Source organism: Loktanella sp. DJP18 (assembly GCF_049310965.1).
Taxonomy (GTDB): Bacteria; Pseudomonadota; Alphaproteobacteria; order Rhodobacterales; family Rhodobacteraceae; genus Loktanella.
Genome location: NZ_JBMERN010000029.1, coordinates 1 through 45,536, shown reverse-complemented (window position 1 = coordinate 45,536; position 45,536 = coordinate 1). Strand labels below are relative to the sequence as shown.

Annotated in this window: 50 protein-coding genes and 1 tRNA gene; 23 read left to right on the top strand and 28 right to left on the bottom strand. The window is 64.6% G+C overall.

Translation table 11 applies throughout. The features are described 5' to 3' along the window. Positions 1 to 362: 362 nt before the first annotated feature. Together eda and edd are read right to left on the bottom strand one after the other, a co-directional pair. Positions 363 to 1,004: a bifunctional 4-hydroxy-2-oxoglutarate aldolase/2-dehydro-3-deoxy-phosphogluconate aldolase gene (gene eda, locus ACOI1H_RS10900; protein WP_422437378.1), complete on the bottom strand. Its 642-nt coding sequence runs from the start codon at positions 1,002 to 1,004 to the stop codon at positions 363 to 365. Positions 1,005 to 1,076: 72 nt separating this feature from the next. Further along, positions 1,077 to 2,882 carry a phosphogluconate dehydratase gene (edd, locus tag ACOI1H_RS10895; RefSeq protein ID WP_422437376.1) on the bottom strand — a complete coding sequence of 602 codons (1,806 nt, stop codon included), beginning with the start codon at positions 2,880 to 2,882 and terminating at the stop codon, positions 1,077 to 1,079. A gap of 186 nt (positions 2,883 to 3,068) precedes the next feature. Between edd and ACOI1H_RS10890 the strand changes: the two genes are divergently transcribed. From ACOI1H_RS10890 to ACOI1H_RS10880, 3 genes are read left to right on the top strand one after another with little or no spacing between them, the layout of a single operon-like run. Further along, positions 3,069 to 3,683, top strand: a complete 615-nt coding sequence (locus tag ACOI1H_RS10890) for a DUF6778 family protein (protein WP_422437374.1) — start codon at positions 3,069 to 3,071, stop codon at positions 3,681 to 3,683. Positions 3,684 to 3,728: 45 nt separating this feature from the next. Continuing rightward, on the top strand, positions 3,729 to 4,925 hold the full coding sequence (locus tag ACOI1H_RS10885) for an RSP_2647 family RNA methyltransferase (RefSeq protein ID WP_422437372.1): 1,197 nt from the start codon (positions 3,729 to 3,731) through the stop codon (positions 4,923 to 4,925). A 9-nt stretch (positions 4,926 to 4,934) separates the two neighbouring features. Further along, on the top strand, positions 4,935 to 5,474 hold the full coding sequence (locus ACOI1H_RS10880; RefSeq protein ID WP_422437370.1) for an RSP_2648 family PIN domain-containing protein: 540 nt from the start codon (positions 4,935 to 4,937) through the stop codon (positions 5,472 to 5,474). Positions 5,475 to 5,489: 15 nt separating this feature from the next. Here the strand turns inward: ACOI1H_RS10880 and ACOI1H_RS10875 are convergent, their stop codons facing one another. From ACOI1H_RS10875 to ACOI1H_RS10855, 5 genes are all read right to left on the bottom strand, one after another. Then, positions 5,490 to 6,173: a M48 family metallopeptidase gene (locus ACOI1H_RS10875; RefSeq protein WP_422437369.1), complete on the bottom strand. Its 684-nt coding sequence runs from the start codon at positions 6,171 to 6,173 to the stop codon at positions 5,490 to 5,492. An 85-nt stretch (positions 6,174 to 6,258) separates the two neighbouring features. Then, on the bottom strand, positions 6,259 to 7,443 hold the full coding sequence (locus tag ACOI1H_RS10870) for a vWA domain-containing protein (RefSeq protein ID WP_422437367.1): 1,185 nt from the start codon (positions 7,441 to 7,443) through the stop codon (positions 6,259 to 6,261). Further along, positions 7,444 to 7,617 carry a hypothetical protein gene (locus ACOI1H_RS10865; RefSeq protein WP_422437365.1) on the bottom strand — a complete coding sequence of 58 codons (174 nt, stop codon included), beginning with the start codon at positions 7,615 to 7,617 and terminating at the stop codon, positions 7,444 to 7,446. It abuts the gene before it with no gap. 13 nt (positions 7,618 to 7,630) lie between these two features. Beyond that, positions 7,631 to 8,980: a DUF2927 domain-containing protein gene (locus tag ACOI1H_RS10860; protein ID WP_422437364.1), complete on the bottom strand. Its 1,350-nt coding sequence runs from the start codon at positions 8,978 to 8,980 to the stop codon at positions 7,631 to 7,633. 353 nt (positions 8,981 to 9,333) lie between these two features. Further along, positions 9,334 to 10,179: an AAA family ATPase gene (locus tag ACOI1H_RS10855; protein ID WP_422437362.1), complete on the bottom strand. Its 846-nt coding sequence runs from the start codon at positions 10,177 to 10,179 to the stop codon at positions 9,334 to 9,336. A 228-nt stretch (positions 10,180 to 10,407) separates the two neighbouring features. On the opposite strand from ACOI1H_RS10855, the gene dksA reads away from it, so the two are divergent. Next, positions 10,408 to 10,830, top strand: a complete 423-nt coding sequence (gene dksA, locus ACOI1H_RS10850) for an RNA polymerase-binding protein DksA (RefSeq protein ID WP_422437361.1) — start codon at positions 10,408 to 10,410, stop codon at positions 10,828 to 10,830. Between the two features lie 3 nt (positions 10,831 to 10,833). Further along, the gene (locus tag ACOI1H_RS10845; RefSeq protein ID WP_422437360.1) at positions 10,834 to 11,934 is read left to right on the top strand and encodes an FAD-dependent oxidoreductase; all 1,101 of its coding nucleotides are present in this window, start codon (positions 10,834 to 10,836) and stop codon (positions 11,932 to 11,934) included. Here the strand turns inward: ACOI1H_RS10845 and ACOI1H_RS10840 are convergent. The 3 genes from ACOI1H_RS10840 to ACOI1H_RS10830 all read right to left on the bottom strand — a co-directional run bounded on the left by ACOI1H_RS10840 (position 11,931) and on the right by ACOI1H_RS10830 (position 13,591). Further along, positions 11,931 to 12,239 (bottom strand): hypothetical protein, encoded by a 309-nt coding sequence (locus tag ACOI1H_RS10840; protein ID WP_422437358.1) that lies wholly within the window; start codon positions 12,237 to 12,239, stop codon positions 11,931 to 11,933. The genes ACOI1H_RS10845 and ACOI1H_RS10840 overlap by 4 nt on opposite strands. 11 nt (positions 12,240 to 12,250) lie before the next feature. Further along, positions 12,251 to 13,030, bottom strand: coding sequence for an exodeoxyribonuclease III (xth, locus tag ACOI1H_RS10835; protein WP_422437356.1), 780 nt, complete (start codon positions 13,028 to 13,030; stop codon positions 12,251 to 12,253). A gap of 237 nt (positions 13,031 to 13,267) precedes the next feature. Further along, positions 13,268 to 13,591: a HesB/IscA family protein gene (locus tag ACOI1H_RS10830; RefSeq protein ID WP_422437385.1), complete on the bottom strand. Its 324-nt coding sequence runs from the start codon at positions 13,589 to 13,591 to the stop codon at positions 13,268 to 13,270. A gap of 72 nt (positions 13,592 to 13,663) precedes the next feature. Between ACOI1H_RS10830 and ACOI1H_RS10825 the strand changes: the two genes are divergently transcribed. The 7 genes from ACOI1H_RS10825 (at position 13,664) to scpB (ending at position 22,026) form a co-directional block, all read left to right on the top strand. Continuing rightward, on the top strand, positions 13,664 to 14,836 hold the full coding sequence (locus ACOI1H_RS10825; RefSeq protein ID WP_422437354.1) for a deoxyguanosinetriphosphate triphosphohydrolase: 1,173 nt from the start codon (positions 13,664 to 13,666) through the stop codon (positions 14,834 to 14,836). Further along, the gene (locus tag ACOI1H_RS10820; RefSeq protein WP_422437352.1) at positions 14,826 to 16,673 is read left to right on the top strand and encodes a cation:proton antiporter; all 1,848 of its coding nucleotides are present in this window, start codon (positions 14,826 to 14,828) and stop codon (positions 16,671 to 16,673) included. Before ACOI1H_RS10825 ends, ACOI1H_RS10820 begins: the two co-directional genes overlap by 11 nt. 72 nt (positions 16,674 to 16,745) lie before the next feature. After that, positions 16,746 to 18,488, top strand: a complete 1,743-nt coding sequence (argS, locus tag ACOI1H_RS10815; RefSeq protein WP_422437350.1) for an arginine--tRNA ligase — start codon at positions 16,746 to 16,748, stop codon at positions 18,486 to 18,488. 62 nt (positions 18,489 to 18,550) lie between these two features. Further along, positions 18,551 to 19,615 (top strand): SPOR domain-containing protein, encoded by a 1,065-nt coding sequence (locus tag ACOI1H_RS10810; RefSeq protein ID WP_422437348.1) that lies wholly within the window; start codon positions 18,551 to 18,553, stop codon positions 19,613 to 19,615. Then, the gene (locus ACOI1H_RS10805; RefSeq protein WP_422437346.1) at positions 19,605 to 20,594 is read left to right on the top strand and encodes a glycoside hydrolase family 3 N-terminal domain-containing protein; all 990 of its coding nucleotides are present in this window, start codon (positions 19,605 to 19,607) and stop codon (positions 20,592 to 20,594) included. The genes ACOI1H_RS10810 and ACOI1H_RS10805 overlap by 11 nt, the downstream gene beginning before the upstream one ends. 12 nt (positions 20,595 to 20,606) lie before the next feature. Continuing rightward, positions 20,607 to 21,401 (top strand): segregation and condensation protein A, encoded by a 795-nt coding sequence (locus ACOI1H_RS10800; protein WP_422437383.1) that lies wholly within the window; start codon positions 20,607 to 20,609, stop codon positions 21,399 to 21,401. After that, the gene (scpB, locus tag ACOI1H_RS10795) at positions 21,394 to 22,026 is read left to right on the top strand and encodes an SMC-Scp complex subunit ScpB (protein ID WP_422437344.1); all 633 of its coding nucleotides are present in this window, start codon (positions 21,394 to 21,396) and stop codon (positions 22,024 to 22,026) included. Before ACOI1H_RS10800 ends, scpB begins: the two co-directional genes overlap by 8 nt. A gap of 69 nt (positions 22,027 to 22,095) precedes the next feature. On the opposite strand, the gene ACOI1H_RS10790 is transcribed toward scpB, so the two are convergent. The 8 genes from ACOI1H_RS10790 to ACOI1H_RS10755 form a co-directional block, all read right to left on the bottom strand. Beyond that, positions 22,096 to 23,202, bottom strand: a complete 1,107-nt coding sequence (locus ACOI1H_RS10790; protein ID WP_422437343.1) for a 2'-deoxycytidine 5'-triphosphate deaminase — start codon at positions 23,200 to 23,202, stop codon at positions 22,096 to 22,098. A 64-nt stretch (positions 23,203 to 23,266) separates the two neighbouring features. Then, positions 23,267 to 23,343: transfer RNA gene (locus ACOI1H_RS10785), tRNA-Pro, on the bottom strand. Positions 23,344 to 23,411: 68 nt separating this feature from the next. Beyond that, on the bottom strand, positions 23,412 to 24,119 hold the full coding sequence (locus tag ACOI1H_RS10780) for a MerR family transcriptional regulator (protein WP_422437341.1): 708 nt from the start codon (positions 24,117 to 24,119) through the stop codon (positions 23,412 to 23,414). A gap of 11 nt (positions 24,120 to 24,130) precedes the next feature. Then, entirely contained in the window at positions 24,131 to 24,433 is a 303-nt protein-coding gene (gene ihfA / locus ACOI1H_RS10775) for an integration host factor subunit alpha (RefSeq protein ID WP_422437340.1), read from the bottom strand. A gap of 93 nt (positions 24,434 to 24,526) precedes the next feature. Continuing rightward, complete coding sequence (locus ACOI1H_RS10770; RefSeq protein ID WP_422437381.1) at positions 24,527 to 25,498, bottom strand: beta-ketoacyl-ACP synthase III; 972 nt, start codon at positions 25,496 to 25,498, stop codon at positions 24,527 to 24,529. Beyond that, entirely contained in the window at positions 25,495 to 26,589 is a 1,095-nt protein-coding gene (gene plsX, locus ACOI1H_RS10765; protein ID WP_422437338.1) for a phosphate acyltransferase PlsX, read from the bottom strand. The genes ACOI1H_RS10770 and plsX overlap by 4 nt, the downstream gene beginning before the upstream one ends. 39 nt (positions 26,590 to 26,628) lie before the next feature. Then, the gene (gene rpmF, locus ACOI1H_RS10760; RefSeq protein WP_422437336.1) at positions 26,629 to 26,832 is read right to left on the bottom strand and encodes a 50S ribosomal protein L32; all 204 of its coding nucleotides are present in this window, start codon (positions 26,830 to 26,832) and stop codon (positions 26,629 to 26,631) included. A gap of 157 nt (positions 26,833 to 26,989) precedes the next feature. Beyond that, positions 26,990 to 27,553, bottom strand: a complete 564-nt coding sequence (locus ACOI1H_RS10755) for a YceD family protein (protein WP_422437334.1) — start codon at positions 27,551 to 27,553, stop codon at positions 26,990 to 26,992. Positions 27,554 to 27,663: 110 nt separating this feature from the next. Here ACOI1H_RS10755 and ACOI1H_RS10750 point away from each other — a divergent pair, with 110 nt between their 5' ends. Further along, positions 27,664 to 28,128: an outer membrane protein assembly factor BamE gene (locus ACOI1H_RS10750; protein WP_422437332.1), complete on the top strand. Its 465-nt coding sequence runs from the start codon at positions 27,664 to 27,666 to the stop codon at positions 28,126 to 28,128. A 51-nt stretch (positions 28,129 to 28,179) separates the two neighbouring features. Here the strand turns inward: ACOI1H_RS10750 and msrB are convergent, their stop codons facing one another. Continuing rightward, positions 28,180 to 28,572, bottom strand: a complete 393-nt coding sequence (gene msrB, locus ACOI1H_RS10745; protein WP_422437331.1) for a peptide-methionine (R)-S-oxide reductase MsrB — start codon at positions 28,570 to 28,572, stop codon at positions 28,180 to 28,182. On the opposite strand from msrB, the gene ACOI1H_RS10740 reads away from it, so the two are divergent. From ACOI1H_RS10740 to ACOI1H_RS10730, 3 genes are all read left to right on the top strand, one after another. Beyond that, positions 28,571 to 29,365, top strand: a complete 795-nt coding sequence (locus ACOI1H_RS10740; RefSeq protein ID WP_422437329.1) for a GNAT family N-acetyltransferase — start codon at positions 28,571 to 28,573, stop codon at positions 29,363 to 29,365. The genes msrB and ACOI1H_RS10740 overlap by 2 nt on opposite strands. Positions 29,366 to 29,530: 165 nt before the next feature. Beyond that, on the top strand, positions 29,531 to 30,676 hold the full coding sequence (gene ctaA / locus ACOI1H_RS10735; protein WP_422437327.1) for a heme A synthase: 1,146 nt from the start codon (positions 29,531 to 29,533) through the stop codon (positions 30,674 to 30,676). After that, positions 30,673 to 32,142 (top strand): carboxypeptidase M32, encoded by a 1,470-nt coding sequence (locus ACOI1H_RS10730; RefSeq protein ID WP_422437326.1) that lies wholly within the window; start codon positions 30,673 to 30,675, stop codon positions 32,140 to 32,142. Before ctaA ends, ACOI1H_RS10730 begins: the two co-directional genes overlap by 4 nt. A 27-nt stretch (positions 32,143 to 32,169) precedes the next feature. Here the strand turns inward: ACOI1H_RS10730 and ACOI1H_RS10725 are convergent, their stop codons facing one another. Then, positions 32,170 to 32,985, bottom strand: coding sequence for an enoyl-CoA hydratase (locus ACOI1H_RS10725; protein WP_422437380.1), 816 nt, complete (start codon positions 32,983 to 32,985; stop codon positions 32,170 to 32,172). Between the two features lie 21 nt (positions 32,986 to 33,006). On the opposite strand from ACOI1H_RS10725, the gene ACOI1H_RS10720 reads away from it, so the two are divergent. Then, positions 33,007 to 33,429, top strand: coding sequence for a PaaI family thioesterase (locus ACOI1H_RS10720; RefSeq protein ID WP_422437324.1), 423 nt, complete (start codon positions 33,007 to 33,009; stop codon positions 33,427 to 33,429). A 46-nt stretch (positions 33,430 to 33,475) separates the two neighbouring features. Here the strand turns inward: ACOI1H_RS10720 and ACOI1H_RS10715 are convergent, their stop codons facing one another. Beyond that, positions 33,476 to 33,703, bottom strand: coding sequence for a DUF1127 domain-containing protein (locus ACOI1H_RS10715; protein ID WP_422437322.1), 228 nt, complete (start codon positions 33,701 to 33,703; stop codon positions 33,476 to 33,478). Between the two features lie 118 nt (positions 33,704 to 33,821). Between ACOI1H_RS10715 and ACOI1H_RS10710 the strand changes: the two genes are divergently transcribed. The 6 genes from ACOI1H_RS10710 (at position 33,822) to ACOI1H_RS10685 (ending at position 39,291) form a co-directional block, all read left to right on the top strand. Continuing rightward, the gene (locus ACOI1H_RS10710; protein WP_422437320.1) at positions 33,822 to 35,213 is read left to right on the top strand and encodes a PLP-dependent aminotransferase family protein; all 1,392 of its coding nucleotides are present in this window, start codon (positions 33,822 to 33,824) and stop codon (positions 35,211 to 35,213) included. Positions 35,214 to 35,363: 150 nt separating this feature from the next. After that, positions 35,364 to 35,825, top strand: a complete 462-nt coding sequence (gene rplM, locus ACOI1H_RS10705) for a 50S ribosomal protein L13 (RefSeq protein WP_422437318.1) — start codon at positions 35,364 to 35,366, stop codon at positions 35,823 to 35,825. Next, positions 35,825 to 36,328 carry a 30S ribosomal protein S9 gene (gene rpsI / locus ACOI1H_RS10700; RefSeq protein WP_422437317.1) on the top strand — a complete coding sequence of 168 codons (504 nt, stop codon included), beginning with the start codon at positions 35,825 to 35,827 and terminating at the stop codon, positions 36,326 to 36,328. The genes rplM and rpsI overlap by 1 nt, the downstream gene beginning before the upstream one ends. Positions 36,329 to 36,536: 208 nt before the next feature. Next, positions 36,537 to 37,418: an ABC transporter permease gene (locus ACOI1H_RS10695; RefSeq protein WP_422437315.1), complete on the top strand. Its 882-nt coding sequence runs from the start codon at positions 36,537 to 36,539 to the stop codon at positions 37,416 to 37,418. Further along, on the top strand, positions 37,415 to 38,215 hold the full coding sequence (locus ACOI1H_RS10690; protein WP_422437313.1) for an ABC transporter permease: 801 nt from the start codon (positions 37,415 to 37,417) through the stop codon (positions 38,213 to 38,215). The genes ACOI1H_RS10695 and ACOI1H_RS10690 overlap by 4 nt, the downstream gene beginning before the upstream one ends. Next, positions 38,212 to 39,291 carry an ABC transporter ATP-binding protein gene (locus tag ACOI1H_RS10685; RefSeq protein WP_422437312.1) on the top strand — a complete coding sequence of 360 codons (1,080 nt, stop codon included), beginning with the start codon at positions 38,212 to 38,214 and terminating at the stop codon, positions 39,289 to 39,291. Before ACOI1H_RS10690 ends, ACOI1H_RS10685 begins: the two co-directional genes overlap by 4 nt. Here ACOI1H_RS10685 and ACOI1H_RS10680 read toward each other — a convergent pair. The 7 genes from ACOI1H_RS10680 to mnmA form a co-directional block, all read right to left on the bottom strand. Next, positions 39,288 to 39,800 (bottom strand): acyloxyacyl hydrolase, encoded by a 513-nt coding sequence (locus ACOI1H_RS10680; protein ID WP_422437310.1) that lies wholly within the window; start codon positions 39,798 to 39,800, stop codon positions 39,288 to 39,290. The two genes, ACOI1H_RS10685 and ACOI1H_RS10680, sit on opposite strands and share 4 nt — an antisense overlap. 67 nt (positions 39,801 to 39,867) lie before the next feature. Beyond that, positions 39,868 to 40,485 carry a TetR/AcrR family transcriptional regulator gene (locus ACOI1H_RS10675; protein ID WP_422437308.1) on the bottom strand — a complete coding sequence of 206 codons (618 nt, stop codon included), beginning with the start codon at positions 40,483 to 40,485 and terminating at the stop codon, positions 39,868 to 39,870. Next, entirely contained in the window at positions 40,478 to 41,347 is an 870-nt protein-coding gene (ppk2, locus tag ACOI1H_RS10670; RefSeq protein WP_422437307.1) for a polyphosphate kinase 2, read from the bottom strand. The genes ACOI1H_RS10675 and ppk2 overlap by 8 nt, the downstream gene beginning before the upstream one ends. A gap of 42 nt (positions 41,348 to 41,389) precedes the next feature. Continuing rightward, positions 41,390 to 42,391, bottom strand: a complete 1,002-nt coding sequence (locus ACOI1H_RS10665; RefSeq protein ID WP_422437305.1) for an alpha/beta fold hydrolase — start codon at positions 42,389 to 42,391, stop codon at positions 41,390 to 41,392. Beyond that, complete coding sequence (gene metA / locus ACOI1H_RS10660) at positions 42,375 to 43,298, bottom strand: homoserine O-acetyltransferase MetA (RefSeq protein WP_422437303.1); 924 nt, start codon at positions 43,296 to 43,298, stop codon at positions 42,375 to 42,377. Before metA ends, ACOI1H_RS10665 begins: the two co-directional genes overlap by 17 nt. Before the next feature lie 39 nt (positions 43,299 to 43,337). Then, entirely contained in the window at positions 43,338 to 44,210 is an 873-nt protein-coding gene (locus ACOI1H_RS10655; RefSeq protein ID WP_422437301.1) for an ATPase, read from the bottom strand. 56 nt (positions 44,211 to 44,266) lie between these two features. After that, on the bottom strand, positions 44,267 to 45,406 hold the full coding sequence (mnmA, locus tag ACOI1H_RS10650; protein ID WP_422437299.1) for a tRNA 2-thiouridine(34) synthase MnmA: 1,140 nt from the start codon (positions 45,404 to 45,406) through the stop codon (positions 44,267 to 44,269). Positions 45,407 to 45,536: the final 130 nt, after the last annotated feature.

Sequence of the window (45,536 nt, the reverse complement as noted above, 5' to 3'; positions counted from 1 at the left end):
GGGTGGAGGGATTGCCCTTGTCCGCGCATCCTGACTTTACCGCCGCCTTCGAAGCCGCGCTGAAGGGGGCAGCCATGCCCGAAGGGGCCACCGCTGTGCTGCCAGAGGAGGTAAAGCAGCGCTTTGCCGTCTACCGCAACAAGTTGGCGGTCGGCCTGACGGCGGCGCTCGCCGCGCGGTTTTTCCGTGATCCGGCGTCTGGTTGGAGAGGCGTTCTATGCGGTGATGGCCCGCGTCTAGGCCGAGGCGCATCGCCCGCAATCGCCGGTGCTGCTGGCCTGGTGCGACAGCTTTGCAACTTTTCCGACGAGCTTTCCGCCACTGGCGGATCATCCCTATATGCCGATGTGGCGGGCGCGGACCTACCGTTTCAGGCTGGCTGCCTCGCGCGCCAACGCTTCGATCCCGGCCCAGTCGCCGGCCAGCATCATCTCTTTCGGGGCAACCCAGCTTCCGCCGACGCAGAGCGTGTTCGACAGGGCGAGGTAATCCGGCGCATTCTTCAGGCTGACGCCGCCGGTGGGGCAGAAGGACACCTGCGGGATCGGCGCGCCGATCGCCTTGAGGGCAGGGACGCCGCCATTCGCCTCGGCCGGAAAGAATTTCTGCACGGTGTAACCGCGTTCCAGCAGGCGCATCGCCTCTGACGCGGTGGCGGCACCGGGCAGTAGGGGCAGCTCGTTATCCTCGCAGGCGTCGAGGATGAGATCCGTCGCACCGGGCGAGACGCCGAACTGCGCGCCGGCGGCCTTTGCGTTCTCCACGTCCTTCGGTGTCAGCAGGGTGCCGGCACCGACGACGCCGCCGGGCACGGAGGCCATTTCCCGGATTGCATCGAGGGCAGCCGGGGTGCGCAATGTCACCTCCAGCGCGGGCAGGCCGCCGGCGATCAGCGCGCGGGCCAGGTCCGCGGCAAGCGATGCGTCGTCCAGCACCAGCACCGGAATGACCGGGGCCAGCAGGCACAGGTCGCGGTTCAGGGCAGAGGCTTGTTCGGGTGTCATGTCATGTCGCTTTCGGTTGCGCGTGGAGCCGGGAGATGCCTCCGGCGGGAGTTTAACTGGCCAGATGAAGGATCAAACCGCCACGCCGGCCCCTTCGGTTACCTGGCCCACGTTGCGGCGGAACACCTCGAAGAGCTCGCGGCCCACGCCGGTGCCGTTGCCGGACAGGTCGGCGATGGCATCCGTGCGGCTGTCGAGGTCGACGCCAAGCACGTCGATGGTGCCGTTCACCGCATCCAGCCGGATGATGTCGCCGTCGTTGATCTTGGCGATGGGGCCGCCGTTCGCGGCCTCCGGCGCCAGATGGATCGCCGACGGCACCTTGCCCGATGCGCCCGACATGCGCCCGTCAGTGACAAGAGCGACCTTCAGGCCCCGGTCCTGCAACACTGCCAGCGTCGGGGTCAGGCCGTGCAGTTCCGGCATGCCATTCGATTTCGGTCCCTGAAAGCGCACGACGATGATCGTGTCCGCCGTGAATTCGCCCGCCTTGAAGGCAGCCTTCACGCTGTCCTGATCGTGGAACACGCGGGCAGGGGCCTCCACGATGTGCCGCTCTTCTGCCACGGCGGATGTCTTCATCACGCCGCGCCCGAGGTTGCCGCTGAGTTGCTGCAACCCGCCGTGATGCTGGAAAGGGTCGGAGGCGGAGCGCAGTATCTTGGTGTTCAGGCTGGTGCCGGCGCCTTTGGCATAGGCGACGCGGTCGCCGTCCAGTTTCGGTTCCTGGGTGTAAAGTTCCAGCCCGTCACCGGCGACGGTCTTGACGTCGTCATGCAGCAGTCCCGCGTTCAGAAGCTCTCCGATCATGAAACCCAGCCCACCTGCGGCGTGGAAATGGTTCACGTCGGCCAGACCGTTGGGATAGACCTTGGCCATCAGCGGAGTCACGTCCGAGATGTCGCTGAAGTCCTGCAGGTCGAGGATGATCCCGGCGGCGCGGGCCATGGCAGGCAGGTGGATCACGAGGTTCGTCGAACCGCCCGTGGCCATCAGCCCGACAAGGCCGTTTACGAAGGCTTTCTCATCCAAGATGTCGCATACCGGGGTATAGGCGTTGCCCAGCGCCGTGATCTGCGCGGCGCGTTCGGTGCCCGCCACCGTCAGCGCGTCGCGCAATGGCGTGTTCGGGTTCACGAAAGACGCGCCCGGCAGGTGCAGCCCCATGAACTCCATCAGCATCTGGTTGCTGTTTGCGGTGCCGTAGAAGGTGCAGGTGCCCGGACCGTGGTAGGACGCCATCTCGGCCGCCATCAGCGCGTCGCGTCCGATTTCGCCGGTGGCGAACTGCTGACGGACACGGGATTTCTCGTCGTTGGGCAGGCCGCTGACCATCGGTCCTGCGGGCAAGAAGACCGACGGAATATAGCCGAAGGTCGCGGCGGCCATCACAAGGCCCGGCACGATCTTGTCGCAGACGCCAAGGTAGATGGCCGCGTCGAAGGTGTTGTGTGACAGCCCGACGGCGGCCGCGAGGGCGATCACGTCACGGCTGAACAACGACAGCTCCATGCCGGTCTGTCCCTGCGTGACACCGTCGCACATGGCAGGCACGCCGCCCGCGACCTGCGCCGTGGCACCGGCGGCGATGGCCGCGCGCTTGATCAGGGCGGGATAGGTCTCGAACGGTTGATGCGCCGATAGCATGTCATTGTAGGCGGTGATGATCCCGATGTTGGGCGCGGTCTCGCCCACCAGCGCATCCTTCTGGTCGCCCATCGCCGCATAGGCATGGGCCTGGTTGCCGCAGGTCAGATGCGACCGACGCGGTCCGGCTGCGGCCGCGCGCGCCATCGTGTCGAGGTAGGCGCGGCGCGGCCCTTCGGACCGGGCACGGATGCGGTCGGTGACGTCGGCGATCTTGGGATGCAGGGCCATGGTATCCCCCTCTCTGGCTTGGTTGTTCGTCGTATATCATGGACGGTTAGCGCTAACAACGGGCCGGAGCCGTGAAATTGCGCTGCGCGATCCATAATCCAGCCGCAATCGACGGGTTAACGTCCGCTTAACCGTCAGGGGACAGTGCAAACGGCAAGGGGCCGCCCATTGGTCAGGAGATGCGACATGGCGATGATGAAATGTGTGGCGATGTTCGGTCTGATGCTTGGTGCATCGGCGTGCGCGGATGCGGGCCTTGCGACACGCAACGCGCCCTTGCCGACCCTGGGGTTGGGCGTCGGCACCTCGCAGGTCGTGACCCGCGACTATTCCGTCCAGCGGATGCAGTTCCACGCGCCCGACACCATGAAGGTGTCAGAGGGCAACGGCTATTACCCCCTTGCCGACGTGGTCTGGCGTGGCGATCCCGTCGGTGACCGCATCGCCCAGATCGGCGCCATCTTCGAGACGGCGATGGACCGTGGGTCTGCCGATCTGAACGGGGCAACGCCTGTCGTCGTCGACATCGCGCTGAAGAGGTTTCACGGCGTGACGGAGCGCACGCGCTTCAGCGTCGGCGGCGTGTACAACATGGTGTTCGACATGACCGTCCTCGACGCCCGCAGCGGTGCCGTGATCGAGCCTGCGCGTGAAGTCGCGGCGAATCTGTCCGCACCCGGCGGCAACGCCGCACTGGTGGCCGAGATGCACGGCCAGACCGAGAAGGTTCGCGTCACGGATTATTTGACCCAAGTGCTGCACGACGAGCTGCGGGGCGAGGTCCAGACCGCCGGTCTGTAAACAGGCCACTGGCGGCGGCGAGCGTGTCACGCTAGAGGAGAGGGCATGAACATGCCCACTTATCCCACCGTCCGCCTGACCCCGAAGGGGGATGCCCGCGCGATCCGCCACGGCTACCCTTGGGTCTATGCCAATGAACTCGTCACCGATCGGCGCACCAAGGGGCTGACCCCCGGTGCACTGGCCGTGCTGGAGGATGCCAACCGCGTTCCGCTCGGCCTCGTGACCGTGAACCCCGCGTCCAAGATCATCTGCCGGATGCTGGACCGTGACACGGAAGCGGTGATCGATACTGCGTGGTTTGCCGCGCGGCTGACCCATGCGCTGGCCCACCGGGCGCGGATCTATGACCAGCCCTTCTACCGGCTTGTCCATGCCGAGGCCGACGGCCTGCCCGGCGTCGTGATCGACCGCTTTGGCGATGTCGCCGTGATTCAGCCGAACGCGGCGTGGGCGGATACGCTGATCGAACCCCTGACCGAGGCGCTGGTGCAGGTGACCGGCGTGACGACCGTGGTGATGAACGCCGCGGGTCGCGCCCGCAGTCTGGAAGGGCTTGATGATCGGATGGGCGTGCTGCGCGGTGAGGCGCCTGTGGCCGCAATCCCGGTGCCGATGAACGGGGCCACCTATATGGCCGACGTGATGGGCGGACAGAAGACGGGGTTGTTCTTTGACCAGCGTCCGAACCATGCCTTTGCCGCCAGCCTTGCGCGGGGCGGTCGCGTGCTGGACATGTTCGCCCATGTCGGCGGCTTCGGCCTTGCCGCACTTGCAGGGGGTGCCGCATCGGTGCTGGCGGTCGACGGATCGGAACCCGCACTGACGCTGGCCGGGCAGGGTGCCGAGGCGATGGACGTGGCCGATCGTTTCATCACGCGCAAGGGCGATGCCTTTGCCGTGCTCGAGGCGCTGGCGGAAGAAGGCGAGATGTTCGACCTTGTCGTTTGCGACCCGCCCGCCTTTGCCCCGAACAAGGCATCGCTGGAGGCAGGTCTGCGGGCCTATGAGCGCATCGCGCGGCTTGCGGCACCGCTGGTGGCCGAGGGCGGCTATCTGATGCTGTGTTCGTGCAGCCATGCCGCCGACCTTGCGCGGTTCCGCAACGCCAGCGCGCGCGGCATCGGACGGGCGGGGCGACGGTCCCAGGTGATCCATACCGGCTTTGCCGGGCCGGACCATCCGCTGCTGCCGCATCTGGCCGAAAGCGGATACCTGAAGGCCGTCACGTTCCGGCTGTAGGGGCGGGCTGTGAAAGTCCTGCTCGACGCCTGCGTGCTTTACCCGACCGTGATGCGCGAGGTGCTGATCGGCTGCGGGGCAGCGGGGCTATATCAGCCTTGCTGGTCGCCTCGTATCCTGGAGGAATGGGCGCGTGCCACGCAAAAACTGGGACCAGAGGCCGAGGTTCTTGCCCGCGGCGAGATCGCGGCGCTTACGGCCCGATTTCCGCGCGCAAGTGTTGCGCCGGATGCCGGTCTGCTGCGCAGGCTCTGGCTGCCTGACCCGGACGACATCCACGTTTTGGCCGCCGCCATAGCTGGTCATTGCGACGCGATCCTGACCCTGAACGCCAAGGATTTTCCCGGCAATCTGCTGGCAGAGGAGGGGCTGTTCCGGGCCGACACGGACGGGTTCATGCTGCGCCTTCACGACGAGGCCCCGGATGCCGTGTCAACCATCTGCCATGCCGTTCTGGAGGAGGCGAACCGCGTGTCGCCGGAACCCTGGACGATCCGCGCCCTGTTGAAAAAGGCCCGCCTGCCGCGGCTCGGCAAAAGACTGGCCTAGCTGAACAGGGGCTGGTCAAGGCTTCCAGCGTTCCTCGTTGGCGGCGATGGCGGCGATGCGCAGGTCAGTCTTCGGGTGGCTCAGAAGCCAGGCCGGGGTGCCGCTGCCCTTGGCTCCGGTCAGATGCTCCAGTTTCTTGAACAGCGACTGTTGCGGACCGGTGCCGATCCCCGCCTTCACCAGCAAGGCCGAGGCATAGGCGTCCGCCTCGAACTCGTCCGCGCGGGACAGGCGCGCGGCTAAAAGCGCCATCAGGCCGTTGCCGATCCAACCGCCGATCCCCGGCAGAAACCGGTTCAAGACCATCGCAATCGCCGTGCGCATCGCATTCTGCGCAGCGAAATCCGTCATCCGCCGCCGAGAATGGCCCAAGGCGACATGCCCTAGCTCGTGCGCGATGACACTCGCCAGTTCCTCGGCCGTGACCTCGCCGGCGCGGTAGTGGTCGAAAAAACCCCGCGTGATGAAGATGCGTCCGTCCGGCGCAGCCAGCCCATTCACCATCGCCACCTCGTAGATGTGAACACGGATGCGGTCGATCTCCAGCGCGCGGGCCATCTTGTCGGTCAACGCCTTCAGGCGCGGGTCTGCCAGTTCGGTCGAGGCACCATCCAGCTCTCGCCGGGTGCGCCAGGCAGAGAAGTGATAAAGCGCCAGCCCGTAGGCAATCGCGATCAGCAGGGGGGCAAACTTCAGCATGATCAACATATGGGGACAGGAGTCGCCATTTGCCAAGCCGCTGCGGCGATTTGATCGCGATCCCGCGGTCAGGCCTGTCCTTCGGTCAGGTCAGCAGCTTCATCGCGGCACCGATACCGGCCAGCGTCATCGGCTGCATCCGGTCTGCGCCGAAGATCTGCTGGATCATCTGGATCGACTGCGTGTGCGGCCAGTAGCGTGCGGGCAGGGGGTTGATCCAGACGTGGTGCGGCCACTGCGCGCGGGCACGTTCCAGCCAGACCGAACCGGCCTCTGCGTTCCAGTGTTCGTTGGCACCGCCGGGCGCTGCCACCTCGTAGGGTGACATGCTGGCGTCGCCGACAAAGATGCATTTGTAGTCGCTGCCATACTTGCGCAGCACATCCCATGTCGGCGTCTGCGCATTCCAGCGGCGGCGGTTGTCGGTCCAGACACCCTCATACAGGCAATTGTGAAAGTAGAAGTGCTGCATGTGCTTGAATTCGGCGCGTGCCGCGCTGAACAGCTCTTCCACCACCTTCACGTGGGGGTCCATGCTGCCACCGATATCAAGGAACAGCAGAACCTTTACCGCATTGCGCCGCTCTGGCCGGGTCTGCACGTCGAGATAGCCGTGTTCGGCGGTCTTCTGGATCGTGCCGTCGAGGTCCAGTTCCTCGACAGCGCCGTCCCGCGCCCATTTGCGCAAGCGTTTCAGCGCAACCTTGATGTTGCGCGTGCCCAGATCGACGGTATCGTCCAGATCACGGAATTCGCGCTTGTCCCAGACCTTGACCGCGCGCTGGTGACGGCTCTCGTGCTGTCCGATCCGCACCCCTTCGGGGTTGTAGCCATAGGCACCAAAGGGCGAGGTGCCGGCGGTGCCGACCCATTTGCTGCCGCCTTGATGCCGGCCCCTTTGTTCCGCAAGCCGCGCCTTCAATCGCTCCATCAGGGCCTCGAACCCGCCAGAGGCCGCGATCTCGGCCTTCTCGGCCTCGGTCAGGTGTTTTTCGGCCAGTTTTTCCAGCCAGTCGGCGGGGATGTCGACGGCATCAAGGACCTGTTGGTCGGTGATGGTCTCGAGCCCCGCAAAGCTGGCGGCGAAGGCGCGGTCGTAGCGGTCGATGTGGCGTTCGTCCTTGACCATGATCGTGCGGCCCAGGTGATAGAAGGCATCGACGTCGTAGGTCGCCAGCCCGGCCCGCATCCCGTCCAGAAAGGCCAGAAATTCGCGGATCGACACCGGAACACCGTGCTGGCGCAGGCTGTCGAAGAACCGCAGAAACACCTAGGCCACCGCGGCACGCTGGATGAAGACGAGGATGAACAGGCCGACGATGCCAAGGATCATGCCGAAGGCGGCCCCCCATTGCAGCATGTCCAACAGTTTGCCACCGCGCATCCGGGCACGGACAGCCCCGATCAGTGCGCCAAGGACGACGCCGCCAAGCGGTAGTATCATGGGGGAGCACCTTCTAGTAGGGGCGCAATCCGCTGATCTCTGCCAGCCGGTCGCGCACATTGGCATCACTGCCAAAGCCGTATCGCGCCCACCCCAGACTGTCCACCCGCACAGCCTCTGCCGCGACACTGTCGCCCTGCATGTCCAGCGCCTCGGCCTTGAACATCATCAGCGTGGCCATGAGGGCAGCGTTCTGGTGTCGCGCCGCCACGGGGATCGCCTTGTCGGCCAGATCGATCGTGCCAATTGCATCGCCGGCTGAGAGGGTGAAGGCGGCCTTCTGCACGGCGATATGGGCAGAATGGATCTGCATCAGCGGAGAGGCGGAATAGATCGCGTCGGCACGGCCGAACGCAGCAAGCGCCGCCGTCGAATCGTGCCCCACCTGCAAGCGTCCCAGCGCGTAATAGGAAAATCCCTCGCGCGGGCCGCCCCAGCCGAACTGTTGCGCGATGCGGACCGCGCGGTCGATGGACTGGCGGCGGGCCCCGGGGCTTGATCCGTTGGTCAGCGCGGTTTCCATCGCTGTGATCCAGTCGCGCGAGGTATCGGGAAAACTGCCTTGTCCGCCACGCTCTCCACGCGGGTTCAGGTGCGCTAGCAGCGGTCCGATGATCCCGGCAGCCTGCACCCGTCCGATCCCGTTGCGCAGTTCCGGCGCATAGGTGGCCCGCAGCATGAGCATGTCGAAACCGGTCAGCACGGCATGGATGTTGTCGTCGTTGAAGACGGAATCCGGCAAGCGATAAAGATCGTTCAGCGGTCCAAGGGCCTGGGCCAGTTCTTCGTGCAGGCAATCGCGGATTTCCTGCGGGGCGGCATCGGCTGGAATGAAGATCGTCGCATGGGTGCGCACCTTCAGGGTTGTCCAGTCGACGGCGTCGGTCTTGCGCATCGACAGGAATTCGGCCCAGTTGCGCACGCGCGGCACGACAAAGCAGGCGGCTTGCGGCACGGCCCGTTGCAGCACCTTCTGCGGCACCGCCTCGACCGTGATGCCGGCATCCGGTCGGTCGGTTCGGGAGATGTCGATCTGCGCCTCGCGTCGCAGACGCGCCAGCAGGGCGTCAAGGTCAGGGGCCAGTGTCGCCGGTGCACCGGGTGCTATGCGCACGGTGATCGGACCCTCGAACCTTGACATGCCCGCGATCGCACGGCCGTTTTCCATCCGGAAGACGAGGTCCAGAAAATCCTCGGCCATTTCGGAATTGCTGCGCGTAACCGGCACGACCGTGTTGTCACTGAACCCGCGCATGGCTGGCAGGGCGCTGACCGTGGCGGCCCGCGTGGCAGGTGCCGAGTCCGGGACTGGCGAACAGGACGCAAGAAGCGTCGCGACCAGAAACGTGCCAAAGCGATTCATGTGCGTGCGACCGCCGCCGGGGGAACGCGCGCGGGCCTGGTGTGATCGCGCATCGACACGGTCGGGGCGTCCCGGTGGCGTGCCGCGGGACGACCTGCGGCGACCGGCATGTTTGCCTTGGTCAAAACGACTCTCCTCATCAACGTCAGTCCTGTCTGTCGCAGGACTGCGACCCCTTCAGGACGCGAATGCGGCAATGCCATGAATGCGCGCCGGGGGTGCGGCCAGTAACACCGGGCCAATGTGGCGATGCGAGCGTTAAGGTTGTCTTTGCCTTGTTTCAGGCAAAGACGTTGCAGGGAAGGCGCGGTCCTCTGTGGCAAAGACAGCCACACTTACACGATCTGGTGGGATTACCGCGGATTGCGCGCCATGAAAGCCAGCCTTTCGAAAAGGTGGACGTCCTGTTCGTTCTTCAGCAGGGCACCGTGCAATCGGGGCAGGGACGATTTGCCATCGCGCCGCAGATCTTCGGGCGACAGGTCCTCGGCCAGTAGCAGTTTCAGCCAATCCAGCACCTCCGAGGTCGAGGGCTTCTTTTTCAGCCCCGCCGTGTCGCGCAGGTCATAGAATTGCGTCAGTGCCGTGGTCAGAAGCGCATCCTTGATCCCCGGATGATGGACGGCAACGATCCTGCGCATCGTGTCCATGTCGGGAAACCGGATATAGTGGAAGAAGCAGCGCCGCAGAAACGCGTCCGGCAGCTCTTTTTCGTTGTTGGAGGTGATGATGACGATGGGCCGCACGGCGGCCTTCACCGTCTCTCCGGTCTCATAGACGTGGAATTCCATCCGGTCGAGTTCCTGCAACAGATCGTTGGGAAACTCGATGTCGGCCTTGTCGATCTCGTCGATCAGCAGGACGGACCGCTGGTCGGCGGTAAAGGCCTGCCACAGCTTGCCGCGCTTGATGTAGTTCGATACGTCGTTGACCCGCGCATCGCCCAACTGGCTGTCGCGCAGCCGGCTGACAGCGTCGTATTCATAAAGACCCTGCTGCGCGCGCGTCGTGGATTTGATGTGCCATTCGATCATCGGCATCCCCAGCGCGGCCGCGACCTGACGCGCCAGTTCCGTCTTGCCGGTCCCCGGTTCACCCTTCACCAGCAAGGGGCGTTCCAGCGTGATCGCCGCGTTGACGGCCATCGTCAGGTCGTCGGTGGCAACATAGGCATCGGTGCCGGTGAATGTGGCGGTCATCTCAGTCTCCCTCTGATCGCGCGCAAGGTGTGGAATACGGACCCGCAGGGCAAGGCCCAAATGTGCCTTGACCTCGCATTAAATTGTTATCCAAAAGCAGCTTATCCTGCACTTTTATGGGGGTGACAGCCCTGCGCGTTGGGGGTAAACGGGCGCCAAGTCAGGGGAGTTTGTCAGATGTCCGGGGAAATCTTTGAACAGGTATCTGACGCAAACAGGGGCACCGATATGAAAGCAGAAACCTTCTTGCCGGACAATTACCGTCCGGCCGAAGACGAACCCTTCATGAACGAGCGGCAGATCGAGTATTTTCGCCGCAAATTGCTGAACTGGAAAGCCGATATCCTTGAAGACAGCCGCGACACCGTGGCAGGCATGAAGGACCAGACCCGCAATATTCCCGACATCGCCGACCGCGCCAGCGAGGAGACCGACCGGTCCATCGAACTGCGCACCCGCGACCGGCAGCGCAAACTGGTGGCCAAGATCGACTCTGCCCTACGGCGCATCGACGACGGTGAATTCGGCTACTGCACCATCAGCGGCGAACCGATCAGCCTCAAGCGACTGGACGCGCGTCCGATCGCGACCATGACGCTGGAAGCGCAGGAACGCCACGAGCGGCGCGAGAAGGTTCACCGCGACGACTGACCCGTGATCGCGCGTTCCCATGTCGCTGTCATCGGCGGCGGTATCGGCGGCCTGTCCACAGCGCTGGCCCTTGCGATGCAAGGGGCCAGCGTTGTCGTTTTCGAGCAGGCGCCAGAGATAGCAGAGGTCGGTGCCGGTCTTCAGATCACGCCCAACGGTGCCCGCGTCCTGACATGGCTCGGGCTTGAAGAGGCGTTGCAGGCCAAAGGCTTGCAGGCCAAAGCTGTGGTTCCGACCAATGGATTGACCGGGCGTGCCGTGACCCGGTTTGATCTGTCGCGCCAGACGCCGCCTTACCGGTTCGTCGCCCGCAGCGCCTTGATCGAGATGCTGGCCCGCGCCTGCCGTGCGCGGGGCGTGGACATCGTGCTGAACCACCGCGCCGAAGACTTGCCAGAGGCCGATCTCGTGATCGGGGCGGACGGCATCCGGTCCGCGACGCGCGGTCTGCTGAATGACACGGCCAAGGCACGCTTTACCGGGCAGGTCGCCTGGCGCGCGGTGATCCCGACGAAGGCCGCGCCCGAAGCACGCATCTGGATGTTGCCGCGCCGTCATGTCGTGACCTACCCCTTGCCCGGCGATGGCCTGAATATTGTCGCGGTGCAGGAACGCGCCGACTGGGCTGACGAGGGCTGGCACCACCCCGACGATCCCGCCCACCTGCGTGAGGCCTTCGCCGATGCCTGCGGGCCCTTGCAGGACCTGCTGATGCAAGTTGACGCGCCTCTGCTCTGGGGGCTGTTCCAGCATCCCGTCGCCCCGGTCTGGGTGACGGACCGGGTCGCGCTGGTCGGTGATGCAGCGCATCCGACGCTGCCCTTTCTGGCGCAGGGTGCGAACCTCGCGCTGGAAGATGCTGCCGTTCTGGCCCGTCAGATCGCGCTGCATGGCTTGCAAGACGGGCTGCCGCGCTATCAGGCGCTGCGCCAGCCCCGTGTGCAGCGCGCCATCGCGACTGCCAGTGCCAATGCGGTGAACTATCACCTGCGCGGCCCGCGGCGGATGCTGGCCCATGCCGGCCTGCGCGCGCTGGGGCGAGTGGCACCGGATGCCTTCATCGGTCGCCTGGACTGGCTTTACGGCTTCGATGCCACGGCCTAGGGCCAGTTGCGCGATGCTTCTTCCGTGGCCCGTTCCACCACTGTCATGGTGCGGTAATCGACCCGGTAGACCTCGTCTTCGATCCGGAAATAGATCCAGCCGTCCCGTGCCGGCGGCAGGCCATACCACGTCGCATCCATGACCATCGAGTAGCGACCGCGTTCGATCACCTCCCCGATCGCGACGGGCAGCGGACTCTTTGCGACGGGAATGACGTGGCACGCCCCGGCTGCAGCCATGCGGCACTGGCCGGCTGCCGTCGTGGCCAGTAACGTGAAAACAAGAACAATGAAGACCTTACGCAACGTCGTTCACCTCAGGCGGCAAGATCGATCCAGACCGGGACGTGATCGCTCGGCTTCTCGCGCCCGCGCAGATCCTTTTCGATATGGCAGTCGCGCAGCAGGTCGGCACATTGCGGTGTCAGCAGGGCGTGGTCGATGCGGATGCCGTCGTTCTTGTCCCAGGCTCCGGCCTGATAGTCCCAGAACGAATAATGGCCCGGTCCCTGCGTGCGGGCGCGAAAGGCCTCTGTGAAGCCTAGATTCACGATGCGTCGGAACGCGGCCCGACTGTCCGCACGAAACAGCGCATCCGACCGCCAGGCGTCGGGCCGCGCCGCATCCTCGGCCTGCGGAATGATGTTGTAGTCGCCCGCCATCAGCGCCGGCATCTCGGCCGCGAGCAAGGCCTGCGCCCGTGCATGAAGGCGGTCCATCCACGCCAGCTTGTAATCGAACTTGGGCCCCGGTGCCGGGTTGCCATTGGGCAGATAAAGGCAGCAGAGCCGGACCGCGACCTCGCCCACAACAGTCGCCTCGATCCAACGGGATTGTTCGTCCGCATCGTCGCCGGGCAGGCCGCGGGTCACGTCCTCCAGTGGCAATTTCGACAGCATGGCGACGCCGTTGAATCCCTTTTGACCGTGGGCCTCCACATTGTAGCCTAGGTCTTCGATGATCTGTCGGGGAAAGCCGTCGTCGACGGATTTAATCTCTTGCAGCAACGCCACGTCGGGGGCGCTGTCCTGCAACCACGTCGTCAGCGCCTCGATCCGCGCCTTGACACCGTTGATGTTGAACGTCGCGATTTTCATGGCCGGCCCCTTTTCGCGATACGCTAACGACGGGGCCGGGGTGAGACAAGCTTAGCGGTCGTCGCGCGTGCGCACGGGAATGCGGACGGGCTGGTCCGCCAACTGAGCGCCGGCGACAACCCCCAGACCGGCTAGGATGGCGATGGCGATGATGACAGTCATGGCGGTCTCCGTCTGATAAGAATCTATGGTAGCAACAGCGGCGGAAGAAAGAAAGTTCCACAACGCCGCATCACGTCAGATTGAGAAGGACGTCCCGCACCCGCAGGACGATGTGGCGTTCGGATTGTTGATGACGAAACGCGCGCCGATCAACTCTTCGGAAAAGTCGATGGTGGCAGAGGCGAGAAAGGGCAGCGAGACGGAGTCGATCACGACCGTCTCGCCGAGGTGATCGAGCCGCAGATCGTCGTCCCTGGGGTCGTCCAGCGCGATCTCGTACTGAAACCCTGAACACCCGCCGCCTTCGACCGCGACGCGCAGGGCCTTGCCTTGGGCAGCAGCGCCGATCTCGGCCAGACGATCGAAGGCGCGGGTGGTCACGGTCGGAGGAAGGGTCAGCATCTTGCACCTATCGGGAAGCGGTTGCATTCAATATAGGAACCACAGGCACAGGTCACAAGCAGGCAACAGATGGCAGCCCTCTATGCGACAGATCCCGCCCAGGCGCGCGGGCGGCTCTACCCTGAAGAGGAGAGTCATTTCCGCTCTCCCTTTCAACGGGACCGCGACCGGATCATCCACGCCAGCGCATTCCGCAGGCTGAAACACAAGACGCAGGTCTTCATCGAACATGAAGGCGATTACTTTCGCACGCGGCTGACCCATTCGATCGAGGTGGCACAGGTCGCCCGCACCGTGGCGGCGGCCCTCGACCTGAATGTGGAACTGACAGAGGCGGTGGCGCTGGCCCATGACCTTGGCCATACGCCCTTCGGCCATACGGGAGAGGAGGCGCTGGACCGCCTGATGCAGCCATACGGCGGCTTCGATCACAACGCGCAGGCGTTGCGGATCGTGACCGAGCTGGAACGTCACTACGCCGAATGGGACGGCCTGAACCTGACATGGGAGACGCTGGAAGGCATCGCCAAGCATAACGGTCCGGTGCCGAAACCCTATCCTTGGGCGCTGACCGCCTACAATGCGCGGCATGATCTGGAACTCGATACCCATGCGAGCGCCGAGGCGCAGGTCGCCGCGCTATCCGACGATATTGCCTACAATAACCACGACTTGCACGACGGTCTTCGCGCAGAATTGTTCAGCACGGATGAACTGGCGGAACTGCCGGTGCTGCGCGACTGCTTTGCCCGCGTCGATGCAAGGTATCCCGGCCTCAACTACTATCGTCGTCGGCACGAGGCGCTGCGCCGCTTCTTCGGCGTACTGGTGGAAGACGTGATCAACGTGAGCGCCGCCGATCTGAACGCCTTCGACCCGAAATCCGTTGCGGACGTGCGTCACGCCGGTCGCATGATGATCCAGTTCACGCCGGCGCTCTGGTCTGACCTCAAGGTGATTCGCCAGTTTCTGTTCGAACGCATGTACCGCGCGCCTGCGGTGGTCGAGATGCGGGTCGCCGTCACCCACATGATCGACGAACTGTTTCCCTTCTACCTGCACAATCCCGGTGAGCTGCCGAAGCAGTGGCGCAAGGAAGCGGCTGAGGCGCGCGACGATTTGACCTTGGCAAGGATCGTGGCGGACTACATCGCCGGGATGACCGACCGATTTGCAATTCAGGAACATGCCCGTCTGATCGGCGGCACCTCCGTTCCGCCCGGAGTGACCGATGGCCATTGAAACCGCGCCGGGTGCCCTGTCGCCCGTGATCGCCATCGCGCTTGTCGGCGGCCTTGGCGTGGGATCGCAATGGCTGGCATGGCGTTTGCGGATGCCGGCAATTGTCCTCATGCTGCTCGCGGGTGTCATCATAGGCCCCGTCACCGGCGTCTTCGACCCGGCCCGCGATTTCGGCCCGCTGATGGCGCCGATCATCGCCATAGCCGTGGCGATCATCCTGTTCGAAGGTGGGCTGACTTTAAACTTTCATCAATTGCGCGACGCTGCCGTCGGCGTGCGCAGGCTGGTCTTCATTGGCGCACCTCTGGGCTGGGTCCTATCGACGCTCGCGTTGCATTACGGCGCGGGGCTCACCTGGTCGTCGTCATGGGTCTTTGGTGGCATCCTGATCGTCACCGGGCCCACGGTCATCGCACCGCTGCTGCGCACCGCCCGGCTCTCGCGCCGCCCGGCACAGCTATTGCAGTGGGAGGCGATCGTTAACGACCCGCTTGGTGCGATGGCCGCCGTGCTGGCCTTCGAGGTCGTGCTGGTGCTGAATGCCGCCGCGACGGTCGGCGGCGCTATCGGTGAACTGGTGCTGGGCATCGGTTTTGCCACGGCCCTTGGCCTTGCGGCAGGCTATGGCCTCGCCGCCGCGTTCCATCGCGGCTGGGTGCCGGAATACATGAAGGTCTCGATCCTATTCGCGCTGCTGCTGGGCATCTTCGGCATGTCGGACGCGGTGCTGCATGAAAGCGGCCTGCTGGCCGTGACCGTCATGGGCATCGTGATCGCCAACGCCAATCTGCCCAGCTACGAGGAATTGCGCCGCTTCAAGGAACACGCCACGATCCTGCTGGTATCGGGAGTGTTCATCCTGCTGGCCGCCAACCTCGACTTCGCGGCTCTGGCTCTGCTGACCTGGCGGGCGGCGATTTTCCTTGTGCTTATCATCTTCGTCGCGCGGCCGCTGACAGTCTTTGCGTCGCTTCTGGGCTCTGGCGTTCCGTGGCGCGAACAGGTCCTGGTCGCATTCACCGGCCCGCGCGGCGTGGTTCTGGTCGCGGTCGCCGGGCTGTTTGCCGAACGCTTGCTGGACCTCGGGTTCGAGGATGCGGCTTTGATCGGCCCGCTGGCCTTCGTCCTTGTCGCCGCCACGGTCGTCATTCACGGCTTTACCCTGAAGCCCTTCGCCAAATTCCTGGGCCTGACGGGTGCGGGTAATCCCGGCGTCGTCATCATCGGTGGCGCTTCCTGGACAACGGCCCTGGCCGAGGCGCTGGTCAAGGCCGACGTGCCGGTCCTGATGACGGACCCCAACTTTGGTCACCTGCGCGCCGCCCGCGCCGCTGGCATCTCGACTTTTTCTGGCGACATCCTGTCGGAAGGGGCCGAACAGCGTCTTGAGCTGATCAGCTACGCCACGCTGTTGGCCGCCACCGACAATGACGCCTACAACACGTTGGTCGCCACGGACCTTGCCCCCGAATTCGGACGCGAGAACGTCTTTCAGGTCGCCCGGCAAAAGACCGAGTCAGCCCGCCACACGCTGCCTGCCACGCTGGGCGGCCGCACTTTCGCCCAAGGTGCGACCTTCGAAGAGATGAACCGCTTGATCCGCGAAGGCTGGACCTTTCGCGTCACGCGGCTGACGGCGGAATTCACGTTGAAGGACTGGTCCGAGAAGCGCCCGGCCTCGCACCTTGTGGCGCGCATCCTGCCGAACGGCGACTTCAAGATGGTCAGCGACGTCGCAGACATGCGCGGCATTCCCGACACGCGCATCATCGCACTGCGCCCACCGGAAACCGCCGACGACGGCTCCTTCGCGCCGCAGCCGCCGGGGCAGGTCTGAGGGCGCGGTCCCGTTGACCTCTGCGTTGGCGGTGGTATGACCGCCGGACACATGCAACGAAAGCCGCACTCCATGAACATCTTCGCCGATATCCGCGCCCTTGTCATCGACACGTTGGCCGGGATGGAGCGAGAGGGCATTCTGCCGGCAGGGCTTGCGACCGACGCCGTGTCGGTGGAACCGCCGCGCGATGCGGGCCATGGCGACATGGCGACCAATGCCGCAATGGTGCTGGCCAAACCGGCCAACATGAAACCGCGTGACATCGCCGATGCGCTGGCCGCCCGGCTGACGGGCGATCCCCGCGTGGCGAGTGCCGACGTGGCAGGCCCCGGGTTCTTGAATCTGCGGCTGGTGGACGAAGTCTGGCAAGGGCTGGTCGTCAGTGCCCTGACCGATCCCGGCTATGGCCGCGGCACGCTGGGGGCCAACCAGCGGGTGCTGGTCGAATATGTCAGTGCCAATCCCACCGGCCCGCTGCATGTCGGCCACACGCGCGGTGCGGTCTTTGGCGATGCACTGGCGAGCCTGCTCGCCTATGCGGGCTATGACGTGACGCGCGAATACTACATCAACGACGGCGGCGCGCAGGTCGATGTCCTCGCGCGGTCCGTCTATCTGCGCTATCAAGAGGCGCACGATCTGTCCGTCGACTGGCCCGAGGGCACCTATCCCGGCGACTACCTGATCGACGTGGGCGAAGGGCTGAAAGCGAAGGTCGGCGATGTCTGGCTCGATCAACCGGAGGATGTCTGGCTGGAGGATGTGCGGCTGTTCGCGACCGAGGCGATGATGGACCTGATCCGCGCCGATCTGGCCAAACTGAACATCACGATGGACAACTTCTATTCGGAAAAGTCCCTCTATGGCACCGGCAAGATCGAACAGGCGATTGCACGTCTCGACGCTGCCGGGCTGATCTATCGCGGCACGCTGGAACCGCCCAAAGGCAAGATGCCCGAGGATTGGGAGCCGCGCGAGCAGACTCTGTTCAGGTCGACCGCCCACGGCGACGATGTGGACCGGCCCGTGCAGAAATCGGACGGGGCCTGGACCTATTTTGCCCCCGACATCGCCTATCACTTCGACAAGATCGAACGCGGCTATGACGCGCTGATCGACGTCTTCGGCGCGGATCACGGCGGGTACGTCAAGCGGATGAAGGCGGCCGTATCGGCCCTGTCCGACGGGCGGGTGCCTCTCGATGTCAAGCTGACGCAGCTCGTGAAGCTCTATCAGAACGGAGAGCCGTTCAAGATGTCCAAGCGGGCAGGGACCTTCATCACCCTGTCCGACGTGGTGGACGAAGTGGGTGCCGACGTGACTCGCTTTCACATGCTGACGCGCAAGAACGACGCGCCGCTGGACTTCGATTTTGCCAAGGTGACGGAGCAGTCCAAGGACAATCCGGTCTTCTACGTCCAATACGCTCATGCGCGCGTGAATTCCGTGCTGCGCAAAGCCCGTGAGGCGGGCATCGACGTCGATGACGCTACGCTGGCAGGCGCGGAGCTGTCGAAGCTCGGCAACGCCGCAGAACTTGCCGTCGCGCGCAAGGTGGCCGAGTGGCCGCGCATGGTGGAGATCGCGGCCAAGGGCCACGAGCCGCACAAGATCGCCTTCTACCTCTACGACATCGCGTCCGATCTGCACGGGTTGTGGAACCTCGGCAATGCCGACGCGTCCCTGCGGTTCATTCAGGATGGCGACAATGCCACATCGCAGGCCAAGATCGCCTTGATCCGCGCCGTGCAGGTTGTGATCGCAGGCGGTTTGGGTATTCTTGGCGTCACACCGGCCGAAGAGATGCGCTAAGCGTCCGATACAGGCCAGAGGCAGTAAGCCGGGTCTGCAGGCCCGACAGAAACGAGGCAGTAATGGCAGTTCACGACGAGGCGTATGCCCCCGGTCGTCTGGCGGATGTCGCCGGTCGCTACACCCAATATGCAGGTGCCGCCGTCAGCCTGTCGCTGATGATCGGCGTCGCGGTCTGGGGCACCAAGACCATCATGCGCGACGTCAGCGGCGTGCCCGTGGTGCGCGCGGCGCAGGGCGACATGCGCGTGGCCCCCGACGATCCCGGCGGTGACGTCGCCGATCATCGCGGTCTTGCCGTAAACACCGTGGCCGGATCGGGCGAGGCGGCAGCGCCGGAGGGTTCCGTCACGCTGGCCCCCCGCACCGTCGACCTTGCGGCCGAGGATCTGGACACCGCCCCGCTGGCCGCGGCGACACCGGATGCGGTCGTCGCCGCCAGTGCCGATGCGCCTGCCGCCGTGACGACGCCCACGGGGCCGATGAACGCCGACGACATCCTGGCCCTGGCCGATCAGATTTCCTCCGGCGTGGCTCCGATGGCCGCACTCGAGGATATGGAGGACGGCAGCAGCCCCGTCACCACTCTGGACGGCGAAAAGGTCGACGCGACCGAAATCATGAACATCGACGCCGAGGACCCGATCGCGCTGGCACTGGCCGAGGCGATGGCGTCGGACGTGGCAGAGCCTTCGCAGATTGCGGCACCCACGGGCAGCATCCGATCGGTCATTCGTCCAACGGCCCGCCCGCTACGCGCCACACCTGCCGTAGCCACCGCCGCCGACCTGACTCCGGCCCCCGTGCAGGTCGCAGCCGTCGTCGCGGAAGAGCCCGCGTTGCCGTCTGTCGCAGTCATGACCGACGAACTGCCGGTCGGCACCAAACTCGTGCAGCTGGGCGCATTTCCGACACCAGAGGATGCAGCGCAGGAATGGGGCAAGCTTCAGACCCGGTTCGGCGATCTGCTGGCGGACAAGGGGCAGGTGATCCAGCAGGCTTCATCCGGTGGGGCGACCTTCTACCGTTTGCGCGCCAGCGGATTTCAGGAATTGGCCGACGCACGGGCGTTCTGCGACGTGATGGACGCGGGCCGCGCCGCCTGCACGCCTGTCGTTGTCCGCTAATGCCACGATCTTAGGGCTGTCGGGACTGCGCCTGACAGCCAAAGAGACTGCGTTCTTTCGCGAGGTGAACCCCTGGGGCTTTATCCTGTTCGCCCGCAATGTCGACAACCCCGACCAGTTGCGCGGACTGACGGCATCCCTGCGCGATTGTCTGGGCCGCGCGGCACCCATCCTGATCGATCAGGAGGGCGGGCGCGTGCAGCGGATGCGCGCACCCCACTGGCGCGAATATCTGCCCGCGCTGGACCAGATGGCACGCAGCCGCGATCCTATCCGGGCGCATTGGCTGCGCAATCGCCTGATCGCCGCCGAACTGCACGACGTCGGTATCGACGTGAACTGCGCGCCGCTGGCGGATCTGGTGGAGGCGCAGACTCACCCCGTTCTGCGCAACCGGCTGTCCGGCGAGGCGGCGCCCATCGTGATCGAGGCGGCACGCGTCTGCGCCAATGCTTTCGTCGCGGGCGGGGTGTTGCCGGTGCTGAAGCATATCCCCGGTTACGGCCGCGCGAGCGTCGACAGCCACCAGAGCCTGCCGCGCGTCGATGCGGCCCGCGATGATCTGATGACCCGCGATTTCGCGCCCTTCGCGGCGCTGTCCGACATCCGCATCGGCATGACGGCGCATATCGTGTTTTCAGATATTGATCCGATCGCCCCCGCGACGACGTCGCCCGTCATGATGCGGGTGATCCGTGACGACATCGGCTTTGGTGGCCTGATCATGACCGACGACATCGGGATGGAGGCGCTGTCCGGCTCCCCCGCCGAGCGTGCCGCCGCCAGCATCGGTGCCGGCTGCGATATTGTTCTGCACTGCAACGGCGAACTGGCAGAAATGGGCCCGGTGGCCGACGCCGCGGGACCGTTGACACCGGCGGCGCAGGTCCGCGCCCTGCACGCCCTGGCCGAACGTCGGGCCCCGCAGCCGATTGACATTGCGGCCGCGGTTCACGACCTTGAGGCGCTTCTTGGCTGAAGGGCCAGCATGATGGCACAGGACCCGCTCGATTTCACCGAGACATCCGTCGCCGACCGCATCGCGGCCGAGGCGCTGATCGTGGACGTGGGAGCGTTCGAGGGACCGCTCGACCTGTTGTTGACGCTATCGCGCACGCAAAAGGTCGACCTGCGCAAGATTTCCATTCTGGCGCTGGCGCGTCAGTATCTGGCCTTCGTCGAACAGGCCAAGGCGCTGCGGCTGGAACTGGCGGCCGATTACCTCGTCATGGCCGCCTGGCTCGCCTTTCTGAAATCCCGCCTCCTGCTGCCGCCCGACCCCGACGACGACGGACCCAGCGGCGAGGAACTGGCCGCGCATCTGGCATTTCAGCTCGAACGGCTGGAATCGATGCGCAGCGTCGCCGCCCGCCTGATGGGCCGGGACCAGTTGGGCCGCGATTTCTTTGCCCGCGGCATCACCGAGGACGTGACCCGCGTGCGTCGCGTGACCTATACCGCGACGCTACTGGACCTGATGCAGGGCTATGCGCGGATCAGGACGAGGGACGATTTCCGCCCCTTCGTCATGGACCGCGACAACCTGATGACCATGGAGCAGGCGCTGGACCGGATGCGCCACCTGATCGGCTTCGCCGGCGATTGGACCGACATCGCGAGCTACCTGCCCGCAGACTGGGAACGCGACCCTGTGCGGCGGCGCACCGCCACCGCGGCGACCTTTGCCGCATCGCTGGAACTGGCCAAGGAAGGCCGCATCGAAATCCGACAGGGCGACACCTTTGCGCCCATCCAGATCCGCAAGAGGACGCCGCGCGATGAATGAACCCCGCGACAGCCTGTTCGAGGCACCGCCGATGCCCGAACAGGAACGCATGATCGAGGCGATCCTCTTTGCCACGGCTGACCCGGTCAGCGTGCCGCAACTGGCGGGCCGGATGCCGCACGGCTGCGATCCTGCGACGGCCCTCGCCCATGTGCGCAAGCGCTATGAAGGGCGCGGCGTCCATCTGGTGCGGGTGGGCGAGGCTTGGGCCTTTCGGACGGCCCCCGACCTTGGCTTTTTGATGCAGCACGAGGTCGTGGAAACCCGCAAGCTGTCGCGTGCCGCGATCGAGACCCTCGCCATCGTCGCATACCACCAGCCCGCCACGCGGGCCGAGATCGAGGAGATCCGGGGCGTTTCCGTCAGCCGCGGAACGCTGGACCAGTTGATAGAGCTGGACTGGATCAGGCTCGGGCGGCGGCGGATGACACCGGGGCGGCCGGTCACCTTCGTCGTGACGGAACAGTTTCTCGATCACTTCGGCCTGGAAAGCGCCCGCGACCTGCCGGGACTCAAGGAACTGCGGGCTGCAGGGCTTCTGGACAGCCGCCCGCCGCCGGGTGCCGACGATTCCGACGGCGACCCCGCGGCACAGGAAGATCAGGACGATCTGTTCGAAGAATAGATTGCTTTGTCGATTCGGATCGCTCCAGGCGGGCTGCAAAAGGGTCGTGATGGCGATAAAATACTGCTCTCAGGTCGCTTTAACGGCGCGGGGCGGCGCGAAATGCTTGGATAGTTTCAACCCCTGGCCCTGGTAATTGGACGCGATCCCCGCCCCATAGAGCGCCTGCGGATGGGACGACATCCTCTCGTAGACCAGTCGGCCGACGATTTGCCCGTGTTCGAGGACAAAGGGGGCCTCGTGGCAGCGCACCTCCAGCACACCGCGCGAGCCGGTGCCGCCCGCCGCCGCCCAACCGAAACCGGGGTCGAAGAAGCCTGCGTAATGCACGCGGAATTCGCCCACCATCGCAAGATAGGGGGCCATCTCGGCCGCCTGCATGGGGGGAATGGCGATCGCCTCGCGGCTGACGAGAATGTAGAAGGCCCCCGGATCGAGGATGATCCAGCCCGTCTCCGTATGGACCTCTTCCCAGTAGTCGGCGGGGGTGTAATAGGCCAGCTTCGACAGGTCCACGACGCCGGTATGCGGCTTGGCCCGGTAGCCGATCAAAGTGCCTTGCGCGGGCCGCAGATCAACGGAAAAGCCAAGACCGTCCGCGATCACCGGTTCCACGTCGACGATCGGCGTCTCGCGGTGTAGCGCCAGCAACTCTGCATCGGTCATCAGGGTCTGGCCCTGACGAAAGATGATCTGGTTCAACATCTGACCTGGCTGCGCCACGACCGAGAAACTGCGCGGACAGATCTCGACGTAAAGCGGACCCGTGTAGCCCTCTGGCACACGGTCGAAGGCGACGCCGCGGTCCGTGATGATCCGGGTCAGAAGGTCGAGCCGCCCGATTGAGGATTTGGCACTTGCCGCAGCCGTCATGCCGGCGGGCAGCGACAGGCCTTCCTGCAAGGGGACGACGTAGACGCAGCCTTTTTCCAGCACGGCACCGCCGGTCAGCGGGACGGTGTGCATGGTGAAATCGCACAGACGCTCGGCGACCGTGCGGTTGCCACCAGCCAGAAACGAAGCGCGGACCCGGTAGGCCACATCGCCCAGCCGCAGGTCGAGCGACGCGGGTTGCACCTGTCCGGCGGTGAACGGTGTGGTCGCGGTCACGGCACCGAGGGCGATCAACTGCGCGATCTGGTGATCGGCCAACACGCCTGTCGCAAATGTCGTCATGGCCACCGTCCCCCTGTGTCACATAGCAAAACGCCCGCGGCACAAGGCCAGCGGGCGGTTTGTTTGGTCGGGCTAGCAGGACTCGAACCTGCGACCTTCCGTCCCCCAGACGGACGCGCTACCAGGCTGCGCTATAGCCCGACTGAGGGCGTGTTTACCCGATATGGGGCCAAGGGCAAGGGTGGAATTGCGCCGCCGGGAGTGTATTTTCAGCCCTGCGTCAGCCGCCCGTGAGCCTGGGCCAGCCGGTCGATCAGTGGCCGGATCGCACCGGCGCGCGACGACACGGCCGCCCGGTCCATCCGTGCCAATGTCCCCAGCAGCCGCGATCCGGTGATCTGGCGCGGGGCGGGGTGCGGGGGCAGATCGGGCGGCGGCGGCGGGGCGGCCTTTTCGATGAGGGCTTCTGACGGCGGCACGGTGGCGGTCAGGCGGACGACCGTGTCGCCTGCGGTGTCCGCCAAAGGCGCTGCATCCGCCGCGTCCCGAGATGCCGCGTCGGCGTGGACATTTTCGACCATCGTGATTGTCAGCGCGCGCCTCGGCGGGTCCGCCCGCGTGTCATTTGCCGGGACCGGGTCGGTGGTCTCCACGACCGGTTGCACCTGCGCGTCGATCACGTCGGTGTCGTCAAGGTCGTCGTCCGGCAGGCGGACCATATCCATGACCGCCTTGGGCCCACGGTCACGCAGCACCTTCTGCGCGCCCTTGATCGTCATGCCCTGATCGTGCAGCAGTGACTTGATCCCGCCCAGCAACGCCACATCGTCGGGGCGGTAATACCTGCGTCCGCCCGCACGCTTGACCGGCTTGACCTGCACGAACTTGCTTTCCCAGAACCGCAGGACGTGCGCCGGGGTGTCGAGTTGTTCGGCCACTTCAGAGATGGTGCGAAATGCGTCCGGCGCCTTGGCCACAGGGTAATCCCTTACGTCTTGTTGCCCGCCGCAACCTTGTCCTTCATCAGGTGGCTGGGACGGAAGGTCAGCACCCGACGCGGGTGGATCGGCACTTCTTCGCCGGTCTTGGGATTGCGACCCACGCGGGCCGCCTTGTCGCGGATCGAGAAGGTTCCGAAAGAGCTGATCTTGACCGATTCGCCGGACACCAGCGCATCGGAGATATGCTGCAGAACGCTTTCGACCAGATCGGCACTTTCGTTGCGCGACAGACCGACCTGTGTATGAACGGCGTCGGACAGGTCCATCCGCGTCAGTGTATTCTCACTCATGGCATCCCCCAAGATTTCGTGAACCTTACGTGAGGGGCAATTTGAAAGTCAATAACAAGCGGTTGTGCGATGTTCTTCCTGCGGTTGTCCGCGCTACCAGCGCAGGACGACCGCACCCCATGCCAGCCCGCCGCCAATCGCCTCGGTCACGACCAGATCGCCGGTCTTGATCTGGCCGCGGGCCTTGCCCACGGACAGCGCCAGCGGGATCGATGCGGCAGAGGTGTTGCCGTGGTCCTGGACGGTGACGACGACCCGTTCCATGTCGACGCCCAGCTTGCGGGCGGTGGACTGGATGATCCGGATGTTGGCCTGATGCGGCACGACCCAGTCGACATCCGCGGCCGTCAATCCGGCCTTGGCCAGCGCCACGTCGGCGGTCGCGGCCAGCTTTTCGACGGCGTGGCGAAAGACTTCCTTGCCTTCCATGCGCAGCTTGCCGGTGTTCTGGGTCGCAACGCCGCCATCGACATACAGCAGGTCACGGTAGCGTCCGTCAGAGTTCAGGTCGGTGGCCAGGATGCCGCGATCCGACGCGTCGCCCTTGCCGTCTTCGCCAGCCAGAATCAAGGCGCCGGCCCCGTCGCCGAACAGCACGCAGGTGCTCCGGTCGGTCCAGTCCATGATGCGGCTGAAGGTTTCGGCCCCGATCACCAGCACCCGGTCCGCCTGACCCGACACGATCAGCGCGTTGGCCTGTGCCAGCGCATAGACGAAGCCCGCGCAGACCGCCTGCACGTCAAAGGCATATCCGGTGGTGTTGCCGATGGAATTCTGCACCATCGTCGCGGCCGAGGGGAAGGTCATGTCAGCGGTCGAAGTCGCAAGAATGATCGCGTCGATGTCGGAGCCTTGCAGCCCGGCATCGGCCAAGGCCGCGTTGGCGGCGCGGGTGGCAAGGTCTGACGTCGTCTGCCCGTCGGCCGCGAAATGGCGCCGCTCGATCCCGGACCGGCTGCGTATCCATTCGTCGGACGTGTCGAGCGTTTCGGCAAACCATGCGTTCGGCACGATGCGGTCCGGCAGATAATGCCCCACCCCCTGGACGACGGCGCGGCGCATCAGGCCTCCGCCTCGGTGCCGCTGGCCCGCACGCCTTCGTGGGGCAGGGCTGCGGCCAGTCGCTGTGCCAGCCGTTCGGAAAATCCCTGGTCGGCCAGCCGGTGCGCGAGCGAGATCGCAGCCGCGACGCCCATCGCATCGGCAGAGCCGTGGCTCTTGATCACCGTCCGAGTCAGACCCAGGAACACGCCGCCGTTGACCCGGCGCGGATCGACCCGCTTTTTCAAGGATCGCAGCGCACCGCGCGCCATCAAGGCGCCCAGCATCGAAAACGGCGTCCGGCGCAAGGCCTCGCGCAGCAGGTCGGAAATCAGGTTGGCGATGCCTTCCCCGGTCTTCAGCGCGACATTGCCGGTGAAACCGTCGGTGACGATGACGTCGCAGCCGTTGCCCGGCAGATCGCCGCCCTCGACGAAGCCGACATAGTCGAAATCGCCCTTGTTGGACGCCGCGGCGATCAACTCATGCGCGACCTTCAGTTCGGCGCGGCCCTTGTGTTCCTCGGTCCCGACGTTCAGCAGGCCGACGCGCGGCCGCTTCAGATCAAAGGCGTTGCGGGCATAGGACGCGCCCATCAATGCATAAGTCAAAAGGTCGTCCTGATCGGCGCGGATGTCGGCCCCGGCGTCCAGCATGACGTTAAAGCCCTGTGCGTTGCGCGACGGCCAGAGGCAGGCGATGGCGGGGCGGTTCACGCCGTCCACCTTGCGCAGGCGCAGCATCGACATCGCCATCAACCCGCCCGTGTTGCCGCAGGACACGACGACGCCGGCCTCGCCGGTGCGGACCGCCTCGATCGCGGACCACATTGACGTGGCCTTGCCGTGGCGGACCACATGGCTGGGCTTGTCGTGCATGGTGACCACGTCGCTGGCGTCGCGCAGAACGACCTTTTCGGTCAAACCGTGCTTGTCCAGCAGGCCGGTCAGTTCCTTTGCGCGGCCATGCAGGATCACCTGTGTGCCGGCGTTCTTCTTGAGGAACAGCGCAAGGCCCGCAACCACCGTTCCAGGCCCGTTATCGCCCCCCATCGCGTCGATGGACAGAACACGCGAGGCGTCCATACCGGTCAGGGCCGTCCCTGTGTCGGGCATGGTCACGCCTTTCCGTTCTGCCAGATCCGCCGTGGCCGCTTACGCGGCGTCTTCGTCGATCTCGACGGTCTCGGCAACGACCACTTCACGCTCTGCGTAGTGACCGCAGGACGGGCAGATGTGGTGCGGACGCTTCTGCTCGCCGCAGTTCGTGCATTCGTTGGGGTTCGCTGCGGACAGCGAATCGTGCGAGCGACGCATGTTGCGGCGGGATTTGGAGACTTTGTTCTGCTGGACGGCCATGTCGCAACCTATCTGTTAATGAAGGGCGCGAATGGCCCGTGTTTCGTGATCTCGCAGGGCACCTATGCCATCAGGGCCGCCCTGTCGAGAGGGGGAGGAGAGAGGTCGCGAACATACTGCGAAAGCACGTTTGTGCAACCCTTTTATGTCGCCGGTTTCAGGCCTCGTCGTCACCTTCGCTTGAGAGCCTGTCGCGCAGCGCGCCAAGCCCGGCAAAGGGCTTTGCGTCGTCGTCGGTCATCGGCGTGACACCTGCGGCGGCCGCCAGAACCTGACCCAGTTCGGTCTCCTCTGCGCGCGGGAACGGCGGCAGGGCCAGGCTCAGCGCCTCGATCATCACCGCGCCAAGGTCGAGTGTCTGGGGCAGGGGCTCTACGGCGTCATCCTCGGGCATCTCGACCTCGCTCCCGTCGGGATAGGTGAAATCGCGGGCGTAAACGCGACGCACATCCTCGTCCAGGCGGGTGGTGACCGGGGCCAGCGTGGCCACACAGGTTTGTACGACTGTGGCCCCAAGCTTCCCGGTCAGTTGCCAGTCGCCGCGGCCCTGTGGCGTGATCTCACCCGCGAAAGTCAGCTTCTTCACGCCAAGTATGTCGAGGTGCGCCGCGATCGCGTCCCGTTCCGCAGACGTTGGCGTCAGATCGAAAGTGGTGGCGTGGCGATTGGTCAGATCGGCCAGCCGCAGAATTTTGGTCGGCAGTTCGGTCGGTCCGGTCATCGGGCGGTTCCATTCTTGAACAAGGGGCGTCGCATGTTGTAGGTGAGTTAAAAGGCGCATCGCGCCAAGGCAAGGGCCGCAGGGCCGAAGGTGACGGGGAAGAGCGGGCCATGATCAAGAGCTTCACGGGAGGCCTGCGCGGTCTGTTCATCGGCGCGGGACTGGTCCTTGCGGTCGCCTGTACGCCGATCGTGCGCAACTACGGCTACATTCCCACCGACGCGGACCTGTCCGCCATCACCGTCGGTCAGGATACGCGTGACACCGTCACCCTGGCCGTCGGCCCGCCCACCACGACCGGCGTGCTGGGTGACGACGCCTTCTTCTACGTCCAGAGCCGGTTCGAGACGGTCGGTCCCCGCGCCCCGGTCGAGGTCGACCGACAGGTGCTGGCGATCAGCTTCAACGGGGCAGGGATCGTGTCGAATATCGAGCGCTTCACCTTGCAGGACGGGCGCGTCATCACCCTGTCGCGCCGCGTCACGGACGACAACGTTCGCGACAATACCTTCCTGCGCCAGCTTCTGGGAAGCGTCGGCCGGGTCAACACGCAGGACCTGGTCGGCCAACCCTGAAACCATGCCGGCACGGTTGGGTTCATGCCGGCGTGCACTGTCAGCGCCGCGTCAGTCTTCGGGTGTGAAGGTCATCGCCACGCCGTTCATGCAGTAACGCAGACCCGTCGGGGCCGGACCATCCGGAAAGACATGGCCCAGATGTCCGTCGCACCGCGCGCAATGCACTTCGGTGCGGCGCATGAAAAGGCTGCGATCCACGGTCTCTCCCACAGCGTCGGCGTCGAGGGGCGCAAAGAACGAAGGCCAGCCGGTGCCGGATTCGAACTTCGTGTCCTGACTGAACAGCGGGTTGCCGCAGCCTTTGCACAGGAACGTGCCGGGGTCCTTGGGAAAGTCGTCATGCGTGCCCGCCCGTTCGGTGCCATGCTTGCGCAGGACCTTGAAGGCTTCGGGCGACAGTTCTTCCTTCCACTCCGCATCGGTTTTGTTGACTTTGTCCATGACTGTCATCTTTCCTGAATTCCGTGTTGATTATCATGTAGGGCGATGGGCGCGGATCGCCAAGGTGAGGGTCGAGGTGACAGCATCGTTTCACAAGAGGCACCTTGGTGTCCGTCTGGCGCAGACGCCGGACGATCTGCTGGCCTGCCAGCGCCTGCGCCATTCCTGCTTCTTTCATGCCTCCGGTGTGGATGCCGATGCCTACGATCCGCTGTGCCTGCACGTCATGGTGGGGGGCGAAGTGGGTCTTGTGGGGACCGCCCGTGTCATGCTGCTGCCGGATGGCCAGCACTTGTCTGCAAGTTACACCGCCAGCGCCTATGATCTGGCGCCACTGTCCACCTATCCCCGGCCGGTGATGGAGGTCGGTCGTTTTTGTTCGGCACCGGGCACCGCTGTGGATGTCCTGCGGCTGGCCTGGGGTGCGCTGACGGGGTTGGTCGATGCCCACGGTGTCGGCCTGTTGATCGGCTGTTCCAGCTTTGCCGGCGCAGACCCCGCCCGCCATGCCGCATCGCTGGCGCTGCTGGGCGCGCACCACCGCGGTCCCGCGGCGTTGACGCCGGGCCGCAGGGCCGCGCGCACCGTGCCGCTGGCCGGTGCGGTGTCGGATCGTCGGGCGGCGCTGGCGGGCCTGCCGCCCTTGCTGCGCAGCTACCTGAGGCTCGGCGGTTGGGTCGGGGACCACGCGGTCGTCGACGAGGTCATGGACACGGTGCATGTCTTTACCGCGCTCAAGGTCGATGCCGTCCCCGCCGCTCGGGCGCGGGCGTTGCGGGCGCTGGCGGGTTAGGATTCCCTTGCCGGGGCAAGGCAGCCTCCGACGGGGATATTTTCGACCAGAAGAAGAAATGTCTGTTCAGGAACGCGAGGGTGCGGCGCATCCGACGTGACGGTGTGTCGCTTGCCCCGGCCACAGGGCGGGCCTAGGTTGCGGGCAAATTGACGGAGGCCCGACATGGCGACGAAACCCCGCAGCATCTTTGAAGAGGTCGGAACGACGCAAAAGCAGGTCGCGACCCCCGGCGGCATCGACAGTCGCGGGCAAGGCGCGCGGGGCGCGATCCGTGTCTGGCTGATGGTGCTGTTCGCCTTGCTGGCCGTGATGATCGCCGTGGGCGGTCTGACGCGGCTGACGGATTCGGGTCTGTCGATCACCGAATGGCGCCCCGTCACCGGCGCATTGCCGCCCTTGGACGACGCGACCTGGCAGTCGGAATTCGCCAAGTATCAGGCGAGCCCGGAATACCAGTTGCAGAACGCCGGCATGTCGCTGGCAGAGTTCAAATCCATCTACTGGTGGGAATGGGGGCATCGGCAGCTGGGTCGGGTGATCGGCCTCGTCTGGGCCGTGGGCTTTGTCGGTTTTCTGGCCGCGCGCAAGATCCCGACGGGGTGGACCGGACGGTTGTTGTTCGTGGGTGCGCTGGGGGGCCTGCAAGGGGCGATCGGTTGGTGGATGGTCGCTTCGGGCCTCGAAGGTGCGCGCACTGACGTCGCGTCCTACCGACTGGCGACTCATCTGGGACTGGCCTTCGTCATCTTCGGTTTTATCACCTGGTATATCCTCAAGATCAGCCGCCGGTCGCCGGACCTGCTGACGGCCCGGCGCGCCGGCGATCCGCGCCTGTGGACGCTAGGCAGCGTGCTGATGGGGCTGGCTTTCCTGCAGATCGTTCTGGGGGCGCTGGTCGCGGGGATCGACGCGGGCCGCGCATATCCCGACTGGCCGCTGATGGCCGGTGGCTTACTGCCGCCCGACATGTGGCAGTTGCAGCCGGTCTGGCGGAACCTTTTCGAGAATGAAGGCACGGTGCAGTTCGTCCACCGGATGAGCGGTTATGTCCTGTTCGCCTTTGGCCTCTTCGTCTGGTGGCGCGCGCGGTCCAGCGCCAACCGCCGCACGCGCGGAGCCTACGGCATGATGATGGCCATGCTGGTGGTGCAGATGGGACTGGGCATCGTGACCGTGATGACGATGGCTGCGCCGCATGTCGCCATCCTGCACCAGATCGGAGCCGTGGTGCTGTGGGTCATGATCCTGCGCGCGCGGTTCCTGTCCCGCTATCCCTTGCCGCAATCCGTCCGAGAGGCCCGCCCATGACCGACTACACCGACCTGATGGACTTCGTGCGCGAAACCGAGGCATTGGCTCAGGTCGCGGGCCGACTTGGCTGGGATCAGGAGACGATGATGCCCGACGGTGCAACGGAACAGCGGGCAGAGGAGCATGGCGCGATGGCCTCTGTCCTGCACGCCCGCCGCATCGACGCGCGCATCGCCGGTTGGCTGGACAAGGCCGTGGCCGAGGATGCCATCGGCGCTGCGCAAGTTCGCCACATCCGGCGCAGTTTCGAACGGACCGCCAAGGTGCCTGCACAGCTTGCCGCCGCCATCGCGCGCGAAACCAGCCGTGCGCACCGCATCTGGGCGCAGGCGCGGGCAGAAGAAGACGTCGCGGCCTTTCTGCCTGCGCTGGACAAGGTGCTGGCGCTGAAGCGCGAAGAGGCGCAGGCCATCGCAGGCGACGCGGACCCCTACGACGCGATGCTCGACGACTATGAACCGGGTGCGACGGCGGCGCAGTTGTCGGTCATGTTCGGCGCGATGCGGCCCCGGCTGGTTGGCTTGCGTGATGCGATCCGGGGGCAGGGGCCGGCACCCTTGTTGCAGGGCAGCTTTCCCGAGGCAGGGCAGATGGCACTGACCCGCGAGCTGGCGCTGGCCTTCGGTTATGACCTGCACAACGGGCGCATCGACAAGGCAGTGCATCCGTTTTCGTCCGGGTCCGGCCTCGATGTGCGGATCACGACGCGCACGAACCCCACCGATCCGTTCAACTGTTTTTATTCGACGATCCACGAGGTCGGCCATGCCTGTTACGAGCAGAACATCGACCGCGCCTATCTGCTGACCCCGCTGGGGTCCGGCGTGTCGATGGGCGTGCACGAAAGCCAGAGCCGGATCTACGAGAACCAACTGGGGCGCAGCCGCGCCTTTACCGGCTGGCTGTTCGGGCGAATGAAGGACACCTTCGGCGACATCGGCATCGCGACCGAGGACGACTTCTTTGCCTGCGTGAACCGGGTGGCCGACGGCTATATCCGCACCGAGGCGGACGAGGTGCAATACAACCTTCACGTCCTGCTGCGGTTCGATCTGGAACAGGCGATGGTCAGCGGCGATCTGGCGACGCGCGATCTGGAAGCGGCCTGGAACGACCGATTTCAGCGTGATTTCGGTTTTGCGGTGGACCGGCCGTCAAATGGCGTCTTGCAGGACGTGCATTGGTCAGAGGGGCTGTTCGGCTACTTCCCGACCTATTCGCTGGGCAACGTCTATGCCGGATGCCTGCATGCGGCGTTGCGGGCGGCGGTGCCCGACCTCGACGACGATCTGGCACGCGGCGATACCCTTCGCGCAACAGACTGGCTGCGAGAGAACGTGCAGCAGCACGGCGGGCTTTATCAGCCGCGCGAGGTCATCACGCGCGCGGCGGGGGTTGCACCGTCTGAGGGGCCGTTGCTGGACTACCTCGAACAGAAGTTCGGCGCGATCTACGGGGTCTAAGGCAGTCCGAACTTTCGCAAGGACGAGTCAGGCTGGCCAGTCAGGGCTTCGCTTGGTCAGGAAGGCGTCAATGCCTTCTGCGGTCGCGTCCAGCGCCATGTTTTCCACCATGACCGCACCGGTGAAGGCGTATGCCTCTGCCGTCGACATGCGGGCCTGGGCATAGAACGCGGCTTTGCCGATGCGGACGGCCGCGGGCAGTTTCGCGGCGATCGTCTCTGCCAGCGCGCGGGTGTCGCGGTCGAGGTGATCGGCGTGAACGACCCGGTTCACCAGACCTTCCTGCGCCGCCTCGTCGGCGGTCAGGAAACGGCCCGTCGTCAGCATCTCGAAGGCCATCTTGGCGGGGATGTTGCGGGTCAGGGCGACCATCGGCGTCGAACAGAAGAGGCCGATGTTCACGCCGTTCACTCCAAAGCGCGCGTCGTCGCTGGCCACCGCGAGGTCGCAGGTCGCGACGAGCTGGCAACCGGCGGCCGTGGCCAGCCCCTGCACCTGGGCAATCACCGGTTGTGGCAGGGATTGCACGCGCATCATCAGCGCCGCACAGCGGTCGAACAGGGTCTTCAGCCCTGCGGCACCGTTGTCGGGCTGGCTTCGCAGGTCGCGCAGTTCGGTCAGGTCATGGCCCGCACAGAACGCGCGCCCCGCACCGCGCAGGATCACGACGCGAACCGTCGCATCATCGGCGATCCGGTCAAGCTCCGCGTGCAGGGCCGACAGCATCGCTGTGGACAGGGCGTTCAGACGTGCGGGCGCGGTCATCGTCAGGGTCGCGACATGGGACGTATCGCTGCGGGTAAGGATTGTCATGGCCGACCTTCTCTGTTGTGTTGACGGCAGGTTAGGGCAGGGAGGCCGGTTTTGGAACTGAAGTTGGACGAGGGCGCGTTGATGGAATTCCTCGCCCGCGAATTTCCGCAGGTCTGCGACGATTTCGCGATCGACAGCCTGACGCCGCAGGGTCTGCGGGTGCGTCTGCGGGTCGCGGACCGGCACCTGCGGCCAGGCGGCACCGTGTCGGGTCCCAGCATGTTCGCGCTGGCCGACGTGTCGGTCTACCTCGCGATCCTCGCGCGGTTGGGTCCGGTGGCGCTGGCGGTGACGACGAATTGCAGCATCGATTTCATGCGCAAGCCCGCCAGCGGTGCCGATCTGTTGTGCGATACGCGCCTGCTGAAGTTGGGGCGCAGTCTGGCGGTGGGCGACGCCATGCTTTTTTCCGAAGGGACCGACCAGCCGGTCGCGCGGGCGGGGCTGACCTACGCCATTCCGCCCGCCCCATGAAAGAAGGCCAGCCGTAAGGCTGGCCAAGTTGCTCGGGGTGGTGACGTCAGCGCTGAAAGAAGGCCTTGTTCGCCTCGGCACGGGCCATGCCGGCGGTCAGACCGATATCGCGCAGTTCGTGGGGCTCGAGCCGTGACAGGCTCTTGCGGGTGGTGCGGCGCATGTCCCAGATGGTCACCGCCACGGCGGCAATCACGCAGATCTGGGCCAGCTTCGGCAAAGAGGCCTGAGCGTTCAGAAGCGAAAGTTGCGCGGTGTGCAGGGCGGCTGCCATGAGACTGTTCCTCGAATTGTATTGACACAATTTAGCGATTTGCTATGGTGTATGGATACAAAGCGAAATGTGAGGCGTCCAGAGAATGATTGTATCCGATACAAAATGGACGCCCGCATTGTCAGCCTCACCCTCCAGGTCCAAATACGAGGCTTTGGCTGTTGCAATTCGTGACGGTGTCGCCGATGGGCAACTTCGCCCTGGCGCGCAGCTTCCGCCGGTGCGTGATCTGGCCTTCCGCGTCGGCGTGACGCCCGGCACAGTGGCGCGGGCCTACCGCCTTCTGGTGGATGACCGGGTGCTGGTGGCCGGGGTGGGCCGCGGCACATTCGTCGCGGATCGTCCGGCGCACGTGCCGCCCGGTCTGTCACAGGACATCGCGCAGAACCTCGCGCAGTTCGCAAACGAGATGGCGGACCACGTCGACACCGGATACTTCGTCAGCCCGCGGATGCCCGACATGGGGCAGGCGGCGTTGATGGCGCGGGTCCTGACCGATCTACCGACGCGGCTGCTGATGCGCTATCCCAGCCGGATCACCGACCTCGCGGCGCGGGCGGCCTTTCACGCGACGCTGGACTCTGATGCGGTCGGTGCCGCGACGGTCGATGATGTAGTGCTGGCGCATGGCGGCCAGAATGCGGTCGTAATGATCATGCAGACCATCCTGCACGGGCCTTCACCAGCCGTCCTAGTGGACGAGCTGAGCTACAACGGATTCCGCTCTGCGGCCGAACTGTGCCGCGCCGAAGTTCATTCCGTGCCTTGGGATGACGATGGGCCGCGGCCGGACGTCTTTGCCCAGCTTGTCCGCCAGCACCGCGTGCAGCTGTATTGCACCGCTGCAGAGGTCTGCAATCCAACGACCCGTGCCACGTCGCCCGCGCGCCGCGCCCAGATCGCCGATATCGCCAACCGTCACGGCGTGCATGTCATCGACGACGATTGCTACAGCCGCACCCAGCGGTTGGGGCCAAGCTATCGGGCCCTGTTGCCGGACCTTGGGTGGTATGTGACATCCCCCTCGAAATCCCTGACGCCCGCGTTGCGGATCGGGTTTGCCGTGGCGCCGCAATCCTGCGCGCAGGCTCTTGTGCGAACGGCGACGGGGCACAGCTTCGGGGTGTCGCAACTGGTCTGCCACACCTATGCCAGCGTAATGGCGGCTCCCGAGTTGCCAGCCATCATGGCCGCCGTCAACGCCCGCATCGCCCGCGACGTGGCCGCCGCCGTCGAGGTCCTGTCGGGTTACGATGTGGCCTGGGCCGACGGTGCACCCTTCGTCTGGCTGCCTTTGCCGTCGCCCTGGCGGGCCGGGGCCTTTGCCGATGCGGCGCAGTCCCGTGGTGTCGCCCTCAAATCCGCCGAGGCGTTCGTGCAGCGCGACAGCCGCATGGTCCATGCGGTCCGCATCGCGGTGAACGGAGAACTGTCCCACGACGATTTCCGCGCTGCCTTGGGCCGTATCCGCGCCCTTCTGGACGCGCCACCGGCCAGAATTGCGGTGTGAGGATTGGGGTATTATTATACCTTAATTATAAACAGCTGATTTTGAACGTTTAATTGGCGTCAGCGGCACTTGACCGCGCGTGCGGCGTAGCTATAACCCCTCCATCCGAATGACGGGTCAGCGATGACCCCCGAACTACTCTGGTGAGATATGAAAACCTTTACCGCTACCCCGGCGGATATCGACAAGAAGTGGATCATCGTCGACGCTGAAGGCGTCGTCCTTGGCCGTCTTGCCTCGATCATCGCCATGCGTCTGCGCGGCAAGCACAAGCCGTCCTTCACGCCGCACATGGACATGGGCGACAATGTCATCGTGATCAACGCTGAAAAAGTGCAGATCACCGGCAACAAGCGTGATGAAAAGAACTACTGGCACACCGGCCACCCCGGCGGCATCAAGTTTCGCACCACCGGCGAGATCCTGGACGGCAAGCACCCCGAGCGCGTCGTCATGCAGGCCGTCAAGCGGATGCTGCCCGGCGGCAAGCTGAGCCGTCAGCAGATGACCCACCTGCGGGTCTTTGCAGGTGAAGCACATGGCATGGAAGCCCAGAAGCCCGAAGTTCTGGACGTCGCGTCCATGAACAAGAAGAACACGAGGACCGCATAATGGCCGATCAGATCAACTCTCTCGAAGAGCTTGGCGGTGCCGTGACCGCTGACATCGGTGGCGTTCAGGGCACCGAAGCTGCCGTTGCCGCTCCCCGTGAACCCGTCCGCGACAGCCTGGGGCGCGCCTATGCGACCGGCAAGCGCAAGGATGCGGTCGCCCGCGTCTGGATCAAGCCGGGTTCCGGCAAGGTCACCGTAAACGGCAAGCCGATCGACGATTACTTCAGCCGTCCCGTGCTTCAGATGATCCTGAAGCAGCCGTTCCAGATCGCCGGTGTCGTCGGCCAGTTCGACGTGATGGCGACTGTCGCCGGTGGCGGTCTGTCCGGTCAGGCTGGTGCTGTGAAGCACGGTGTCTCCAAGGCGCTGCAGCTTTACGATCCCACCCTGCGCGCCGCACTCAAGGCCGCCGGTTTCCTGACCCGCGACAGCCGCGTCGTGGAACGGAAGAAGTACGGCAAGGCCAAGGCCCGCAAGAGCTTCCAGTTCTCCAAGCGCTAAGGACGACTGTCTGCATAACCGAATTGGGAAGGCCCGCGCGATTGCGTGGGCCTTTTTCGTGGCGCTGCGACTTTCTGTCGGAAATGCTACGAAATCAACCATCTGACGCGCGTTCGCCGGTTTGGCGGGTGTGTCAGCGACTTCATCATTGACCTTGCCATGTTCCTTGTTCAACCATCGGCCAACGTCGAGGGATGAATTACAGGCAATGGCTTTCCGCGCACCCGCGCCTCTGACCCAGGACCAGACCCGCAGCGTCAAGCTTCTCGGTCTGCCCTTTGCCTATGCGCTGCTGCTGCTGGCGCTGCCTTTGGGTGCCATCGTGCTGTTCAGTTTCTGGACACAGGATTTCATGACCGTGGACACGACGTTCACGACTGCCAACTACCGCGAGATCTGGGGTAGTCCGATTTACGGTCTGCTGCTGCAGCGATCCTTGCTGGTGTCGGGGATCGTGACGGCGGTGACGGTGCTGCTGGCCTATCCGGTTGCCTATTTCATCAGTTTTCACGTCCAACCGAGCAAGAAGAGCCTCTGGCTGTTCCTGATCACCATTCCCTTCTGGACCAGCTATCTGATCCGCGTGTTCCTGTGGAAGGTGATCCTTGGCTACAATGGCGTCATCAACTCCGGCCTGCTGCAACTGGGGATCGTCGATGAGCCGCTGACCTTCATCCTGTATAACGTCAATGCGGTCATCATCACGCTGGCGCATGCCTTTGCGCCCTTTGCGATCCTGCCGATCTTCGTCGTGCTGGAAAAGATCGACCGAAACCTTCTGGAAGCGTCGCAGGATCTGGGCGAAAGCAAATTCACGACCTTCCTGCGGGTCACGTTGCCGCTGTCGATGCCGGGTGTCGTGGGGGCCGTGCTGATCGTCTTTATCCCGACGATCGGGGATTACGTCACGCCGGAATTGATGGGGGGCGCGGGCGGCAAGCTGATCGCCAACATGATCCAGACGCAGTTCCTGCAACTGAACAACGCGCCGCTGGGCGCGGCCCTGGCCATCGTGGCGATGGTCTGCGTCACGTTGATTTCGCTGATCTTCGTGTTCCTGAACCGCAAATACCTGCGGGGCCGGTCATGAAGCTGCGGATCTATGCCATTGCCTATCTGATCTTTCTCTATGCGCCGATCATCCTTCTGCCGCTGTTCGCCTTCAACGATGCGACCATCATCGCATTCCCGCTGTCGGGGTTCACGACACACTGGTTCACGGAGCTTTCGCAGAATGCCGCCCTGCACGCGGCGGTCAAGAATTCGTTGATCATCGCGGTCTGCACGGCGGTCTTCGCCACGATCCTGGGGCTGTGCGCGGCGCGGGCCGGGGCGATGTCGGACTTTCCCGGCAAGAAGGGGATCACCGGATTCATCATGCTGCCGCTGGTCCTGCCGGAAATCATCGTTGCCGTCGCCTTGCTGGTGATCCTGCGGCAGGTGCTGGGGCTGAACCTTGGCAACTGGACGATCATCATGGCGCATGTGCTGATCTGCACGCCGTTTTCCATCGCGATCCTGAACGGGGCCTTTGGCGCGCTGGACCCGGCGATGGAGGAGGCGGCACTGGACCTGGGCGAGACCCGCTGGTCGGCGTTCCGGCTGGTGACCTTGCCGCTGGTGATGCCGGGGATCATCTCTTCGATGCTGATCTCTTTCACGATCAGCCTTGACGAGTTCATCATCGCGTTTTTCCTGACGGGATCAAACCCGACGATGCCTGTCTACATCTGGGGCCTGTTGCGGTTCCCGTCGTCACTGCCGGTCATCATGGCGCTGGGGACGATCCTTGTGGCCTTGTCGGTCGTGCTTCTGACCATTGCCGAAATTTTCCGCAGGCGTGGCGTGCGCCGCTCTGGCGGGACCGATACCGGGGGTTTCCTGTGACCGACCTGATCAAGCTGCGCGGCGTGCAGAAGTATTACGGCGACTACCACGCGCTGCGCGACATCAACCTGACGATCCGGGCGGGCGAATTCTTCAGCCTGCTGGGGCCGTCGGGCTGCGGCAAGACCACGCTATTGCGGGTGATCGCGGGGTTCGAGGGGGTGTCGGACGGCACGGTCATGATTTCGGACCGCGACATGAAGGATGTGCCGCCGAACCAGCGACCGACCAACATGGTGTTCCAGTCCTACGCGATTTTCCCGCATCTGAGCGTGGCGGAAAACGTGGCCTTCGGCCTGCGCAAGTCGGGCATGAAGAAGGACGAAAAGGCGTCGGCGGTCGAGGCGGCTCTGACGATGGTGGGCCTTGCAGGCTACGGTGCTCGTGCCGCGCATGCGTTGTCGGGCGGCCAGCGGCAGCGGGTGGCGCTGGCGCGCGCGTTGATCCTGAAGCCCAAGGTGCTGCTGCTGGACGAGCCGTTGAGCGCGCTGGACAAGAAGATGCGCGAACATATGCAGGTGGAGCTGATCCGGTTGCAGCGGGCGGTGGGCATCACCTTCATCCTGGTGACCCACGATCAGGAAGAGGCACTGGTCATGTCCGACCGCATCGCCGTCATGTTCGCCGGCGAGATCGGGCAGATGGACGACCCCGAAACGCTGTATCGCCGTCCCAACAGCCGGCGGGTGGCGGAGTTCATCGGCAAGATGAACTTTCTGCCGGCCCACGTGACCGCGTTCAACACGAACATCGACCTGAGTATCGCCGGGTTCGGCGATGCCGTGGTCGCCCTAGATCAGGCCCCAGAGGGACCGCGGCACGGTGCGGTGGCCGTCGGCATCAGGCCCGAGACCCTGGCGATCCTGTTCGACGGAGAGAAGGCAAGTCGCCACGAAGCGCCTGCGGTGGTGGACGAGGTCGTCTATTACGGAGACATGACCTACTACGATGTCCGCGTGAAGGACGTCCCGGAACCCCTGACCATTGCGATGAAAAACATGATCGGTCGCCCGGTTCTGGACGTCGGCGCGCAGACCCGGATCGCCTGGGACGAACGCGCGATCGTCGTGTTCTAGAACGGCATAGCATAGCGAACGGACAGGACCTCGAGGCCCGGATTGGTGAGATCCGTGTCGGCGTTCGACCGGTGGTCGTAGGCCACCGTCACCGTGCCGCCGCTGCCGAAGGCATAGCCAACCCCAAGGCTCGCACGGAATTGCAGGTTGCCACCCAGGTCGGGGCCGTCGCCTTGAAATTGGATACCGGGCATCAGCGTCGATTCGACGAAGACAGGACCGGGGATCACCCCGGCGCTGGTCCATTTGCCGCCGGCACCGATCCAACCGGCACCGTCCTCGGTCAGTGATGCGGCGATGGTGGGCTGGAACGGTCCGGCCTTGAACCCCGCGTCATAGCCAAGGGTGATCTCGCGACCGATGCGTGCGTCGTCAAAGCGCACGTCACCAAGCTGGAACGACAGGCGCGCGGGCGCATCGCTGCGGGCGAGGCAGCCCGTCGGGCAATCGGTCAAGGCCATGTCCGTGAGGCTGGTGATCACGAAAATCGCGGCGAGCGTGCCATCCATGCGAGGGTCTCCTGTCGGGTTGCGGTCGTTTCTGCGCCCTGCGCCGAGCGGTGACAAGGGCGCCGCGTCAGATATCCGGCGGCAAAATTCCGAGACCGCGCAGATAGATCCCGATGCCGGTCTCCAGCAGGTCTTCGGGCGGATAGGGGCTTTTGGTGCCGGGACTGCCCCGGGCGAAAAGCTCTACGACGCCATGCGACAGCGCCCAGATATGGGCGGCGAACATCTGCGGCGGTGGCCTGCGGTTCGCCGGAATGTGCTGCGAAAGCTGGTCGCAGGCTTTCTCCATCACGCCAAGCGCGCGGCTTGCGATCTGGTGCAATGCGGGTGAGCGATTGATCGAAACGCCGCTTTCGAACATCGCGACATAGTGCCCCGGATGGTCGCGGGCAAAGTCGAGATAGGCGGCCCCGGTCGCCAGAAACGCCTTGAGGTCGGAGGGTATCCCCTCGGCATAGGCCGTTTCCATCCGTTCCGCGAACAGATGATAGCCTTGCAGCGCCGCCTCGGCGATCAGGTCATCGCGGCCTTCGAAGTGGCGATAGACGGCGGCCGGCGTGACGCCCGCATCGCGCGCGGCCTCTGACAGGGTAAAGCCGGTTGGGCCGCGCTCCTCAATCAGGTTCAGGCAGGCTTCGACCAAGGCCTGGGCAAGGTTGCCGTGGTGATATCCGCGTTTAACCATGCCGCAGGTCAGGTGCTCCTGCGATCTTTGGATCGACTGCGCCGATGGCGTCGTCGGACTTTCCGGCATAGGTCAAAGGTGTCAGCACGGCACGGATCGCGTTGACCCGCGCGCGCCGCTTGTCGTCAGCGCGAATCACGGTCCAGGGAGCATGTGTCGTGTGGGTCCGGCCAAGGGTTTCATCGATGGCCGCCGTGTAGGCGTCCCATTTGCGCAGCCCGTCGACATCGATCTGGCTGAGCTTCCATTGCTTCAGTGGATCGCTTTCCCGGTCGAGAAACCGTTTGAGTTGCGTGGCCCGCCCGACGTTGAGCCAGAGCTTGAACAGCTGGATGCCGTCGTCGACCAGCAGCTTTTCGAAGTCGTTCACCTGCCTGAACCAGGTTTCACGCTCTTGCGGTGTGCAAAAGCCGAAGACATGTTCGACGACACCGCGGTTGTACCAGCTCCGGTCAAAGAACACGACTTCGCCAGCAGCCGGCATGTGTTTGATATAGCGCTGGAAATACCACTCCGTCGCTTCGGTCGGGGATGGTTTCGACAGGGCTACGACACGGGCATGGCGCGGGTTCATGTTCTCGCGGAAACGAGCGATGGTGCCGCCCTTGCCGGCGGCGTCGCGACCTTCGAAGACGACGACGATGCGCTGGCCGTCCATCTGGGCCGCGCCTTGCAACTTTGCCAGTTCGATCTGAAGTCTGGCCAGCGCGTCATCATACGACTCGCGGTCCCATGCTTCTTGATAGGGGAAGTCCGGGTTCAGGATGTCGCCATTCTTGGCGTCGCGGATGGCGTCGCGCACGGATGCGGTTGCGTGCTGCTCGAAATAGCGGCTGATGCCGCCGTCAAAGGGTTTCGCCATGTGATCCTCCGGCTGTTGGCGCACTATGAGCGGCGCGCCTGCCTAGCGCAATCCGGCGCGCTCGGCGGCGCGGACTATGGCGGCGACGGCCTCCTCCGGGTTGGTGTGGTGGGGCATGTGACCGATGCCCTCCATCCGCACCAGATGCGCGGAGGGGATCAGTTGCACGACCTTGTCGGAATGGACGGCGATGGGCACGGTGTCGTCCGCGGTGCCGTGCAGAATTTCGACCGGAAGGGTCAGTTCGGGATAGCGTTCCGCCATGACGACGGCGTGCGGACGCAGGGTGTTGACCTGCCGCACATTGGCGCGAAAGGTCTCTGGTCGCAGGGCCAGCGGTGCCCCGATGTAGTTGCCGTAGCCTGCGGGAGCGGTCTGCGGCGAAAAGGTGCCCTCGATCACGTTCTCTACCGTCGCGGTCGGCACGAAGGCAGAGATGAGGGGGATCGTGACGGCCCCGCCAAACGCGCTGCCGTTGACAGTGTAATAGGGACCCAGATCGCCGGGCCAGGGCATGGCGACACCTGCAAAGGAAACCATTGCAGCGGCGTTCACGTCGCTGTCCTCGTCCAGACCGAGCAGCGCCCAGGCATAGGCGACGATCCCGCCGAGGCTGTGGCCCACGACGACCGGATCCGTGATGCCCAATTGCGCAGCCGCCTCGCGCAGCATGGTCGCCTGCTGAGCAGGGGTTTCGCCAGCGGTCGCCAGTGCGCCGGTTGCGATGTCGGGGTCGCGGTCGGTATAGCCAAGGCCGGGCCGGTCGAAGGCGGTGACGCGGTAGCTGTCGGTCAGCCGGTCGAAAAGGTCGAACTTGAAATCGCGCAGATTTCCGCCGGCCCCGTGAATTAGCACGACGTCGGGGCCGGTGCCGGCCTGGATGTAATGCACGCGCGCACCGCCGTGGACGGTAACGAACTGGCCGATGGGCGGAAAGGCCTGTTCCGCCTGCTGGACCCGGTAGGCCGCCGTGCAGCCCGTCAGCACGGCCCCCACCGCCAGGGTCAGTGCGGAAAGGGTGAACGTCCTACGTGCCGATTTCATTCAGGTCATACTTCGTGGTCTGGTAGATCTCGTTGATCCAATTGCCATATAGAAGGTGCGCGTGACTTCGCCACCTGTTTTGCGGTGGACTTGCGGGATCGTCATTCGGGTAATAGTTGCAGGGCACGTTGATCGGCGTGCCGGATGCCACGTCGCGGTCGTATTCCTGCTTCAGCGTGCCGCTGTCATATTCAAAATGGTTGAACACATAAAGCGCACGGTGGCCCGCGTCCTCGACCAGGCAGGGGCCGGTCTCGGCGCTGGTGATCAGGGTCGAAAGGCCGGGGCTGGCGTCGACCTCGCCCTGCTGCATCTCTGTCCAGCGGCTGACGGGGACGACGATGTCATCGGAAAACCCGCGCAGGTAAGGCGAGGCAGGTGACGTGACCGTGTGGCGGAAACAGCCAAAGACCTTGTGATCGAGCAGGTGCTTCTGCACGCCGTGGAAATGGTTGATCATCGCCATGCCGCCCCAGCAGACGCCGAAGGTGGAATGAACGTGCGTCTGGGTCCAGTCGAAGACCTGCTGAAGTTCCGACCAGTAGGTGACTTCCTCGAACGGCAGGTGTTCGATCGGCGCGCCGGTGATGATCAGACCGTCGAACTTCTCTCCGCTGGCCGTGACGTCGGCAAACGGGCGGTAGAATTCTTCCATATGCTCGGCCGCGGTGTTGCGGGTCTGATGTTCGGACATGCGGATCAGCGACAGCTCGATCTGCAATGGTGTGGCACCGATCAGGCGCGCGAACTGGTTCTCGGTCTGGATCTTCTTCGGCATCAAATTCAGCAGCGCGATGCGCAGGGGCCTAATGTCCTGCCGGTCGGCAGCATCCTCTGCCATCACCATGACACCTTCACGCGACAGGACGGCGTAGGCGGGCAGGGTGGCGGGCAGTTTGATGGGCATGGGTCTGTTCCTTGATCGCGGGCGTGACAGATAGGCGCGTCAGCCCCGCATCTCAACCCGTGACAGGGCACCGGCGATGAGGGTGTCGAATTCCTGGGCCGTGCGGATCGCGCCGATCTCGGAGGCCGGGATCGTCAGGCCCCAGCGCTCGGCCATCTTGCGGTAGCGCGGCTGGCGGTGGGCCAGTGCGCGGGCATAGGTCCAGCGGATGAAAGCGTCGGGATCGACGTCAGCTTCGGTGCAGGCGTTCTCGGCCAGATATGCAGCCCAGGCGTCCAACAGGAAGCCGGGCTGATAGGACATCGGCTTGGGGGCGGCGTCGAAGCGGCGGACAAGTTCAGCCGTATGCGCCTCGGACCCTTCGATCCAGATCATCAGGGTGCGCGCGGCCAGATGCGCCATGACAGGGTCGGCGGGGTCGTCCGGGTTCACCCATTCGCAAATCGACCCGCCCGTGTCGCAGATGAAATGCGGGTAGCCGTAAAGCGCGGCCGCCCGGTCGATGAAATACCCGGTATCCAGAAGGGCCGCGACCTCTGCCCGGCGGAACTGGTCCTGCCTGCGGGTGTATTCTGCCAGTGGCAGGCCGCCTTTGACCGGACTGCCCGGTTTGCCGAGATAGGTCGACACCGGATTCAGGTTGTCGAAGGTGATGTTCGAGCCGATGTAGATGCTGTCCGACAGCAGCAGGTCGCGCAAAAAGGGCACCTTCATCGCCTCGGCCTTGGCATTGTCGGCGATCAGCTCTCCCATGTAGCGGGTGCCGATGCGGTAATCGACGGAATAGTGGAACCAGTCCCCGGTGCGGCGCAGCAGGCTGGCCACGTGGGTTTTGCCCAGCCCGGACATGCCGAAGACCAGAACACGTTTCTGCGGAGCGGAGAGCCATTCGACGGCGGATGTGTAGATCATGCGCACTGCCTAAGGGCGGGACGGAAAATCTTCTAGCGGATTCTTTGCAAAGGGGATCAGCGGCCGCGCCAGATCCAGCCGCCGCCCAGCACGCGCGTGCTGTCTGTATCGTAGAACACGCAAGCCTGTCCGGGGCTGACGCCTTCCTCGGCCGCCAGCAGTTCGACCTCTGCCTCGGTGTCCGAGATCGGGCGCAGGACAGCGTCCGTCGGCGGCTTGGTCGAGCGCACCTTGACCGCGATTTGCCGTTCGCCTCCGGCCAGGAAGCCGCCATCGCCCAGCCAGTTGATCTCTCGCAGGGGGACGCGGCGGGTGGCGAGCATTTCCTTGGGCCCGACGACGACATGGCGCGCGTCGACATCCAGCTTCACGACGTAAAGCGGATCGACGAGGCCGCCGATGCCAAGGCCACGGCGCTGGCCGATGGTGTAATGGATCACACCGCGATGCTGTCCCAGCACGGTGCCGTCCAGATCGACGATGTCGCCGGGTTCTGCCGCACCGGGACGCAACTTCTCGATCACCGCGGCGTAGTTGCCATTGGGCACGAAACAGATGTCCTGGCTGTCAGGCTTATCGGCGACCGACAGGCCATAGCGGGCAGCCAGCGCGCGCGTCTCGGCCTTGCTGTGCAAATGACCCAGCGGAAACCGCAGGTAGGCCAGCTGTTCGGCCGTGGTCGAGAACAGGAAGTAGCTTTGGTCGCGGGCGGCATCCGCAGCCTGATGCAGTTCGGCACCGTCGTCACCCATCTTGCGCTGGATGTAATGGCCTGTGGCCATGCAGTCGGCGTCAAGCTCGCGCGCGGTTTGCAGCAGGTCCTTGAACTTGACCCTCTCGTTGCAGCGGATGCAGGGCACCGGAGTCGCACCGGCAAGGTAGCTGTCGGCGAATTCGTCGATCACGGCCTCGCGAAAGGTGTTTTCGTAGTCAAGCACGTAATGGGGAAAGCCCATCGCCTCGGCGACGCGGGCAGCGTCCTGGATATCGCGACCGGCACAGCAGGCACCCTTCTTGGCGAGAGCCGCACCGTGGTCGTAAAGCTGAAGCGTCACACCGACGACATCATAGCCTTCTTCGGCAAGCTGGGCCGCCACGACCGAACTGTCGACGCCGCCGGACATGGCAACGACGACGCGGGTCTGCGAGGGCGGCTTGGCGAAACCGAGTGAATTCAAGGGCTGATCAAGGGACATTGCGCACCTTTGGAACGGCTTAAGGCAATATAGAGGAAAATGCCCGATACACCCAAGCCTGCGGGCTTACCAGTCCTTAAAGATATTTGCGCGACCAATTGGCAGAAGGACTTGGAAGAAGGTGTGAAAT

Coding starts and splice junctions, on each gene's coding strand:
- rpmF (WP_422437336.1), bottom strand. CDS start 26,832: ATGGCCGTCCAGCAGAACAAAGTCTCCAAATCCCGCCGCAACATGCGT.
- ACOI1H_RS10820 (WP_422437352.1), top strand. CDS start 14,826: ATGGCCATTGAAACCGCGCCGGGTGCCCTGTCGCCCGTGATCGCCATC.
- ACOI1H_RS10825 (WP_422437354.1), top strand. CDS start 13,664: ATGGCAGCCCTCTATGCGACAGATCCCGCCCAGGCGCGCGGGCGGCTC.
- xth (WP_422437356.1), bottom strand. CDS start 13,030: ATGAAAATCGCGACGTTCAACATCAACGGTGTCAAGGCGCGGATCGAG.
- ACOI1H_RS10885 (WP_422437372.1), top strand. CDS start 3,729: ATGAACATGCCCACTTATCCCACCGTCCGCCTGACCCCGAAGGGGGAT.
- ppk2 (WP_422437307.1), bottom strand. CDS start 41,347: ATGGCGAAACCCTTTGACGGCGGCATCAGCCGCTATTTCGAGCAGCAC.
- ACOI1H_RS10665 (WP_422437305.1), bottom strand. CDS start 42,391: ATGAAATCGGCACGTAGGACGTTCACCCTTTCCGCACTGACCCTGGCG.
- ACOI1H_RS10865 (WP_422437365.1), bottom strand. CDS start 7,617: ATGATACTACCGCTTGGCGGCGTCGTCCTTGGCGCACTGATCGGGGCT.
- ACOI1H_RS10715 (WP_422437322.1), bottom strand. CDS start 33,703: ATGGCAGCCGCCCTGCACACCGCGCAACTTTCGCTTCTGAACGCTCAG.
- ACOI1H_RS10790 (WP_422437343.1), bottom strand. CDS start 23,202: ATGACGACATTTGCGACAGGCGTGTTGGCCGATCACCAGATCGCGCAG.
- eda (WP_422437378.1), bottom strand. CDS start 1,004: ATGACACCCGAACAAGCCTCTGCCCTGAACCGCGACCTGTGCCTGCTG.
- mnmA (WP_422437299.1), bottom strand. CDS start 45,406: ATGTCCCTTGATCAGCCCTTGAATTCACTCGGTTTCGCCAAGCCGCCC.
- ACOI1H_RS10810 (WP_422437348.1), top strand. CDS start 18,551: ATGGCAGTTCACGACGAGGCGTATGCCCCCGGTCGTCTGGCGGATGTC.
- msrB (WP_422437331.1), bottom strand. CDS start 28,572: ATGGACAAAGTCAACAAAACCGATGCGGAGTGGAAGGAAGAACTGTCG.
- ACOI1H_RS10690 (WP_422437313.1), top strand. CDS start 37,415: ATGAAGCTGCGGATCTATGCCATTGCCTATCTGATCTTTCTCTATGCG.
- ACOI1H_RS10750 (WP_422437332.1), top strand. CDS start 27,664: ATGATCAAGAGCTTCACGGGAGGCCTGCGCGGTCTGTTCATCGGCGCG.
- ACOI1H_RS10860 (WP_422437364.1), bottom strand. CDS start 8,980: ATGAATCGCTTTGGCACGTTTCTGGTCGCGACGCTTCTTGCGTCCTGT.
- ACOI1H_RS10675 (WP_422437308.1), bottom strand. CDS start 40,485: ATGGTTAAACGCGGATATCACCACGGCAACCTTGCCCAGGCCTTGGTC.
- ctaA (WP_422437327.1), top strand. CDS start 29,531: ATGGCGACGAAACCCCGCAGCATCTTTGAAGAGGTCGGAACGACGCAA.
- ACOI1H_RS10890 (WP_422437374.1), top strand. CDS start 3,069: ATGGCGATGATGAAATGTGTGGCGATGTTCGGTCTGATGCTTGGTGCA.
- ACOI1H_RS10740 (WP_422437329.1), top strand. CDS start 28,571: ATGACTGTCATCTTTCCTGAATTCCGTGTTGATTATCATGTAGGGCGA.
- ACOI1H_RS10680 (WP_422437310.1), bottom strand. CDS start 39,800: ATGGATGGCACGCTCGCCGCGATTTTCGTGATCACCAGCCTCACGGAC.
- scpB (WP_422437344.1), top strand. CDS start 21,394: ATGAATGAACCCCGCGACAGCCTGTTCGAGGCACCGCCGATGCCCGAA.
- ACOI1H_RS10655 (WP_422437301.1), bottom strand. CDS start 44,210: ATGATCTACACATCCGCCGTCGAATGGCTCTCCGCTCCGCAGAAACGT.
- argS (WP_422437350.1), top strand. CDS start 16,746: ATGAACATCTTCGCCGATATCCGCGCCCTTGTCATCGACACGTTGGCC.
- ACOI1H_RS10875 (WP_422437369.1), bottom strand. CDS start 6,173: ATGCTGAAGTTTGCCCCCCTGCTGATCGCGATTGCCTACGGGCTGGCG.
- plsX (WP_422437338.1), bottom strand. CDS start 26,589: ATGCCCGACACAGGGACGGCCCTGACCGGTATGGACGCCTCGCGTGTT.
- ACOI1H_RS10695 (WP_422437315.1), top strand. CDS start 36,537: ATGGCTTTCCGCGCACCCGCGCCTCTGACCCAGGACCAGACCCGCAGC.
- ihfA (WP_422437340.1), bottom strand. CDS start 24,433: ATGAGTGAGAATACACTGACGCGGATGGACCTGTCCGACGCCGTTCAT.
- dksA (WP_422437361.1), top strand. CDS start 10,408: ATGAAAGCAGAAACCTTCTTGCCGGACAATTACCGTCCGGCCGAAGAC.
- ACOI1H_RS10755 (WP_422437334.1), bottom strand. CDS start 27,553: ATGACCGGACCGACCGAACTGCCGACCAAAATTCTGCGGCTGGCCGAT.
- ACOI1H_RS10855 (WP_422437362.1), bottom strand. CDS start 10,179: ATGACCGCCACATTCACCGGCACCGATGCCTATGTTGCCACCGACGAC.
- rpsI (WP_422437317.1), top strand. CDS start 35,825: ATGGCCGATCAGATCAACTCTCTCGAAGAGCTTGGCGGTGCCGTGACC.
- edd (WP_422437376.1), bottom strand. CDS start 2,882: ATGGCCCTGCATCCCAAGATCGCCGACGTCACCGACCGCATCCGTGCC.
- metA (WP_422437303.1), bottom strand. CDS start 43,298: ATGCCCATCAAACTGCCCGCCACCCTGCCCGCCTACGCCGTCCTGTCG.
- ACOI1H_RS10730 (WP_422437326.1), top strand. CDS start 30,673: ATGACCGACTACACCGACCTGATGGACTTCGTGCGCGAAACCGAGGCA.
- ACOI1H_RS10800 (WP_422437383.1), top strand. CDS start 20,607: ATGGCACAGGACCCGCTCGATTTCACCGAGACATCCGTCGCCGACCGC.
- rplM (WP_422437318.1), top strand. CDS start 35,364: ATGAAAACCTTTACCGCTACCCCGGCGGATATCGACAAGAAGTGGATC.